58 protein-coding genes are annotated in these 57671 nt (G+C 63.1%); 27 read left to right on the top strand and 31 right to left on the bottom strand.

The window, feature by feature from the left end:
* Positions 1–280: 280 nt before the first annotated feature.
* Entirely contained in the window at positions 281–703 is a 423-nt protein-coding gene (locus GY791_15210; protein ID MCP4329775.1) for a CBS domain-containing protein, read from the bottom strand.
* A 258-nt stretch (positions 704–961) separates the two neighbouring features.
* Here GY791_15210 and GY791_15205 point away from each other — a divergent pair, with 258 nt between their 5' ends.
* A complete protein-coding gene (locus GY791_15205) occupies positions 962–1426 on the top strand; it encodes a DUF4863 family protein (GenBank protein MCP4329774.1) in 465 nt (154 codons plus the stop codon).
* Positions 1427–1628: 202 nt separating this feature from the next.
* Here GY791_15205 and GY791_15200 read toward each other — a convergent pair whose 3' ends face one another.
* The 5 genes from GY791_15200 to cyoA all read right to left on the bottom strand — a co-directional run bounded on the left by GY791_15200 (position 1629) and on the right by cyoA (position 7267).
* Positions 1629–2942, bottom strand: a complete 1314-nt coding sequence (locus tag GY791_15200; GenBank protein MCP4329773.1) for an MFS transporter — start codon at positions 2940–2942, stop codon at positions 1629–1631.
* Positions 2943–3405: 463 nt separating this feature from the next.
* Positions 3406–3723, bottom strand: a complete 318-nt coding sequence (cyoD, locus tag GY791_15195) for a cytochrome o ubiquinol oxidase subunit IV (protein MCP4329772.1) — start codon at positions 3721–3723, stop codon at positions 3406–3408.
* Positions 3724–4329: a cytochrome o ubiquinol oxidase subunit III gene (gene cyoC / locus GY791_15190; GenBank protein MCP4329771.1), complete on the bottom strand. Its 606-nt coding sequence runs from the start codon at positions 4327–4329 to the stop codon at positions 3724–3726.
* A complete protein-coding gene (cyoB, locus tag GY791_15185) occupies positions 4326–6365 on the bottom strand; it encodes a cytochrome o ubiquinol oxidase subunit I (protein MCP4329770.1) in 2040 nt (679 codons plus the stop codon). Before cyoB ends, cyoC begins: the two co-directional genes overlap by 4 nt.
* Before the next feature lie 11 nt (positions 6366–6376).
* Entirely contained in the window at positions 6377–7267 is an 891-nt protein-coding gene (cyoA, locus tag GY791_15180; GenBank protein ID MCP4329769.1) for a ubiquinol oxidase subunit II, read from the bottom strand.
* A gap of 398 nt (positions 7268–7665) precedes the next feature.
* On the opposite strand from cyoA, the gene GY791_15175 reads away from it, so the two are divergent.
* The 3 genes from GY791_15175 to GY791_15165 are packed head-to-tail and all read left to right on the top strand — an operon-like array spanning position 7666 to position 11174.
* Complete coding sequence (locus GY791_15175) at positions 7666–9897, top strand: marine proteobacterial sortase target protein (protein ID MCP4329768.1); 2232 nt, start codon at positions 7666–7668, stop codon at positions 9895–9897.
* A 35-nt stretch (positions 9898–9932) separates the two neighbouring features.
* Positions 9933–10493 (top strand): class GN sortase, encoded by a 561-nt coding sequence (locus GY791_15170; GenBank protein ID MCP4329767.1) that lies wholly within the window; start codon positions 9933–9935, stop codon positions 10491–10493.
* 45 nt (positions 10494–10538) lie between these two features.
* On the top strand, positions 10539–11174 hold the full coding sequence (locus GY791_15165) for an intradiol ring-cleavage dioxygenase (protein ID MCP4329766.1): 636 nt from the start codon (positions 10539–10541) through the stop codon (positions 11172–11174).
* Positions 11175–11206: 32 nt separating this feature from the next.
* Here the strand turns inward: GY791_15165 and GY791_15160 are convergent, their stop codons facing one another.
* The 3 genes from GY791_15160 to GY791_15150 form a co-directional block, all read right to left on the bottom strand.
* On the bottom strand, positions 11207–11584 hold the full coding sequence (locus GY791_15160) for a hypothetical protein (GenBank protein MCP4329765.1): 378 nt from the start codon (positions 11582–11584) through the stop codon (positions 11207–11209).
* A gap of 26 nt (positions 11585–11610) precedes the next feature.
* Positions 11611–11904, bottom strand: a complete 294-nt coding sequence (locus GY791_15155; protein ID MCP4329764.1) for a type II toxin-antitoxin system HigB family toxin — start codon at positions 11902–11904, stop codon at positions 11611–11613.
* 90 nt (positions 11905–11994) lie between these two features.
* Positions 11995–13020 (bottom strand): helix-turn-helix domain-containing protein, encoded by a 1026-nt coding sequence (locus GY791_15150; GenBank protein ID MCP4329763.1) that lies wholly within the window; start codon positions 13018–13020, stop codon positions 11995–11997.
* 132 nt (positions 13021–13152) lie between these two features.
* On the opposite strand from GY791_15150, the gene GY791_15145 reads away from it, so the two are divergent.
* The 11 genes from GY791_15145 (at position 13153) to moaE (ending at position 24346) form a co-directional block, all read left to right on the top strand.
* On the top strand, positions 13153–14211 hold the full coding sequence (locus GY791_15145; GenBank protein MCP4329762.1) for a class I SAM-dependent methyltransferase: 1059 nt from the start codon (positions 13153–13155) through the stop codon (positions 14209–14211).
* 103 nt (positions 14212–14314) lie between these two features.
* Positions 14315–16441, top strand: a complete 2127-nt coding sequence (gene uvrB, locus GY791_15140; GenBank protein ID MCP4329761.1) for an excinuclease ABC subunit UvrB — start codon at positions 14315–14317, stop codon at positions 16439–16441.
* 141 nt (positions 16442–16582) lie between these two features.
* On the top strand, positions 16583–17551 hold the full coding sequence (locus GY791_15135; protein MCP4329760.1) for a calcium/sodium antiporter: 969 nt from the start codon (positions 16583–16585) through the stop codon (positions 17549–17551).
* Positions 17552–17581: 30 nt separating this feature from the next.
* On the top strand, positions 17582–18358 hold the full coding sequence (locus GY791_15130) for an SDR family oxidoreductase (protein ID MCP4329759.1): 777 nt from the start codon (positions 17582–17584) through the stop codon (positions 18356–18358).
* 46 nt (positions 18359–18404) lie between these two features.
* Entirely contained in the window at positions 18405–18818 is a 414-nt protein-coding gene (gene folB, locus GY791_15125) for a dihydroneopterin aldolase (protein MCP4329758.1), read from the top strand.
* Positions 18819–19263: 445 nt separating this feature from the next.
* Complete coding sequence (uvrC, locus tag GY791_15120; protein ID MCP4329757.1) at positions 19264–21165, top strand: excinuclease ABC subunit UvrC; 1902 nt, start codon at positions 19264–19266, stop codon at positions 21163–21165.
* Between the two features lie 51 nt (positions 21166–21216).
* Entirely contained in the window at positions 21217–21834 is a 618-nt protein-coding gene (gene pgsA, locus GY791_15115) for a CDP-diacylglycerol--glycerol-3-phosphate 3-phosphatidyltransferase (GenBank protein ID MCP4329756.1), read from the top strand.
* Positions 21835–21872: 38 nt separating this feature from the next.
* Positions 21873–22370, top strand: coding sequence for a molybdopterin-guanine dinucleotide biosynthesis protein B (gene mobB / locus GY791_15110; GenBank protein ID MCP4329755.1), 498 nt, complete (start codon positions 21873–21875; stop codon positions 22368–22370).
* 9 nt (positions 22371–22379) lie between these two features.
* Positions 22380–23636, top strand: coding sequence for a molybdopterin molybdotransferase MoeA (locus GY791_15105; GenBank protein MCP4329754.1), 1257 nt, complete (start codon positions 22380–22382; stop codon positions 23634–23636).
* On the top strand, positions 23633–23884 hold the full coding sequence (gene moaD / locus GY791_15100) for a molybdopterin converting factor subunit 1 (GenBank protein MCP4329753.1): 252 nt from the start codon (positions 23633–23635) through the stop codon (positions 23882–23884). The genes GY791_15105 and moaD overlap by 4 nt, the downstream gene beginning before the upstream one ends.
* Positions 23885–23893: 9 nt before the next feature.
* The gene (gene moaE / locus GY791_15095; protein ID MCP4329752.1) at positions 23894–24346 is read left to right on the top strand and encodes a molybdopterin synthase catalytic subunit MoaE; all 453 of its coding nucleotides are present in this window, start codon (positions 23894–23896) and stop codon (positions 24344–24346) included.
* 147 nt (positions 24347–24493) lie between these two features.
* On the opposite strand, the gene GY791_15090 is transcribed toward moaE, so the two are convergent.
* Together GY791_15090 and GY791_15085 are read right to left on the bottom strand one after the other, a co-directional pair.
* A complete protein-coding gene (locus GY791_15090) occupies positions 24494–24703 on the bottom strand; it encodes a cold-shock protein (protein MCP4329751.1) in 210 nt (69 codons plus the stop codon).
* Between the two features lie 346 nt (positions 24704–25049).
* Entirely contained in the window at positions 25050–25961 is a 912-nt protein-coding gene (locus GY791_15085) for a branched-chain amino acid aminotransferase (GenBank protein MCP4329750.1), read from the bottom strand.
* A 123-nt stretch (positions 25962–26084) separates the two neighbouring features.
* Here GY791_15085 and GY791_15080 point away from each other — a divergent pair, with 123 nt between their 5' ends.
* Genes GY791_15080 through GY791_15070 form a run of 3 tightly spaced genes read left to right on the top strand, consistent with a single transcriptional unit; the run spans position 26085 to position 28700 of the window.
* The gene (locus tag GY791_15080) at positions 26085–26564 is read left to right on the top strand and encodes a MarR family transcriptional regulator (GenBank protein MCP4329749.1); all 480 of its coding nucleotides are present in this window, start codon (positions 26085–26087) and stop codon (positions 26562–26564) included.
* On the top strand, positions 26533–27357 hold the full coding sequence (locus GY791_15075) for a response regulator transcription factor (GenBank protein ID MCP4329748.1): 825 nt from the start codon (positions 26533–26535) through the stop codon (positions 27355–27357). Before GY791_15080 ends, GY791_15075 begins: the two co-directional genes overlap by 32 nt.
* 26 nt (positions 27358–27383) lie before the next feature.
* On the top strand, positions 27384–28700 hold the full coding sequence (locus GY791_15070; protein ID MCP4329747.1) for a HAMP domain-containing protein: 1317 nt from the start codon (positions 27384–27386) through the stop codon (positions 28698–28700).
* Positions 28701–28844: 144 nt separating this feature from the next.
* On the opposite strand, the gene GY791_15065 is transcribed toward GY791_15070, so the two are convergent.
* From GY791_15065 to GY791_15055, 3 genes are all read right to left on the bottom strand, one after another.
* On the bottom strand, positions 28845–29957 hold the full coding sequence (locus GY791_15065) for an ABC transporter substrate-binding protein (protein MCP4329746.1): 1113 nt from the start codon (positions 29955–29957) through the stop codon (positions 28845–28847).
* Between the two features lie 46 nt (positions 29958–30003).
* Entirely contained in the window at positions 30004–31662 is a 1659-nt protein-coding gene (locus tag GY791_15060; GenBank protein ID MCP4329745.1) for a BCCT family transporter, read from the bottom strand.
* 283 nt (positions 31663–31945) lie between these two features.
* Positions 31946–32596 (bottom strand): pyridoxamine 5'-phosphate oxidase family protein, encoded by a 651-nt coding sequence (locus GY791_15055; protein MCP4329744.1) that lies wholly within the window; start codon positions 32594–32596, stop codon positions 31946–31948.
* Positions 32597–32735: 139 nt separating this feature from the next.
* On the opposite strand from GY791_15055, the gene GY791_15050 reads away from it, so the two are divergent.
* Both GY791_15050 and GY791_15045 read left to right on the top strand, forming a co-directional pair.
* The gene (locus GY791_15050) at positions 32736–34178 is read left to right on the top strand and encodes a PLP-dependent aminotransferase family protein (GenBank protein MCP4329743.1); all 1443 of its coding nucleotides are present in this window, start codon (positions 32736–32738) and stop codon (positions 34176–34178) included.
* Positions 34179–34251: 73 nt separating this feature from the next.
* A complete protein-coding gene (locus tag GY791_15045) occupies positions 34252–34887 on the top strand; it encodes a DUF1326 domain-containing protein (protein MCP4329742.1) in 636 nt (211 codons plus the stop codon).
* A 122-nt stretch (positions 34888–35009) separates the two neighbouring features.
* Here GY791_15045 and GY791_15040 read toward each other — a convergent pair whose 3' ends face one another.
* The 6 genes from GY791_15040 to GY791_15015 form a co-directional block, all read right to left on the bottom strand.
* A complete protein-coding gene (locus tag GY791_15040) occupies positions 35010–35348 on the bottom strand; it encodes a tRNA-binding protein (GenBank protein ID MCP4329741.1) in 339 nt (112 codons plus the stop codon).
* Between the two features lie 105 nt (positions 35349–35453).
* A complete protein-coding gene (locus tag GY791_15035) occupies positions 35454–35903 on the bottom strand; it encodes a phasin family protein (protein MCP4329740.1) in 450 nt (149 codons plus the stop codon).
* A gap of 144 nt (positions 35904–36047) precedes the next feature.
* Positions 36048–36701: a TetR family transcriptional regulator gene (locus tag GY791_15030; GenBank protein ID MCP4329739.1), complete on the bottom strand. Its 654-nt coding sequence runs from the start codon at positions 36699–36701 to the stop codon at positions 36048–36050.
* Positions 36702–36767: 66 nt separating this feature from the next.
* Positions 36768–37250: a YbaK/EbsC family protein gene (locus GY791_15025; GenBank protein ID MCP4329738.1), complete on the bottom strand. Its 483-nt coding sequence runs from the start codon at positions 37248–37250 to the stop codon at positions 36768–36770.
* A complete protein-coding gene (locus GY791_15020) occupies positions 37247–38026 on the bottom strand; it encodes a pyrroline-5-carboxylate reductase (GenBank protein MCP4329737.1) in 780 nt (259 codons plus the stop codon). Before GY791_15020 ends, GY791_15025 begins: the two co-directional genes overlap by 4 nt.
* A 335-nt stretch (positions 38027–38361) precedes the next feature.
* Positions 38362–38862, bottom strand: a complete 501-nt coding sequence (locus tag GY791_15015) for a hypothetical protein (protein ID MCP4329736.1) — start codon at positions 38860–38862, stop codon at positions 38362–38364.
* Positions 38863–39234: 372 nt separating this feature from the next.
* Between GY791_15015 and GY791_15010 the strand changes: the two genes are divergently transcribed.
* Positions 39235–40011, top strand: coding sequence for an SDR family oxidoreductase (locus GY791_15010; protein MCP4329735.1), 777 nt, complete (start codon positions 39235–39237; stop codon positions 40009–40011).
* Between the two features lie 53 nt (positions 40012–40064).
* Here GY791_15010 and GY791_15005 read toward each other — a convergent pair whose 3' ends face one another.
* The 4 genes from GY791_15005 to GY791_14990 form a co-directional block, all read right to left on the bottom strand.
* Complete coding sequence (locus GY791_15005) at positions 40065–41306, bottom strand: TCR/Tet family MFS transporter (protein MCP4329734.1); 1242 nt, start codon at positions 41304–41306, stop codon at positions 40065–40067.
* A gap of 134 nt (positions 41307–41440) precedes the next feature.
* Positions 41441–42805: an MFS transporter gene (locus tag GY791_15000; GenBank protein MCP4329733.1), complete on the bottom strand. Its 1365-nt coding sequence runs from the start codon at positions 42803–42805 to the stop codon at positions 41441–41443.
* Positions 42806–42954: 149 nt separating this feature from the next.
* Positions 42955–43467: a hypothetical protein gene (locus GY791_14995; GenBank protein ID MCP4329732.1), complete on the bottom strand. Its 513-nt coding sequence runs from the start codon at positions 43465–43467 to the stop codon at positions 42955–42957.
* A 43-nt stretch (positions 43468–43510) separates the two neighbouring features.
* Positions 43511–44446, bottom strand: coding sequence for a LysR family transcriptional regulator (locus GY791_14990; protein MCP4329731.1), 936 nt, complete (start codon positions 44444–44446; stop codon positions 43511–43513).
* Positions 44447–44554: 108 nt separating this feature from the next.
* Here GY791_14990 and GY791_14985 point away from each other — a divergent pair, with 108 nt between their 5' ends.
* Positions 44555–45721, top strand: coding sequence for a YbfB/YjiJ family MFS transporter (locus tag GY791_14985; protein MCP4329730.1), 1167 nt, complete (start codon positions 44555–44557; stop codon positions 45719–45721).
* Positions 45722–45799: 78 nt separating this feature from the next.
* On the opposite strand, the gene GY791_14980 is transcribed toward GY791_14985, so the two are convergent.
* Both GY791_14980 and GY791_14975 read right to left on the bottom strand, forming a co-directional pair.
* Positions 45800–46810 (bottom strand): hypothetical protein, encoded by a 1011-nt coding sequence (locus GY791_14980; GenBank protein ID MCP4329729.1) that lies wholly within the window; start codon positions 46808–46810, stop codon positions 45800–45802.
* A 331-nt stretch (positions 46811–47141) separates the two neighbouring features.
* Positions 47142–47555 carry a cupin domain-containing protein gene (locus GY791_14975; GenBank protein ID MCP4329728.1) on the bottom strand — a complete coding sequence of 138 codons (414 nt, stop codon included), beginning with the start codon at positions 47553–47555 and terminating at the stop codon, positions 47142–47144.
* A 147-nt stretch (positions 47556–47702) separates the two neighbouring features.
* On the opposite strand from GY791_14975, the gene gcvA reads away from it, so the two are divergent.
* On the top strand, positions 47703–48656 hold the full coding sequence (gene gcvA / locus GY791_14970; GenBank protein MCP4329727.1) for a transcriptional regulator GcvA: 954 nt from the start codon (positions 47703–47705) through the stop codon (positions 48654–48656).
* A gap of 9 nt (positions 48657–48665) precedes the next feature.
* Here gcvA and GY791_14965 read toward each other — a convergent pair whose 3' ends face one another.
* A complete protein-coding gene (locus GY791_14965; protein ID MCP4329726.1) occupies positions 48666–49736 on the bottom strand; it encodes a glycosyltransferase family 2 protein in 1071 nt (356 codons plus the stop codon).
* A gap of 108 nt (positions 49737–49844) precedes the next feature.
* On the opposite strand from GY791_14965, the gene GY791_14960 reads away from it, so the two are divergent.
* The gene (locus GY791_14960) at positions 49845–51377 is read left to right on the top strand and encodes a hypothetical protein (GenBank protein MCP4329725.1); all 1533 of its coding nucleotides are present in this window, start codon (positions 49845–49847) and stop codon (positions 51375–51377) included.
* Between the two features lie 9 nt (positions 51378–51386).
* On the opposite strand, the gene GY791_14955 is transcribed toward GY791_14960, so the two are convergent.
* Together GY791_14955 and GY791_14950 are read right to left on the bottom strand one after the other, a co-directional pair.
* The gene (locus GY791_14955) at positions 51387–51542 is read right to left on the bottom strand and encodes a hypothetical protein (protein ID MCP4329724.1); all 156 of its coding nucleotides are present in this window, start codon (positions 51540–51542) and stop codon (positions 51387–51389) included.
* Positions 51543–51812: 270 nt separating this feature from the next.
* A complete protein-coding gene (locus GY791_14950) occupies positions 51813–53165 on the bottom strand; it encodes a hypothetical protein (GenBank protein ID MCP4329723.1) in 1353 nt (450 codons plus the stop codon).
* 498 nt (positions 53166–53663) lie between these two features.
* Between GY791_14950 and GY791_14945 the strand changes: the two genes are divergently transcribed.
* A complete protein-coding gene (locus tag GY791_14945; GenBank protein MCP4329722.1) occupies positions 53664–54242 on the top strand; it encodes a pilus assembly protein in 579 nt (192 codons plus the stop codon).
* Positions 54239–54793 carry a pilus assembly protein gene (locus GY791_14940; GenBank protein MCP4329721.1) on the top strand — a complete coding sequence of 185 codons (555 nt, stop codon included), beginning with the start codon at positions 54239–54241 and terminating at the stop codon, positions 54791–54793. Before GY791_14945 ends, GY791_14940 begins: the two co-directional genes overlap by 4 nt.
* 179 nt (positions 54794–54972) lie before the next feature.
* Here the strand turns inward: GY791_14940 and GY791_14935 are convergent, their stop codons facing one another.
* Positions 54973–56253, bottom strand: a complete 1281-nt coding sequence (locus GY791_14935) for an aminopeptidase P family protein (protein MCP4329720.1) — start codon at positions 56251–56253, stop codon at positions 54973–54975.
* Between the two features lie 256 nt (positions 56254–56509).
* Here GY791_14935 and GY791_14930 point away from each other — a divergent pair, with 256 nt between their 5' ends.
* Entirely contained in the window at positions 56510–57358 is an 849-nt protein-coding gene (locus GY791_14930; protein ID MCP4329719.1) for a hypothetical protein, read from the top strand.
* 117 nt (positions 57359–57475) lie between these two features.
* On the opposite strand, the gene GY791_14925 is transcribed toward GY791_14930, so the two are convergent.
* Positions 57476–57671: nuclear transport factor 2 family protein (locus GY791_14925; protein ID MCP4329718.1), on the bottom strand; the 196-nt coding region annotated here is incomplete at its 5' end.

The following is a 57671-nucleotide window of genomic DNA, read 5'->3' as shown; positions in this document are numbered from 1 at the left end:
TTTCAAATTTCGTCCGGCACAGGCCCGCCTACCCCTCGGCAATACAACAAGACCAGACAATAGAACTAGAATCACGAGCGGTTGAAGTTCTCGCCACACAGAACCCCACGACCCAGGTTGCTGTGCACGTATACCGAGCCAGGGTGTGTTCTCATAAGTCTCTGTCACTTTCCACGGCGGTGAGACATCCTCACCTTCGCAGGTGTATTTCTTCGGGATTTCCCCCATCTATAAAATGCGTGAGAGGTGAGCGTGCGTTGCACGGTCTCCAACCCACAATCTAAGCGATACGCTCCCATAGCGCCGTTTCATCATCGAGCCTTGCTTTCTCAAGACCGTGGAAGTCCCGGCGCGACACGAGACCCATGACCTGTCCGTCATCGACGACCGGCAGATGCCGGTAATCACCGTCGTGCATGAGACGCAACGCCTCGATGGCCGTCGTTTCGGAGCTGACCGTGTCCGGGTTGGGGGTCATAATCTCTCCTACGTGCGTCTTGTTCGGATCCAGTCCCTCGGCAATTATGCGGCAGGTCATGTCATTTACCGTAAGGATGCCTTTCAAGGCTTTACCCTCCATGATCAGCACCGCCCCAACGTTGTTATTTCGCATCAGTTTTGCGGCCCGCCGCGCCAGGGCCTTTGCCCCAAGGTGCACAATTGTCTGTCCGCGTATAACATCGGGGATGATCCGACGGGGCATTCTTTGTTCTCCTCAATGGCCATGATCGCCACGCCAGCGTGGCGCCCAACCGGTTACCTTTGAAATGCCAGGGGTGCATTGATCCATGACAAGTTCGTTTCGATTATTCAGGCCGGGCCTGACGACGTTTCGATTGTTTCGCCGCCATCGCGACTCGGTGAGTTTTGCAGCACCTTCCGGCGCAAAGCGAACATACGGCGGATCAATTCGCGATCTTCGGCCGGTTGAGATTTCAACGCGCGAGAGAGGAAGCGTAGCATGGGCCTAGCGGACTTCGAGACCTTGATTCGCCCGGTGACGCGAGCTGTTCGGGGAGCGTCGATCGATGCTGGTTTGGCCGAAGACTTGAACCGGCTCTTTCCCGCCGACGGCGAGCAATACCACGCCATCGAGCGGGCCTGCCACGCCGCGATCGGCGCCGGTTGGATGTGCCAAGAGGGCGGTAAGGGGCGGCGCTTCGGGCGCGTCATCGAGCCTAGCCCGACAAGCGACGGGTTCAGCGTAGATGTTGTCGACATCACCGATTTTCGCGGCCCTCACCACCGTCATCCAACGGGCGAAATTTGCATGGTGATGCCAGTCGCGGAAGCGGCAACTTTCTGCGGTCACGGTCGCGGTTGGTGCGTTTTCGAGCCAGGTTCCGACCATTACCCGGAAGTTACAGGCGGCCGGGCGCTCGTTCTCTATTTGCTTCCGGACGGTCGGATAGACTTCACCGAATAAGGACACATTAGGGGAGCCCGCGGCAGGAAGATTGAGCGCATACCGGTGGCTCGCATTCGGTCATTGTGTCGGCTTACCGCCCGAAATCGGACGTCGAGCGCCCCTCGCTGTTAGGATCGCCTAACGGGCACCAAGTCAATGCAAAGACCCGTTCGCCCGATCTCGCCTCGTAGTCAGGGACCGCACCGCCGTCTCTCGATTATTACCTTGCGGAACCGGTATCGCGTTCGATTGCGACGTAACCGATCACCAGGACAACTGTCAAGAATCCCCCCGTCGCCAGAAAGACGGCCTGATAGTCCTGTGTTATCAAATAGATTGTACTGCACACCGCCATGCCGATGGTGCCGCCCAGGAGCTGGGCGGTCATGACGATGCCACCGGCCTGACCCTGTTCATCTAGCGTTACGGCGTTCATGATCGCGCGCTGGGGCGGCATGAAACAGAACGGCATCGCCGCACCCCAGATAACCAAGGCAGGCACCAGCACGAGATAGTCGTCCCATGGGGATGCCATGCCGATCCACAACACGCTCGCAACGGCGCAAGCGAGCCCGCCAAGCGCTGGCCGGCGCGAGCCATAGCGATCAGCAAATTTTCCCGAGGCGGCTGCCGTCATCGGACTACCGACTACCGCGACCACCAATGCCAATCCGGCAACCAAGGGACTCATGCCGATACTGTGCTGAAGGTAAAGCGCACCAAAGATGATGATGGCAATCTTGCTGAACTGGGCGGCAAAGACGACCAGATTGCATGCCGTGAAGCTCGCGCTGGCAAACAATGCCACCTCGACGAGCGGTGCTTCGAGACGTCGTTCCAGAAGGACAAAATAACCCAGGACAGTGATGCCGCCAACCAGCGGGATGAGGATCGCGGGGCTGGACCAGCCCCAGTCTGGCCCCTGCATGATGGCAAAAACCAACATGGTTAATCCGCCGACCAGCGTCGACAGCCCGGTGACATCAAGCTTGGGCTCTGAGCCCTCGCGCGCGGGGTCTCGCCACACGATGAGCACAATGACTGCAATTGCAACGACGATCACGGGGTTGATCCAGAAGATCCAACGCCAGGAAATCACCTCGGTAAAAAAACCGCCGACCAGCGGACCCAAGGCGAGGAAAACCGTGCCGATGGCGCCATAAATGCCGAGCGCCACACCGCGACCTTCTGGTGGAAAGACGATGGTTATCATCGCCATGGAGGCCGGGAAAATGACCGCAGCCCCGATACCTTGAACCGCACGGGCGGCGATCAGCCAGACGCCGTCTTGGGCAAACCCGCAAGCCAGCGAGGCCAGTCCGAAGATGATGACGCTAACCGTGAAGAGCACCCTGTGCCCGACGATATCGCCGAGCTTTCCGCCCGCCGCCGCAAAGCCGGCGAAGACGAGCAAGTAGGCGTTGACGACCCAATGAGAGGCGACAAGCGACAAGCCGAGGTCATGGCGAATAGTCGGCAGCGCAACGCCGACAACGGTCTCGTCGAGCAGAATGAGACCGACCACGCCGCCCATGGCGACCAGAATCCAACGCTGTCGGCTCTGATCGTCGATAACTTCCACCACGCTCCATCAATCGGAAGGAACTATCAGACAGTCTATACAAACCTTGATCATTCAATGTCCGTATGGGGTCCCGGTTGTGTGGAAACGCTGGCCCGAGCCTGACGTGAGCAATTCGGTGGTCGGCCCGGACAGTGTTTGGGCGTTGCGAGATCTGAGGTTAAGGGTCGAGCTTGTGATCTCCCAGTGGCGTTCTGAGCGGGCATTTGGCGGTCGCTATCAAGCGTGAACCGGGGGGGGTTATGCCCTCATCGCGCCGATCAGCGGTACGACCGCCCTGCCGTCCAGAAGGTTGCGCCCGCTCAGTTTCATCGTGTCCTCCGTCGACCGGTTGCATCGCCGGCGAGGGTGGCACGGAGAGGCGGACGCTTCAACGACGCGCAAGCCAGACAACCGGCCCGCCGTCGCCCCGCGCTCACACGATCATGCGGTTGTGCAGGTCGAGCATGATCCACAGGCTGCCGCCGATCAAAAGGAAGATCAGAACGGCGGCGAAGGCGATCGCCACGATGTTCTCGCGCGGCGTCGTCTCCAGGTCGAGATGGAGGAAACAGCGCAGATGGACCAGCACCTGGATCAGCGCCAGGACGGCGATGACGATCAGCGCCGGCAGTCGCGGCACCACGTCGATGGCGACCAGCGCGAACGGGATCACGGTCAGCGCCAGGGCGAGGACGAAACCGGTCAGGTAGACCTTCACGCCGGGTTCGAGATTGGCGATCCAGACCTTCATTCACATCACTCCCGGCAAATAGACGACCGAAAAGATGCCGATCCAGACGATATCGAGGAAGTGCCAGAACAGGCCGAGGCGGAACAGCCGCGACGTCGCCGGCACGGTCAGGCCGCGGACCGCGATCTGCGCCGCCATGATGACGATGAAAATCAGGCCGAAGCTGACATGCAGGCCGTGGGTGCCGACCAGGGTGAAGAAGGCGGACAGGAAACCGCTGCGGTCGGGGCCGGCACCGATTGCCACCATGCCGGCAAACTCGCCGATTTCGAGGGCGACGAAGCCGAGGCCGAGCACGAAGGTGACCGCCAGCCAGCCGAGCACGCCGGCCTTGTGACGGTCGCCGGCGGCCAGCGAGGCGAAGCCGAAGGTGAGGCTGCTGACCAGCAGCAGCATGGTCTCGGCGAAGGTCCGCGGCAGGCTGAACAGCTCCTTCGCGGTTGGCCCGTCGGCGGTGCCATGGGACATCACGACGAAGGTCATGAACAGCAGCGCGAAGATGATGGCGTCGCTCATCAGGTAGAGCCAGAAACCGAACGCCCGCTGTTCCACGATCTCTGAGGTTTCCCGATCGCGGGCGGCGGACGGCGCGGCGATATCGGTCATGTCACGTTCCCCGGTAGCATTTGGGCGGCGAAGGCGGGGTCGCGTTCGGCTTCTTCGCGCGGCGCCTCGGCGATGGCCAGGGTCTTGTAGCGCTCGTTCTCGATCTCCTCGACCTCGCGGGCGGTCAGGCAATAGTCGGGATCGTCATCGAAGGTGCGGACGACGATCGTCGCCAGCATGACGAGCGCCGCGGCGGCGACCAGCCACCAGATATGCCATATCACGGCGAAGCCGAGGACGAAGGCCATGCCGCCAAGGATCGGCCCGGCGCCGGTGTTCTTGGGGATGTAGATGTCCTCATAGCGCTCCGGCCGCCGGTAGGCGACGCCGCCTTTCTTCATCTCGTGGAAGGCATCGAGGCTCCCGACTTCGGGCAGCACGGCGAAATTGTAGGGCGCCGGCGGCGACGAGGTGAGCCACTCCAGGGTGCGCCCGTTCCAGGGGTCGCCGCTGAGGTCGCGCCGCTCGCGCCAGTCTCGCACGCTGACCGCCAGTTGAATGAGCTGGCAGGCGATGCCGCACAAAATGAGGACCGCCCCTGCGGCGGCGGCGATCAGGTAGGGCTGCCATTCGGCGACGTTGTAGTGCTCCATGCGCCGCGGCATGCCGAGGAACCCGAGCGCATAGAGCGGCATGAAGGCGAGATAGAAGCCGACCAGCCACAGCCAGAAGGCGCGCCGGCCCCATTGTTCGTCGAGCGTGAAGCCGATCACCTTGGGGAACCAGTACATGAAGCCGGCCAGATAGCCGAACAGCACGCCGGGGATGATCATGTTGTGGAAATGGGCGACCAGGAACGTCGTGTTGTGCATCAGGTAGTCGGCCGGCGGTATCGCGTGCAGAACACCCGTCATGCCGCCAATGACGAAGGTCACGATGAAGCCGATGGTCCACAGCATCGACGGGTGGAAGCGGATGCGGCCGCGATAGAGTGTGAACAGCCAGTCGAAGACCTTCACCCCGGTCGGGATCGCGATGATCATCGTCGCGATGCCGAAGAAAGTGTTGACGTTGGCGCTCGCGCCCATGGTGAAGAAGTGATGTAGCCAGACCGCGAACGACATCAGGGCGATCGCCATCGTGGCGTAGACCAGCGATTTGTAGCCGAACAGCCGCTTGCTGGAGAAGGTCGCCACCACTTCGGAATAGACACCGAAGGCGGGCAGGACGAGGACGTAGACCTCCGGGTGGCCCCAGATCCAGAACAGGTTGATGTAATTCATAAAGTTGCCGCCGGCCTCGTTGGTGAAGAAGTGCATGCCGAAGATCCGGTCGAGGCCGAGCATGGCGCAGGCAACGGTCAGGGCGGGGAACGCGAAGGTAATCACGATGCTGCTGCAGAACACGGTCCAGGTGAACATCGGCATCCGCATCAGGGTCATCCCCGGCGCCCGCCGCTTGATAATGGTGACGATGAAATTGATACCGGTCAGGGTCGATCCGGCGCCGCTGATGAGCACCGCCCACAGCCAGTAATCGACGCCGACGTCGGGTGAATACTCAATCCCCGAATAGGGCGGGTAGCCGGTCCAGCCGGCGGTCGAGAACTTGCCGATGACCAGCGAGATCATGACCAGCCCAGCGCCCGCCGTGGTCAGCCACAGACTGACCGAGTTGAGGAACGGGAAGGCGACGTCGCGGGTACCGATCTGCTGCGGCACGACGATGTTGAACAAGCCGCTCATGAACGGCATCGCCACGAAGAAGATCATGATGGTGCCGTGGGAACTGAAGATCTGGTCGAAATGGTCCGGCGGCAGATAGCCGTCGGAATTGAGCGCGACCGCCTGTTGGCTCCGCATCATGATGGCGTCGATGAAGCCGCGCACCAGCATGACCAGCGCCATCGTGATATACATGATGCCGATCCGCTTGTGGTCGACGCTGGTCAGCCATTCGACCCATAGATAGCGCCACTTGCCGAAATAGGTGATACCGGCGATGACGGCGAGGGCGGCGCCGACGGTAATCGCCGCCCCGCTCATGGCGACCCAGCTGTAAAGCGGCAAAGCGTCGACGGTCAGCTTACCGAACATCGCGGTGTCCCCTAGTTGGCTTCGTCATGCTCGGCCTCCGTCCGGTTGGCCGCATATTTGGCGAGGATGGCGTCGAACAGGTTCGGCTCGACGGCGGAGTAGTAGGTCACTGGATGCTTGATGCTGGGCGCGGCGAGGGCGTCGTAAGCGCTGGGATCGAGCCGTTCGGGCGATTGCTTGACCTTCGCCACCCAGGCCTCGAAGTCGGCGCGCGAGGCGGCGATCGCCTCGAAATGCTGGTCGGCGAAGCCGTCGCCGCTGTATTGCGTGTTCTTGCCGGTAAACCGGCCCGGCGCGTCGGCCAGCAGGTGCATTTCCGTCCGCATCCCGGCCATGGCGTAGATCTGCCCGCCCAGAGCGGGGATGAAGAAGGAGTTCATCACCGTATCCGAGGTGATCTTCAGGCTCAGCGGCGTTTCGCTCGGAAACACCAGCTCGTTGACGACGGCGATGTCCTGCTCGGGATAGATAAACAGCCACTTCCAGTCCTGCGCCACGACCTCAACCTCGAGCGGCGGGACGGACGAGGCGAGCGGCCGGTACGGGTCGAGCTTGTGGGTATTGATCCATACCAGGACGCCCAGCGAGATCACGATCAACGCCGGCACCAGCCAAACGACCGCGTCGAGCGGCGCCGAGTAATCCCAGTCGGGCCGATAGGCTGCCTTCTCGTTACCGGCGCGATAGCGCAGCACGAAGCCGAAGGCGAGGACGAAGACCGGGATGACGACGATCAGCATCACCTTAAAGGCGGTGAACAACAGGTCGCTCTCGGCCTGCCCGATCGGCCCCTTGGGGTTGATGATCGGGGCGTCGGCGAGCCCGCACCCGGCGGTAAGCAGCACGGCCGCCAGCGCGGCCATCGCTCGCCAGGCACGGCTATGGAACGGCGGTCTCCCCATGGCGGGGAGCGTAGCAGCATTTGGCCGCTGACGTGAAGGGGTTAGGGTGAGGCGATTGCCAATCGTGAACGCGTCGCTCTAAATTTCGAGTCGCGCGGCAGGCTCGTTCGCAGCGAATCCGGGAAGGTCGGGACAATGATGCTGTCATAGGCATCGGGCACGAGGCTCGTTGGCGACCGGTCGGTTCCGAGGAGTGGCAGCGACGTCGTGCATGAAGTCGAATGGCCGCCGTCGCCGATCGAACGGATGCCCGATACCCGTCTCCTCCCCCTCTCCGCCAATTTATCGCCGCAATTGATCCCATTGCCGCCCCATTCGGACGCCATTGACGCCACATCTCCGCCGTCCCCTTGACGCTCCGGCGTGCCAGTACGGGCGCCGTGAACGGGGAGACGACAATGAATTACCGCACCGGTCGCAAGACCCTTACCGCGGCGCCGACGGCGGCGGCGCGCGACTTTCTCATCGCCCGCCTGATGGTGGCGGCGCTGATTCTCACTGCTTTACCCATGGCCCGCGCCGGCGCCGAACCGGCGACCGAGGCCCCACCCCGCCCGGAAATGCGGCTCGCCGAGGCTGGGCGCGGTGAATTGCTGTTCCGCGGCGACCGCGAAGGCATCTTCACGGTGGCGCCGCAACTGACGACCGACGTGATGATGAATGTCAGCGGCATGGTCAACCGGGTCACCGTGCGCCAGCGCTTCGCCAACCCGGACAACGCCTGGGTCGAAGGCATCTATGTCTTTCCGTTGCCGGAGACGGCGGCGGTCGACCATTTGCGCATGCAGGTCGGCGACCGTTTCATCGACGGCCTCATCCGCGAACGCGAACAGGCGCGGCGCGATTACGAGCAGGCTAAAGCCGAAGGCAAGACTGCCTCGCTGCTGGAGCAGGAGCGGCCCAACATCTTCACCACCTCGGTGGCCAATATCGGCCCTCGCGAGGAGATCGTCATCGAGATCGAGTACCAGGAGACCCTGGCCTATGACGGCGGCACCTTTTCGCTGCGCTTCCCGATGGTGGTCGGGCCGCGCTACATCCCGGGCGAGGTTCAGGTCGCCGGTTTCGGCGGCAGCGGCTGGGCGGATAACACGGCGCGGGTGCCCGACGCGGCGCGGATCACGCCGCCGGTGCTGCATCCGGCGCTCGGCAAGATCAACCCGGTGAGCCTGGAGGTCGTCCTCGATGCCGGGTTTCCGCTCGCCGAGATCGTCAGCGCGACCCATGACATCGCGGTCCAGGAACTCGAGGACGACCGCGTCGCCGTCACCCTCGACGCCGCCGAGGTGCCCGCCGATCGCGATTTCGCGCTGAGCTGGACGCCGGCGGTGGGCGCCGCCCCCGGCGCCGGGCTGTTCGTCGAGCGCCGCGCCGACGGCAATTACCTGCTGCTGATGATCATGCCGCCGACCGAGATCCTGCCCGGCTATGTCCCGCCGCCGCGCGAGATCACCTACGTCATCGACACCTCGGGCTCGATGTCCGGGACCAGCATCGTCCAGGTGCGGGCGGCGCTCGGCCTGGCGCTCAACCGCCTGCGCCCCGAGGACCGTTTCAACATCATCCAGTTCAACAGCGACACCAGCAGCCTGTTCCCCGAGGTCGTCGCGGCCACGCCTGGCGCGGTAATGGCGGCCAAGCGCTATGTCGCCCGGCTCCATGCCGACGGCGGCACCGAGATGTTGTCGGCGATGAAGGCGGCGCTCGGCGGCGGCGACGGCGACGGCGACGGCCGCCTGCGCCAGGTCATCTTCCTCACCGACGGCGCGATCGGCAACGAGAGCGAGCTGTTCGAGACCATCAACAAGCGGCTCGGCGACCGCCGCCTGTTCACCATCGGCATCGGCTCGGCGCCGAACAGCTATTTCATGCGCAAGGCGGCGGAATACGGCCGCGGCACCTTCACCCACATCGACGATCTCGAAGAGGTCGCGGCGGAGATGGCCGCGCTGTTCGTCAAGCTCGAGCAGCCAGTGGTGACCGACATGTCGATCGCCTGGCCCGACGGGGTCGAGGTCGAGGCGATGCCGCGCCGCCTCCCCGACCTCTACCAGGGCGAGCCGGTGGTGGTGACCGCCAGGATCGGCGCGCTGCGCGACAACCTCGGCCTGCGCGGGCGGCGCGAGCAGGACGATTGGATCCTGACCGTGCCGCTGACCAGCGGCGCCGACCATGACGGCATCGCCGCGCTATGGGCACGAGCGAAGATCGACGAACTCGACGACAGCGTCCACGGCGGCGCCGACCCCACAGAGGTGCGCAAAGCAATCGTCGATGTCGCCCTCGACCACCATCTGGTCAGCGCCCATACCAGCCTGGTCGCCATCGACGTGACGCCGCGGCGGCCCGACGGCGAGACCGCCGACACCCGCACGATCGCCACCAATCTGCCCGCGGGCTGGGATTTCGACGCCGTCTTCGGCACCCACGACGAGCGCCGCCGCGGCATCACCCCGGCCCTGCGCAAGGCCAGCCTGACCGACCCCTCGGCAGCGGGCACGCAGCTGGCGGCGATGCCGCTGCCGCAGGGCGCGACCGCGGCCGAGCTTCATCTGTTGGTGGGGCTGCTCATGTTGCTGCTGGCGCTGGCGCTGGCGTGGCGGGTGCGGCGCCCCCACGGCGCGGCATGACGCGTCGCGCCTCCCTGGCCGTGGCCGCCGCCGTGATGGCGGCGGCCGGGCTGTGGCTGGTCGGTGACGGCCTCTATATCCGCGCCAAGGCGGTGCTGGCGCAGCACCTGCTGGCCGGGGCCTGGGCCGACACTCTCGACGGAGCGGAGGGGGTCAAGCCATGGTCGTGGGCCGATACCTGGCCGGTCGCGCGGCTGTCGGTACCGCGCCTCGGTATCGACCATATCGTGCTCGCCGGCGGCAGCGGCCGCACCCTGGCCTTCGGGCCCGGCCACGTCGACGGCACGGCGCTGCCCGGCATGGCGGGAACCAGCATCATCGGCGGCCACCGCGACACTCACTTCCGCTTCCTCGAGAAGGTCGCCACCGGCGACGCGATCGAGGTCGAGCGTGCCGACGGCGCCGTCCGCCGCTATAGCGTCGAAGACGTGCGGATCGTCCACAAGGACGCCGCCCGCATGCCGGCGGGCGACGGTGCGCCGGTGCTCGTGCTGTCGACCTGCTATCCCTTCGACGCGGTGGTTCCGGGCGGCCCGCTGCGCTACGTCGTGACCGCGCGGGCCGACAATACGGACCGCCGCCTCGCGGGAATGTGAAATCGCAATGCTTGACCGGCACGGGGATCGGCGCAGAGTCGGGGCATGAGCATGATCCTGCCGTCCCGCCGCCGTATCGTCACCGCCGGCCTGGCGATTGCCGGGTGGGGTGCATTGAGCGCCGCCGGCGGCGCCCTCATCGCCACCCTGCGCCAGACCGCGGGCCCGTTCTACCCCGACCGCCTGCCGCTCGACGTCGACAACGATCTGGTCTCGATCGCCGGTGGCGGCCAGGCTCGGGGCGAGGTGATCCATGTTTTCGGCCGCGTCGTCGACACCGGTGGCCAACCCCTGCCCGGCGCCCAAATCGAGATTTGGCAGGTCGACGCGTTCGGCCGCTACATCCACAGCCGCGACGCCGAGCGCGGCCGTAGCGATCCCAATTTCCAGGGCTTCGGCCGCACCGTCAGCGACGGCGACGGCGGCTATCGGTTCCGCACCATAAAGCCGGTGGCCTACGGGTCACGGGCGCCGCACATCCACGTCAAGGTTGCCGCCGGCGGCCGTCCCGATCTGGTCAGCCAGCTCTATATCGCTGGCGATCCGGGCAATGCCCGCGACGGGATCTACAATTGGATCAGCGATCCCCGGCAGCGCGCCGCGGTGACCATGGACCTGACGCCGCGTCCCGACCTCGAGCCGGGGACGCACGGCGCCGCCATCGACCTCGTCCTCGATTGACACCGCTCAGGCGGCGTTGTTCCGATTTTGCTCTAGGCGCCGTCGCGGTCGAGCGCATAGTCGGCAATGAGCACCTCCGCCGGGATCTGCCATTGCTGGTGGAGGGCGCGCACCATGTCCATGCTGAGGGCACGCTTGCGGTTCAGGACCTCCGACGCCCTCGGCGCGGATTTCAACACCGCCGCGAGGTCGGCCTGTTTGAACCCCTGCTGCTCCATGCGGAAGCGAATCGCCGCAACCGGGTCGGGGGCCTCGATTGAGTGGTTCTTTTCCTCGTAGGCGACGACGAGAGTCGTCAGGATATCGAGCTCGTCGCCCTTCTTGGTATCGGGCGCGGCGTCCATAAGGCGCTCGATACGGGCAAGCGCGGCCGCGTAGTCGGCTTCGGTCTTGATAGGCGTGATCTTCATTTTGCCGCTGCGCTCCTTGGCTGCCGCTAGACGGAATTGGCGTCGATCTCGTCATACTCCTTGTGGCTTCCGACAAACCGGATATAGCCGATCCGGTAGTCGAAATTGAACTTCACGATCAGCCGGTACTTGTTGCCACCGATGTTGAACACCACCCGGCTGTCTTTGAGAATGCTGGCGTTGCCGTACATCGCTTTCACCGCCGCCGGCGTGGCCCAATCGGCGCCCTCGGCTTCCTTGAACCACGCTTTCAGAGGCTCTTCGCTGTCCGGGTAGAGGTCCCAGAACGCCCTGAGGGTCCTGCGAGCGATGATCCTCATGGAGAGAATATAGAACATTCCCAATTCGGGAACAAGTCCGGGTTTTCCCAAATTGAGAAAAATCTTATAGCCAACCGAACGCCGCCGCCATCAAGCCGCGCTGTCGCCGTAATCGGGAACCTTGAACTTGCGCCGGTAGACGCCCGGCGTGACCCCGGTGATGCGCTTGAACAGGCGGCGGAAGAAGGCCGGCTCCTGGTAGCCGACTTGCCAGCCGATCTCGTCGATCGGGGCGTCGGTGCGTTCGAGCCTCCGCTTGGCCTCCTCGACCCGGAGCCGTTGGACATAGCCGATCGGCGGATAACCGGTGGCCTTGGTGAAGCGGCGCTTGAAGGTCCGCTCGGCGACGCCCGACCGGCGCACCATCTCCTCGACCGGGCTGGCCACTGAAAAGTTGGCGGCCAGCCAAGCCTGAGCGTCGCCGACGACGCCGTCGCCGTGGTCGGTCGGTGCGTCGAAAATGATATAGGGCGCCAACCCGTCGCGGTGCCATTGCAAGGCGAAGAACTTGGCCGCCAGTTGCGCCGCGGCGGGGCCGAGATGGCGGGCGACCAGGTACAGCACCAGATCGTGCCACGACGTCGACGCGCCCGACGAGATATATTGCCCACGGTCGCCGGCGACGACCAGGACTCGTTCGGGGCGTAGCGACACCGCGGGAAAGGTCTCGCCGAAGGTCTGCGCATAGGTCCAGTGGATGGTCGCATCCTTGCCGTCGAACAGCCCGGTTTCGGCCAACAGGAAGATGCCGGAGCAGGCGGAGCACAGGACCGCACCGCGATCGTGCATCGCCGCCAACCAGGCGACCAATTCCGGGTATCGGCCCTTCTGCCAGCCGGCCGGCGACAGGATGAAGGACGGCACGATGACGATGTCGGTCGCAGCGATGTCGTCGATGCCGCGATGGGTTTCGAGCACGAGGCCACTGGCCAAAACGACCGGCCCCTTCCGCCGGCCGACGATCTCGACCTCGAACGGCGTGACCTCGGGCAGGGCGCCGGCGCCGTAGGGCTTCAGCAGCGCCGACAAGCTCATGACATCGTAGATGCCGCTCAACGTCGATACCGAGGCATCGGGGACGGCGATCAGGCTGACATGCTGGGAGGTTTCGGTCATGGCGCACCCGAATTGGCATAAATGAACCGATATTGACGATTCTCGCTCTCACAACCGGGGGCGTCAACTGCCATGGTCGCCCTCCCCTGGCGCCGCATGGGCGCCGATGTCCCCAACACGGAGAATCTGGACATGACTATCGACCAAACCAAACTCGACGGCCTGCTCGCCACCGTCGTCGGCGACCTGTCCGCCGGCTATGCCGGAATCATGGTCAGTCTGGGCGACAAGCTCGGGCTCTACAAGGCGATGGACGGCGCCGGCCCGCTGACCCCCGGCGAGGTCGCTCGGCGCAGCGGCTGCGCCGAGCGTTACGTGCGCGAGTGGCTCAACGCCCAGGTCGCCGGCGGCTATGTCGCCTATCACCCGTCCAGCAGCACTTACGAACTGACCGCGGAGCAGGCGATGGTCTTCGCCGACGATACCAGCCCGGTGTTCATCCCGCCGGCGTGGCAGGTGCCGGCGTCGATGTGGTTCGACGAGGACAAGGCGCTCGATTCGTTCCGCACCGGCGAGGGTGTGGCCTGGGGCGACCACGACGGGCGTCTCTATTGCGGTGTCGCCGCGTTCTACCGCAACGCCTATCGCGGCAGCCTGGTCGCGGAGTGGCTGCCGGCCCTCGACGGCGTCACCGAAAAGCTCGAGGCGGGCGCCAGGGTCGCCGATGTCGGCTGCGGTCACGGCCATTCGACGATCATCATGGCCGAGGCCTTTCCACGCTCGCGGTTCTGGGGCTTCGACGCCCACGACGGATCGATCGCGGCGGCCCGCGAAAACGCCGCCGAGGCCGGGGTCGCCGACCGCGTCACCTTCGCCCAGGCCGATGCCGGCGGCTACCCGGCGGAGGGCTATGATCTGGTCTGCTTCTTCGATTGCCTGCACGACATGGGCGATCCGGCGCGCGCGCTCCGTCATGCCGCCGCCGCGCTGGCCTCCGGCGGCACCGTGATGCTGGTCGAGCCGTTCGCCAACGACCGGGTCGAGGACAACGTCAATCCGGTCGGCCGCCTCTATTACGCGGCGTCGACGACGATCTACTGCGCCCACGCCCTGTCCGAGGGCGGCCCCCTAGCGCTTGGTGCCCAGGCCGGTGAGGCGCGGCTCGCCGAGGTCTGCGGCAAGGCCGGATTGTCCAAGTTGCGGCGCGCCAAAGAGACGCCGTTCAATCTCATCCTCGAAGCACGGCCGTAATCCTGGCCTCCAAGCGGGATGCCCGCGGCCCGCGCCGCCCCGGGCATCCCGACGGCGGTCCAAGGGACTGGCAATTTCCCGTCCGTATCGACATATAAGGGCGATGGGGACCGCCACGCCGCCACTGCTCCGCGAAGGCCCGCTGCCGCCATTGATGACAGCGGACGATGCCGCTGCGCCGTTCGAGCTGGTCTCCGACTACCGGCCGTCCGGCGACCAGCCGCAGGCGATCAAGGAGCTCATTGCCGGTCTCGAGAACGCTGAACTCGATCAGGTCCTGCTCGGCGTCACCGGCTCGGGCAAGACCTTCACCGCCGCTCACGTCATCGCCCATATGGCACGGCCGGCCCTGATCCTGGCGCCCAACAAGACGCTCGCCGCCCAGCTCTACGGCGAAATGAAGAGCTTCTTCCCCGACAACGCGGTCGAGTATTTCGTCTCCTATTACGACTACTACCAGCCCGAGGCCTATGTCCCGCGGACCGACACCTATGTCGAGAAGGAAGCGCAGATCAACGAGCAGATCGACCGCATGCGCCACAGTGCGACGCGGGCGCTGCTCGAGCGGCGGGACGTGATCATCGTCGCCAGCGTCTCGTGTATTTACGGCATCGGCGCCGTCGAAACCTATTCCGACATGGCGTTCACGATCGCCGCTGGCCGACGGGTCGACCGGACGACGCTGCTGCGGCGCCTCGTCGAATTGCAATACCGCCGCAACGACGGCAACTTCCATCGTGGCACGTTCCGTGCCCGCGGCGATACTGTCGAGCTGTTCCCGGCCCATTTGGAGGACCGCGCGTGGCGAATGTCCCTGTTCGGCGACGAGATCGAGTCGATCGCCGAATTCGACCCGCTGACCGGTGAGAAGGGACAGTCGCTCGACCAGATCAAGGTCTATCCCAACAGCCACTACGTGACGCCGAAACCGACGCTCCAACAGGCCGCCGGCCAAATCAAGATCGAGCTCAAGGCGCATCTCGAGGAGCTCAACCGCGACGGCAAGCTGCTCGAGGCCCAGCGCTTGGAGCAACGCACTACGTTCGATCTCGAGATGATGGAGACGACCGGTTCCTGCGCCGGGATCGAGAATTATTCGCGCTACCTGACCGGGCGCAAGCCGGGCGAACCGCCGCCGACCCTGTTCGAATACCTGCCCCAGGATGCCCTGCTGTTCGTCGACGAGAGCCACATCACGGTTCCCCAATTGGGCGGCATGTACCGCGGCGACTTCGCCCGCAAGTCGACCCTCGCCGAGTTCGGCTTCCGCCTGCCTTCGTGCATCGACAACCGCCCGCTCAAGTTCGAGGAGTGGGAGAAGATGCGGCCGCAGACCGTATTCGTGTCGGCGACGCCGGGCGAATGGGAATTGCGCCGCACCGGCGGCGTCTTCATCGATCAGGTCATCCGGCCGACCGGGCTCATCGACCCCGTGGTCATAATCCGCCCGGCCGCCAACCAGGTCGACGATCTGCTTGGCGAGTGCACCGAGCTGGCGCGTAAGGGGCAGCGCGCGCTGGTCACGACGCTGACCAAGCGTATGGCGGAGGACCTGACCGACTATATGCACGAAGCCGGGCTCAAGGTGCGTTACGTGCATTCCGATGTCGACACGCTGGAGCGCATCGAAATTATCCGTGACCTGCGCCTCGGCGTGTTCGATGTACTGGTCGGGATCAACCTGCTGCGCGAGGGCCTGGATATTCCCGAATGCACGCTGGTCGCGATCCTCGACGCCGACAAGGCCGGCTATCTGCGGTCGCAGACGTCATTGATCCAAACCATCGGCCGCGCCGCCCGCAATATCGAAGGCCGCGCCATCCTCTACGCCGACGAGATGACCGAATCGATGAAGACGGCCATCTCGGAGACCAACCGGCGGCGTGAAAAACAGCAGAAGTTCAACGCCGAAAACGGCATCACCCCGGCCTCCATCAAGAAACAAATCGGCGACATCCTCGAGAGCGTCTACGAACGCGACCATGTCACCGTGCCGACCGGCGACGGCGAAATGAAGCATTTGGTCGGCAAGGACCTGACCGACTACGTGGCCGATCTCGAGACCCGAATGCGGGCCGCCGCCGCCGACCTCGAGTTCGAGGAAGCGGCGCGCCTGCGTGACGAGATCCGCCGCCTCGAAACCGAAGATCTTGGCGTTGTCGCGTCGCGTTACGCCGACCCCGGCAGCAGGCCGAACAAAGGCAGAGGACGCCGTGGGCGGCGGCGCTGATCGGATAACGGGTCATACGCCGCTTGACGTGGCATCCGCCTGTCCCCTATCTCCCGGGGTCGCCGGTCGCTCGGGCCGCGATGGTGGGGCCAAGTCGTCGCACGCGGTGAGGGGTAATCCAATTCGAGGCTGCACAAGCCCATGATGTTCGTCCTAGTCGTCGTGGGGCTCGTGATCCTGCTCGTTGGCGCCGAGTTCCTGGTCCGCGGTGCGGTCGGGTTGGCCAGCCGGTTGGGCGTGTCGAAGCTGGTCATCGGGCTGACCGTGGTCGCATTCGGAACCTCGGCGCCGGAATTGGTGGTCAGCGTGACGGCCTCGCTCCGCGGCGCGTCGGAAATCGCCCTCGGCAATGTCGTCGGCAGCAACGTCTGCAATATCATGATGGTTCTCGGCGCGGCGGCGATCGTCCGTCCGATCGTCTGCACGACCCCCTGGCTGGTGCGCGACGGGATCAGTGTCCTGGCCGCCACCGTCCTGATGATCGTAATCGGCGCCCTGGGCGAATACACGGCGGTTCACGGTGTTCTGTTCCTGACCCTGTTGGCGCTATTCCTCTACTATTGCTATCACACCGAGCGGCGCGCGCCGGCCCGGGCGACCCACGCCAGCGAAGTCGATGAGGTGAGCGGCGTTCCGTCGACGACGGCTTATGCGGCCGGCCTGCTTTTCGGTGGTCTTATCGCCGTCGTTGTGGGATCCGAGCTTCTGGTGATGGGCGCCATCGACATCGCCCGGTTCTTCGGCGTTTCGGAGTCGGCCATCGGTTTGACGCTGATCGCGTTCGGCACGTCGCTGCCGGAGCTGGCGACGGTTCTGGTGGCGGTCGCGCGGGGGCACGATGATATCGCCGCCGGCAATGTGCTCGGCAGCAATCTGTTCAATATCCTCGGCGTGCTCGGGGCGGCGGCAATCACCGCCCCGGTGCCCGTCGTCCCGGCTATGCTGACCTTCGATTTCTGGATCATGCTGGGCGCCGTCCTCGTCTTACTGCCCTACATGATTTCCGGACGGAAACTGGGCCGCGTCACGGGAACCGTTTTCGTGATCGTCTATGTCGGTTTCGTCGCCGCGCAATTCTTGGGGTTTTCGGGGATGCCCAACCATGTCTGAAGGCGTTGACCGTCGTCATAGTTCGGAGCCATGACCACGAACAAATCTGACCCTCGCACCGCGTTGGTGACCGGCGCCGCCAAGCGGATCGGCCGCAGCATCGCGCTCGATCTTGCCGCCGCCGGCTGGGCGGTGGTCGTGCATTACGGCGCCTCCAAGGAGGACGCCGAGAACACGGTCGCCGAGATCACCGCCGGTGGCGGCCGGGCGGTTGCCATCGGCGCCGACTTGTCGAACGAGGCCGAAGTCCAGCCCCTGGTCGAAAAGGCGGCCGACGCCTTGGGCCCGTTGACCTGTCTCGTCAATTGCGCTTCGACCTTCGAAATGGACCTTCATCACACGGCGACGCGCGAGTCGTGGGATCGGCATTTGGACGTCAATCTCAGGGCCCCTTTCGTGCTGTCGCAGAACTTCGCGCGGCAGCTTCCGGCGGAAGGCGATGGCAACATCATCAATCTTCTGGACCAACGGGTGTGGAGCCTGACGCCCTATTTCATGTCCTATACCGTGAGCAAATCCGGTCTATGGACGCTGACCCGGACGCTCGCGCTGGCGTTGGCCCCGCGGATCCGGGTCAACGGGATCGGACCGGGACCGACCCTGCCGAGCAAGCACCAGAGTGCAGACCAGTTCGAACGGCAGGCGCTTGCCATGCCCCTGCGGCGCGGCGCCACGCCCGGGGAAATTTGCGGTGCGGTACGCTTTATCCTTGCGACACCTTCGATGACCGGGCAAATGATAGCCCTCGACGGCGGCCAACATCTCGGCTGGGCACAACCCCAGGAGATCGTCGCCGCCGACGGTTGACCGACGGGCCGCCGGCAAGAGCGGCCGAGACGCGACGAGGTACGAGATGAGCCGGTCCAATGTCGTACAACCCTTTCCCCTCGCCGACGGGCGCGCCGGAACACGTCACGTATTCGTACGCGACCTCGTTCTTCCCGCCGATATCGGCGTGCATCATCACGAGCACGGGCGCCAGCAGCAGGTACGGATCAATTTGGACCTGTCGGTTCACGAGGGAAATGCCTCGGCCGACGATGACTTGGCCAATGTCGTCTGCTACGAGCGGATCGCCGACCGGGTCCGCCTCATCGTCGCCGAGGGCCATGTTCGATTGGTCGAGACATTGGCCGAGCGCATCGCCGACATGTGCCTCGCCGACCATCGCGTCGCGATCGCGCGGGTGCGTATCGAAAAGCTCGAGGCGCTGTCCGATGCCGAAAGCGTCGGTGTCGAAATAGAACGGTTCAACGGTGGCGCCTAAGCGATCGCGAGGCGGCAAAAACCGTTACCAAAATCAGTCATTTGTACACAGTGCCAATTGCGCCTCCAATCGGTCGCGAACGAATCTGAAACTCGCCGGATTGTGACAGATTCATGGCCATATCGGCAGAATTTATCATTATATTTCACTTAGTTAGAATATGTGCCTAAAAATTAGGCAATGAGGAGAATATGAGGCGGATGCTTGACCTGCTTCCCGCGCGGGGCCATTTCCCACAAACTTACCCACAGAAATCGTGGATATCTATCTGGCGCCGATCAAAGTCCGCCGATTTCAGTCGCTTAGCCGATTGCCGGGGCGTGATTGGCGCCGATTTTCCGTTATGGTTAACAAAAAGTTAACGACGCTACGATCGAGTTCTCGAGGCCGCACGCGAAGCCGCCATTGACCGTCGGCCGGCAAATCGGACAATCGGGCCTACGCCATGAATGAAACCGCATCGACCGATTTGACCACTCAACTCGACCGCGGCGGCGCCGTCGTCCGGGCCGCCGTGGAGACGATGCCGTCGCGGCCCGGCGTCTATCGCATGCTCGACCGAAAGGGCGACGCGGTCTATGTCGGCAAGGCCAAGAACCTGCGCAAGCGGGTGGTGACCTACGCCCATGTCGGCAAGCTGCCGGTTCGTCTCCGCCGCATGATCGCCGAGACCCAGTCGGTGGAAGTTGTCGTGACCCATACCGAAGTCGAGGCATTGCTGCTCGAGAGCAACCTGATCAAGAAACTGAAACCGCGCTATAACGTTCTCCTCCGCGACGACAAATCGTTTCCCTATATTCTTCTCACCGCCGACGGCGAGTGGCCCCAGGTTGTCAAATATCGCGGCAGCCGTTCGGCGCCCGGTGAGTATTTCGGCCCCTTCGCCTCCGCCGGCGCCGTCAATCGCACCCTGGCCTCGCTGCAGCGCGCCTTCCTGCTGCGCTCGTGCTCGGATTCGGTGTTCAAGAGCCGCAGCCGGCCGTGCCTGCTCTATCAGATCAAGCGGTGCGCCGCCCCCTGTGTCGGACACATCTCGGAGCCCGAATACGCCGCGCTGGTCGAAGAGGCGCGACAGTTCCTTTCCGGTCGCAGCCAGCAGATCCAGCGCAAGCTGGCGACCCGGATGGAAGCGGCGAGTGCCGAGTTGCGCTACGAAGCGGCCGCCGCCTACCGCGACCGCATCCGGGCGCTGACCCAGATTCAGGCCAAGCAGGACATCAACCTGGCCGGGGTCGGCGACGCCGACGTCATCGCCATTCATCAGACCGGCGGCCGCACGTGTATTCAGGTCTTCTTCTTTCGCGCCGGTCGCAATTACGGCAACCGCGCCTACTTTCCGCGCCACGACCCCGACGAGCTGGTCGACCGCGTATTGGCGGCTTTCTTGGGCCAGTTCTACGACAACAAGCCGGTGCCGCGGACCGTTCTGCTGAGCCTCGTGCCGACGGAACTGACCCTGATCGAAAAAGCCCTGCGCGCCCACAGCGGCCACGCCGTCGATATCCGGACGCCGCAGCGCGGCGCCAAACGGAAGCTGGTCGACCACGCACTGGCCAATGCCGAAGAGGCGCTGGCGCGGCACCTGGCGGAAAAATCGTCGCAACAGCGGCTGCTCGATGGTGTCACCGAGGTGTTCGGTCTCGACGGCCGGCCGCAGCGCATCGAAATCTACGACAACTCCCATGTCGGCGGTACCCATGCGGTCGGCGGCATGGTCGTGGCCGGGCCGGACGGCTTCATCAAGAACGCCTATCGCAAGTTCAACATCAAGTCCGCGGCACGTGACGGCGGGCCGGGCACGATCGCGCCCGGAGACGATTACGGCATGATGCGAGAGGTGTTGCGGCGGCGGTTCGCCCGCGCGCTGAAAGAGGATCCGGAACGCAGCGCCGAGCACTGGCCGGACCTGGTGCTGATCGATGGCGGACGGGGTCAGCTCAATGCCGCGCTTGCGGTCCTCGCCGATCTCGGCATCGAGGACCTCGCGTTGGTCGCCATCGCAAAAGGGGCCGACCGCGATGCCGGCCGCGAATCCTTTCATATGCCGGACCGGAGGAGCTTTTCGTTACCGCCCAAGGACCCGGTTCTGTATTTTCTTCAGCGGCTCCGGGACGAAGCCCACCGATTCGCCATCGGCAGCCACCGCGGCCGCCGCTCGAAAGCGATCGGAACATCGATTCTCGATCAGGTCGACGGTATCGGCGCACGCCGCAAACGCGCACTGCTCAATCATTTCGGTTCGGCGGCCGGAGTCGCCAAGGCCGGACTCGGCGATCTCGAAGCGGTCGCCGGGATTAGCAAATCGGTAGCAAAAAAAGTTTATGATCATTTTCATGCGGATGGGTAGTATGGAGCCTGCCGGCGTGGAGCCGAACGAGGTGTCGAAAGACGGGGTGCAATGATTACGTCATTGCCGAATATGCTGACGCTGTCGCGGATTGCGGTCATTCCGATGATCGTGGCGCTGTTCTTTGTCGACGGCGACGCGGCGCGATGGGCCTGTTGCGCTCTGTTCACGATGGCCGCCATCACCGACTATTTCGACGGCTACATCGCCCGCAGCCGCCAGCTGGTATCGAACCTGGGACGCTTCCTCGATCCGGTTGCCGACAAGCTCCTGGTGGTAACAGTGATACTGATGTTGGTCGCCTTCGACCGCATGTCGCTGATCACCGTGCTGCCGGCGGTCATCATCCTATGCCGTGAAATCATCGTTTCGGGTCTGCGCGAGTTCTTGGCCAGCCTGCAGGTCGGCCTGCCGGTAACCACGTTATCGAAGTGGAAAACCGGAATTCAGATGGTCGCGCTGGGCTTCCTCATCGTCGGCGATGCCGGCCCCGGTTTCATCCCGGTTCAGTTCATCGGCGAGTTGGGGCTGTGGCTCGCGGCTCTGTTGACGTTCGTGACCGGATACGACTACCTCCGCGCCAGCGCACCCTATATGGTGGACGACAAGAAGGGGCGCCCTTCCGCTGACCGTGGCAACGGCGCCAAGTCGGCCGGCGTCACGCGCTAGAGCGCTAATACGAACCAGCAGCCGGAGACTTTTCGAACGTGAAGATTTTCGGCCTTGCCGGATGGAGCGGTAGCGGCAAGACGAGGCTTGTCGTCAACCTGCTGCCTGCGTTGGTCGGACGCGGCCTGTCGGTGTCTACCCTGAAACATGCCCATCGTGGCTTTGACGTCGACCAGCCGGGCAAGGACAGCTATGAGCACCGCCGGGCCGGCGCCACCGAAGTCCTGGTCTCGTCGCCGCGACGGTGGGCGCTGATGCACGAGATTCGCGGCGAAATCGAACCGACGAGCGCGGAATTGATCGGCAATCTGGCGCCGGTCGACCTGGTCCTGGTCGAAGGCTTCAAGCAAGACGATTACGATAAGCTCGAGGTCCACCGTCCGGCGGTCGGCAAGCCGTTGCTGTGCCATCATGACCCCAAGGTCGTCGCGGTGGCGTCGGACGCGCCCGTGCCGGGGCTTGATATCCCGGTCATCGATCTCAATGATATTAGTGCCGTCGCAGATTTCGTGATCGCCCACTGCGATCTCAAATAGGGACGATCAATGGCGCAACTCTCGGATGACTGCTTTGCCGGTGGCGGCGAATTGATGCCGACCGACGAGGCGCTGGCCCTACTTGAGGAGCGGTTGACCACCGTCTGCGAGGTGGAAACGGTAATGCTGCGGGAAGCGCTGGGTCGGGTTCTGGCCGAAGACATTGTCGCCGAAATCTCGGTTCCGCCGCACCGCAATTCGGCGGTCGACGGCTACGCCGTCCATTTCGACGACCTCGGCGGCGAGACCGATACCCGTCTGCCGGTGGTCGGGCGCGCGGCGGCGGGTCATCCGTTCGACGGCACCGTCGGGCGTGGCCAAGCGATCCGTATTTTTACCGGTGCGCCCGTCCCCGAGGGCCCCGACACCATCCTGATGCAGGAGGACTGCCGCGAGACCAACGGTGATGTCGAGATCGCTCCCGGCATCAAGCGCGGCGCCAATCTACGCAACGCGGGCGAAGATATTGCCGAGGGCGATACGATTCTGCATGTCGGCCAGCGCCTGCGGCCGCAGGATCTCGGCTTGGCCGCCTCGGTCGGTCGGACGGCACTCAAAGTCTACCGGCCCTTGACGGTGGCCCTGTTCTCGACCGGGGACGAGATCCGCGAACCGGGAGAGGAATTGCCGCCCGGGTACGTCTACGATTCCAATCGTCACACGCTGACCGCGCTCCTCGACAACCTCGGCTGCCGCGTCATCGACCTCGGCATACTCCCCGATGAGTTCGCAGCCATCCGCGATGCCCTCGACCTGGCGGCGCGGTCGAGTGATCTCATCATGACCTCGGGCGGCATGTCGGTCGGCGAGGAGGACCACGTCAAGGCCGCGGTCGAGGCGCTCGGCGCGCTGCATTTCTGGCGGCTGGCGATCAAGCCGGGCCGGCCCATGGCCCTCGGTCAGGTCGACCGGGTGCCGTTCGTCGGCCTGCCCGGCAATCCGGTGGCGATGATGGTGACATTCCTCCGTTTCGCGCGCCCGGCGATTCTCCGCCTGGCCGGCGCCGGCGATATTTCGCCGCACCTCTTCAAGGTCACCGCCGGGTTCGACCATCGCAAGAAGACCAAACGGCGCGAATGGGTCCGGGTGCGGCTCGAAGACGATGGTGCCGGCGGTTGGGTCGCGGCCAAATTCCCCCGCGCCGGCGCCGGCATCCTGTCGTCGATGGTCGAAGCCGATGGGCTCATTGAATTGCCTGAGGACTTGACCCAGTTAAAGGCGGGGACGATGGTGGACTATCTGCCGTTTAGCGAGTTTCGCCTATGAAGGTGCTCTATTTCGCCTGGCTCAAGACGCGCGCCGGAATCGCCGCCGAAGAGGTGGCGCCGCCCGCCGAGGTCACGACCGTCGGAACCTTGATCGACTGGTTGAAAACGCAAAGCGAAGGCCACGGCGAGGCCCTGGCCAACACCAAGATTATCCGTGTTGCCGTCAATCACGAATTCGCCGACTTCGATCACCCGGTCAAGAGCGGCGATGAGGTGGCGTTCTTCCCGCCGGTGACCGGCGGTTAGTCGCGCGTCATGATTCGCGTTCAGCAAGAGGATTTCGACGTCGGCGCCGAGATCAAGGCGCTGAGCGCCGGGCGACCCGATATCGGCGCGATCGTCTCGTTCAGCGGATTGGTTCGCGATAGCGCCGACGGCGCCGCGGTCGGCGCGATGACCCTCGAGCACTATCCGGAAATGACCGAAAAGCAATTGGCCGCCATCGAACGCGAGGCCCGCGAGCGCTGGCCGCTGTCGGCGTGCCTGATCATTCATCGCTTCGGACGTCTCGAACCCGGCGACCAGATCGTCCTCGTGGTTACCGCTTCGGCCCACCGCCGCGCCGCGTTCGAAGCCTGCGCCTTCCTGATGGATTGGCTGAAGACCAAGGCGCCGTTCTGGAAGCTCGAGGAGACGCCGGACGGTCCGAAGTGGGTCGACGCCCGCCATGAAGACGACACCGCCGCCGCCCGCTGGCGCGAAGACTGAAGCGTAAATCGGTGTCGGACCAAGCCTGCCGCGACACGCACACGCGCCACGCCGCCGCTGCGACGCGACGGCGAATTACCGGTTCAGTTTACAGGTGGGAAAGCTAAACTCGCCGCCAGGCGGCGCGCGCTTGGCCCTGCCGAAGGTTTACCCTTCGACGTTCTGTAGATTGACGGCTTTTGGGCCCCGTGCGTCCGGCTGAACGTCGAAGCTGACCTTTTGGCCCTCCGACAAATAGCCCAGCCCGGATTTCTCGACCGCCGAGATGTGAACGAAAACGTCCTTCGAGCCATCGTCGGGGGTGATGAATCCGAAGCCACGCGTGGTGTTGAAGAATTTTACAGTTCCAGTCGCCATTTCCTGCTTCTTTCTAACCCAGGGACATACGCCGGAACGACGGTTCCGGCGCTCGTAGGTGGTGCCACGGGTTCGGCAGGAAAACGCTTAGACCGAGTACGGCCAAGCCAATCCAAAGGCACGAATTGTGGCAGTCACGCGGCGAACTATGAAGTCACCGGACGTTCAAGGCAAGCGTTTTCCGAGATACAAGAATGGCTTGCGGTGTGACATTTCAGCGGCCGACCGGAGGCGTCGACAGATCGAAATCGGGATCGTTCTGTTCATGCCGATCCGTATCCAGTCAGCGACCGTCCGGCCGCCGGTCGATTTCAATCCGGACCGGTGTCGTTCGGCGTCGTGACGCCTAAGCCGCCGACGCGCTTGCCGCCGCCGTCGAATCGTCGTCGCGCAACACCTCGGTGTCGTAGTCGGCCATCAGCTGACGGGTGATTTCTCCGACCTCGAACGTATAAGGACCGATCTCGCGGATTGGCGTCACCTCGACCGCCGTGCCGGTGATGAACGCCTCGCTCGCGGTCTCCAATTCGTCCGGCATGATGGCCCGCTCGACGATCTCGTAGCCGCGCCGCCGGGCCAAATCGATCACCGTGCGCCGGGTGATACCGTTGAGGAAACAATCCGGCGTCGGCGTATGAATGACGCCGTCGACCACCATGAAGAAATTGGCCCCGGTGGCCTCGGCGATCCGGCCGCGGTAGTCGAGCATCAACGCGTCGTTGTAGCCCTCGGCCTCGGCGGCGTGCTTGGACAAGGTGCAGATCATATAAAGACCGGCGGCCTTGCTTGCCGTGGGCGCGGTTTCCGGCGCCGGCCGCCGCCACTTTCCGAAGGTCATACGGATGCCCTCGAGGCGCGCTTCGGGCGTGAAATAGGCGGGCCAGTCCCACGCCGCGATGGCCAGGTTGATCTGCGTGTGCTGGGCCGAGACCCCCATCATTTCGGCGCCCCGCCATGCGACCGGACGGACATAGCCGTTGTGGATGTTCTGCTCGGCGACGATGAGACGGCAGGCATCGTCGATCTCCTGGCGGCTATAGGGGATCTCGAAATCGAGGATCCGCGCCGAATTGAGCAGGCGTTGGCTATGCTCGGCAAGCTTGAATATGCGACCGCTGTAGACCCGCTCGCCCTCGAATACGGCGCTGGCATAGTGCAGCGCGTGCGTCAGGACGTGAACTTTGGCATCGCGCCAGGGCGTGATCTTGCCATTGAACCAAACCACGCCGTCGCGGTCGTCGAAGGGTATGAGTGACATATTCTCGATCCTGCCGTTAAGGTTATTACAACAACGCCAGCCGTAACGAAATTTTATATCGCATATGACCGTGTTTTCGTTAAATGCTTGCCATCGGTAGCAGGCCACGGCATATATGTCAACATGACTGACATAAAATCCGGATTCAATCCTCTGTTCCTGCGCGACGAGGATTTGCGGCAAGCGATGGAGCTCCTGTTCTTCGCCTACCGCGACTTCACCGCCGAGCCCGACGCGATCCTCAAGGAGTACGGATTTGGCCGCGCCCACCACCGGGTGATCCACTTCGTCGGCCGCAACCCGGCGATCAGCGTCTCGGAGCTGCTCGCCATACTGAGGATCACCAAGCAGAGCCTGTCACGGGTGCTCGGGCAGCTCATCGGCCAGGGCTACATCCTTCAGCGCCCGGGACCGACCGACCGCCGCCAGCGGCTGCTCGAATTGACCGAAAAAGGCGTCGCCTTCGAGGAACGGCTGTCGCGCGGCCAGCGTGACCTGATTGCGGGCGCCTATCGCGGTGCCGGGGCGGAGGCGGTCGACGGCTTTCGCAAGGTGCTGCTCGGCCTGATCAATGCCGACGACCGGCCCCGGTTCACGCGCTAGCGATACCGCGCCTTGGTTGCGTTCGGTTTCTCTCCGAACCTCGGCGAATTGTGTCAAACGCGAGTCCCCCCTAGCCAATAACTCCTTGTTTCCGTATGCTGATTTCGTGACCCAGGAAACGTCCCACATTCTTGTCGTCGACGACGATCGCCGGTTGCGGGAACTGCTCAGTAAATATCTGACTGAAAATGGGTTCCGCGTGTCGACCGCGGCCGATGCGGCGGCGGCGAAGGTTCAGATCGAGGCCCTGCAATTCGATCTCATTGTCGTCGACGTCATGATGCCGGGGGAAAACGGACTGGAGCTTACCCGTACCTTGCGCACCGCGGAGAACGCGGTGCCGGTCCTGTTGCTGACCGCGATGGGCGAGGCGGAGGACCGCATCGCCGGACTTGAGGCCGGTGCCGACGACTATCTCGCCAAGCCGTTCGAGCCGCGCGAGCTGTTGCTTCGTATCCGCACGATCCTGCGCCGGGCGCCGCCCCAGACCGCGATTCAGACCCAAGTCAATTTGGGCGAGCTGCGCTTCGACCTCGACCGCGACGAGTTGCGCGAGGGCAACAACGTCATCCGCCTGACCGATGCCGAGATCCGGCTGCTGCGTGTCCTGGCGGAGAACGCCGGCCGGGCGGTCTCGCGCGAGGAGTTGACCCACCGCAGCCAGATCCACGGTAACACGCGGACCATCGACGTCCATATCGCGCGGTTGCGGCGCAAGATCGAGAGCAATCCCAAGGTGCCGCGCTATCTGCGAACGCTGCGCGGCAGCGGTTACATCCTGCGTCCGGATTAGATCGCTACGGAATCGGCGCCCAAGCGATGTGGCGACACGTAAAACGCCTGCTGCCGAAAACGCTGCTTGCCCGATCGCTGCTGATCATCGTCATGCCGTTGATCGTGATCCAGGTAGTGATGGCGTTCTTCTTCTACAATGCGCACTGGTACCTGGTGAATACGCGAATCGCGGAGGCGATTGCCGGCGACATCGCGGTCATCGCTCAGCAGTTCAGCGACTTTCCCGGCGGTGAAAACCAGGCCTGGATGATGACCCAGTCGCAGGAACGCATGGGCATGCAGGTGCTCTACCGCGACGGCGAGACGATTTCCGACGAACCCGCCTTCGTCTCCAAATGGTCCGCCCCCTACTTCCTCACCGCCGCCCTCGACAAGCTGCTGCCACCGCCCTATCGGATCGACGGTCAGCGCTATCCGCGCGAGGTCTTTGTCGATGTCCAGGCGCCGGCGGGGACGATCCGAATCGTCGTCCCCGAAACCCGCTTCGCAACGTCGAACACCTACATCTTCGTGCTTTGGATGGGCGCCACATCGCTGATCCTGTTCCTTGTCGCGACCGCGTTCATGGGCACCCAAACCCGCCCCATCCGCCGCCTCGCCCGCGCCGCCGACGCCTTCGGCAAAGGCCGCGACGTGCCCGGATTCACGCCGTCCGGCGCCGCCGAGGTGCGCCAGGCCGCGGCCGCCTTCCTCACCATGCGGGAACGCATCCGGCGCCAGATGAGCCAGCGCGTGGAAATGTTGGCCGGTGTCTCGCATGATCTGCGCACGCCGCTGACCCGGCTCAAGCTGCAGCTCGCCATGCTCAGCCAGTCGCCGGAGGTCGAGGCCCTCAAGCATGACGTCGACGAGATGGAGACCATGCTCGAGGGCTATCTCGCCTTCGCCCGCGGCGAAGGCGCCGAGGCGTCCGAGGATACCGACCTCGCCGAAATTCTGCGCGAGGTCGTCAATGACGCGCGGCGCGAAGGCAGCCAGATCCGGCTGGTCACCGATTCAAGCATTGTCCTGCCGGTGCGGCCGGTGGCGATCAAGCGCAGTGTCACCAATCTGGTCACCAACGCCCAGCGCCACGCCAAGCACGTCGAGATCGAAGCCGGCCGCCACAACGGCGCGGTCGAGATCACCATCGACGACGACGGTCCGGGCATTCCGGAAGAGGAGTACGAGGGTGTGTTCAAACCCTTTTACCGGCTCGAACCGTCGCGCAATCGGGAAACCGGCGGCACCGGGCTGGGGTTGACCATCGCTCGCGACGTGATCCGAGGTCACGGCGGCGACATCCGCCTCGGCAAATCGCCGCTCGGCGGCCTGCGTGCCCAACTTACATTGCCGTTGTAGGAACTCTCAGCCGCCGCGCCGCGCCGGCGGTGCGAGCGATGGCATAGACAGACGAAGTCGGTCGGCCTTAGAAACCCGGCTTGAGATCGCCACCAACCCGTAGTGGTCGGGACGGCTTCGCGCGGCAGCGAATGGGTGCGCCGTTCAGCGCGCGGTTCCGGACAGGCCTCGGCCGCCGCCGGCCAACCAGTCTTCGAACTTTGCCGACAGATCGTCCTGGTGGGTCGCCCACCACGCGGCGTCGGTCTGCAGCGCGTTGGTCAGGTGCTCGGGGGCGGTCGGCAGCATCGCCTTGACCTTATCCCCGATCAGCGCCATCGACGATTTCCGCGCCGGCCCGTAGGAAATGTATTTGGTCTGTTCCGCGAGCTGGCGGGAGCTGGTGGCAAAGCGAATGAAGTCCATCGCCTTGCTGCGATTCACCGTTCCCTTGAGAATTCCCCACGAATCGATGTCCCAGATCTGGCCGTCCCACAACACCGAATAGTCCTTGCCTTCCTCGACGATGGGGCGATACATGCGCCCGTTCCAGACCGAGGTCATGACGACCGCGCCGGATTCGAGCAATGCGACTGGTTGCGATCCCGATTCCCACCACACGACGCTCGACTTGATCTTGTCCATGACGGCAAACGCGCGCGCTTGGCCTTCTTCCGATTCCAGCGTCTGGTAGACCTGGTCCGGCGCCACGCCGTCGGCCATCAGCGCCCACTCCATGATCACCTGCGGTTCGCGTCTGATGCCGCGGTTGCCAGGAAATTTCGTGACGTTGAAAAAATCCGCCAGCTGGGTCGGGGGATCGTTGCCGAAAATCTTGTTGTCATAGCCGATGACGTTGGACCAGATCGTTTGACCGACTCCGCATTCGGTGAACGCGCCGGGTATGAAATCCTCGGCCGCCGACACGCCGTCGATACCGGGCGGCAGGGTGTTGTGGTTTATTTTCTCGACCAGGCCATCGCGGCATGCCCGGATGAGATCGGACAGCACGAAATCCACCACATCCCAGGTCACGTTGGCGGTTTCGACCTGTTCCCGGATCCCATCGAGTCCGCCGTTGTAGGTTTCCATCGACACCCATTCGCCGATGCGTTGGCGGAACGGCTGAACGTAGGCCAGCATCTGGCTCCTGGTGTAACTGCCGCCCCAGGAGACGACGGTCAGATCCTTGCTGGGCCCGGTCTGCGCGACAGACGGATTGGGCAGCAAGAGCAGAACGGACAGGCCAAAGGCCACGGCCAAGGAATACCAACGCATCTCTTATCCCTCCAATTCGATCACGACCATTCGCCGCCCGGCGCGATCAGGCGTGCAGTTCCCCGCTGAGGCTCGTGCCGTCGGGCGCTTCCTTCTTGGTCGGCGCGGCGACCGCACTCGAATCCTCGTTCAGCGACTTGACGATGCCCCAGCTCATGAGGAGCATGATCACGCTGATCGGCAATGCCGCCGCGATGGAGGCGGTCTGCAGCGCTTTCAAGCCGCCGGCAAGTAGTAGGACGGCCGCCACGAAGCCTTCGCCGACCCCCCATATGATGCGGAACCTCTGCGGCGGATTGTCGTCACCCATGCTGAGCATGGTGGTGATGACGAGGGTGCCCGAATCCGATGAGGTGATGAACCAAGTCGCCAGCAGGAAGGTCGCCAACGCCGCCATCGCCCAATTCAACCAGGCTAGGTCGGTCACCCGTTCGATGGTGCCGTAGAGCGCCGCGGGCAGGTTCCAATCGCGGATCAATTGCGCGATACCCGCCGTTCCGACGCCGCCGTCCGCGTTCAACTCCAAGTATATCGCGTTGCCGCCGAAGATGCAGAGCCAGAAGAAGGCGAGCGTCGTCGGTACGAACATCACACCGACCATAAACTCGCGAATCGTGCGGCCGCGGCTGATCCGCGCGATGAACATGCCGACAAACGGCGCCCAGGAGATCCACCAGCCCCAATAGAAGATGGTCCAGCCGCCCTGCCACGCCGCGTCACCCGGCGAGTTGAAAGTCTGGAAACCCATCGGAATAACGTTCCACAGATAGTCGCCGACCGTGGTTATGAAGAAGCCCAACAGCCACTTGGTCGGACCGCCAAACAGGAAAAAAGCGAGCAACACGACACTCAACCAAATGTTCCATTCGGAAATGATTCGAATGCCGTTGCCGACACCGGACACGGCCGACATTGTCGCGACGATGGAGATGATGGCGATCAGTATGACTTGTGTCGTCGTGCCGGGATCGACGCCGAACAGGACATTGAGCCCGGTCGCCATCTGGCTGACACCGAGGCCGAGCGAGGTGGCGACACCGAACACCGTGCCGAAGACTGCCAGCAGATCGACCGCATGGCCGACCGGCCCGTAGATCCTGTCGCCGATGACCGGATAGAGCGCCGAGCGCAGGGTCAGCGGCAGCTTCTTGCGGAAGCCGAAATAGGCCAGACAGAGGCCAATCACCGTGTAGACGGCCCAGCCATGGAATCCCCAGTGGAAGTATGTCACCCGCATCGCATAGACCGCGCGGTCCGCGGTCATCTCGGTTACCAGCGCGTGGTCGGCGAAGGGATTGTTGGGATAGCCCCAAGGCTGCGTGTTGTCGAAATAGAACATCGGCTCGGCGATGCTGAAGAACAGCAACCCGATTCCGACGCCGGCCGAAAACAGCATGGCGAACCAGGAGAAGTTGCTGAATTCGGGTCTGCTGTCGTCGTCGCCGAGCCTGACCTTACCGTGGCGGCTGAACATCAGGTAGAAGCACACGAATAGCATGACGACCACGGCGCTGATGTAGTACCAGTTCAGCGCCGACTCGATCCAACCGCGGATCGCGGAGTAGATGGAATTGGCGAATTCGACGTTGAGGGCGGTGAAGACGACAAACGCCGCAACCATTCCCTTGGACGCAAGCCCCATGGCCGGGTGAAGACCCTTCCAAATGCCGCGCTCCGCCACATGTCCCGATTTCTTCTCTGCCATCGCCATCATCCCCTGCTCGTGCGTGCGCGGCATAGCGCACAGGCTCCCTTAGGAGATCATATGCCAACACAGGCTTCGAAGGCCAATGTCTTGTGTAGCGACCCTTTATGCACGAATAGCGACCTCTGGTCGGGATTTTCGCGGCGCGCCCGTGGAACGGCGGCGATGGCGACTGACGGCCGCGCCGACGAGGCTATTCGCGGATCGGTCAGCCCGCCTTCGTGGCCGGTGACCGGCGATTATCGGCAAACGGACCCGGCGCTGCGGACCGCTGTGGTACGCGCTATCCTGGCTTGACGGCGCCGATATATGCCGGCAACGGCACGTCCGGCAGCAGCCGTGGGTCCGGCTCGGGCGGGCCGGCGATGGCGTGAAAGGGTACTACTCCGGCCCAGACCGGCCAGTCGTAATCCTCGTCGTCGTCGACCGGCGGCCCGCTGCGGATTTTTGCCGACACCTCGTCGATGGCCATCGACAGCATGGTCGTCGCCTTGATCTCCTTGTCGAGCGGCGGCCGCAGCTCGGCCCAGCGCCCGGGCAGGATCCGCTCCATGAAGGTCTCGAGATGGGCCATCATGCGCGCGCTGTCGGTTTCCTTGTCGGCACGACCGAGCAGCATCACCGAGCGGTAGTTGACCGAATGGTGGAACGCCGAGCGAGCCAGCACCAGCCCGTCATTGTGGCTGACCGTCAGGCAGACCTCGACGCCGTCGACCGCCCGCAGCATGCGGCTGGCCGAAGAACCGTGCCAGTAGACGCGATCGCCTTCGCGCCAATACAGTGTTGGTGTGACATAGGGGGCGCCGTCGAAGACATAACCGACATGGCACAACATGCCGGCATCGAGCACGGCGTCGATGGCGTCGCGATCGTAACGTGCCCGTTCGTGGACCCGGCGCAACCGGACGCGATCGGAAGGCGGTTGCTGGCTCATGGCGGTACTCCCTTTCGCAGCGGGGTTGGATCGGCCTACTGCTAAAGCCTGATTGGCATTATCGAAATAGCCAATTTCTGATAATCTCTTAATACCAGTTTGTGAACACCGTGATTCGATGGATGCGGACCCGGCTCTCTTGACCGTCGCCATTGACCGCACCGCGGCGGAACCGGCGTATCTGCAGCTTTACCGGCAATTCCGGGATCTGATCCTGAACGGACGCCTTGCGCCCGGTGCGCGCCTGCCGTCCTCGCGCGGTCTGGCGGCCGACATCGGAGTATCGCGGACGACGACGCTCGCCGCCTACGACCATCTGCGATCGGAGGGTTATCTCGACGCCCACGCGGGGTCGGGCATGTTCGTGCCACCGGCCCTGCCGGAGGCGTTGTTGAACCGGAAGCTGCCGCATCGCAGCGGGGGACCCGCCCCGGAGACGCCGCCCGCCGAGGGGGTGCCGTCGCTTAGCGGTCGGCCGTTCGACCCCGGCGCCCCGGATGCCGATCGCTTTCCCGCGGCGGAATGGGCGCGTCTCTTGGCGCGGACATGGCGGCGTCCCGATTCGCATTTGCTCCACGATCGCGGCCAGGGCGGTCTGCCGGCGTTGCGGGCTGCGATCGCCGGCCACCTGCGTGCGATGCGCGGCATCGAATGCGGCGCCGACCAGGTCATCGTCACAGCCGGCGTCGGCGAAGCGATCGCATTGCTCGGCCGAGCGCTCGGCCTTGATTCGCGACTGGCCTGGGTCGAGGACCCGGGATACCGCGCGGTCCGCGATGCCCTCGGCAGCGCCGGGCTCGAGGCGGCCCCGATACTGGTCGACGACGACGGTTTCGACGTCGATTTGGCCCGGCGTCTCCGGCCCGGCGCCGGCCTCGCGGTGGTGACACCGTCGCGACAATTCCCGCTCGGCACAACCATGAGCCTGAGCCGCCGCCTGGCCTTGCTCGACTGGGCGCGGGGCGAGAGCGGCTGGATCGTCGAGGACGACTACGACAGCGAGTACCGCTATGCCGGACGGCCCCAGGCCGCGCTCATGAGCCTCGACGACGGTGAGCGGGTGGTCTATGTCGGCAGCTTTTCGAAGGTCATGTTCCGTGCCCTGCGGCTCGGCTACTTGGTCGCGCCGCCACGGCTCGCCGAACGCGTGCTGGCGGCCAGGCGAAGCCTCGGCGCCCAGGCCTCGACCGTGGCGCAGCCGGCGCTCGCCGCGTTCATCGCCGACGGCCGGTTCGCGTCCCATATCCGCCGCATGCGCCGCCTCTACGCCGAACGCCAACAGGCGCTGGTCGCGTCGGTCGGGCGCGAGCTCGAAGGTCGGCTCACGGCGCCGCCGCAGGACGGCGGCATGCATTTGGTCGCTTATCTGACGGACGAGCTCGCTGCACGAATGAGCGACGTCGAGGCGGCGGCACGCGCCGCCGGCGCCGGGATCATGGCGCCGGCCCTTTCCCGCCATTACGCCGAGAGCCCCCCTCGACAGGGCTTGCTGCTCGGCTTTGCCTGCGCCTCTCCCGATGCTCTCGGTGACGCCACCCGGCGCCTCGCCGGCGTTTTGGCCGCGGCCGGCCGACCGAATTGAGTCGGTGACGCCGTTGGGCTAATCTTCCAACGTCGCGAGTGGGCCTCTAACAAGAGAAAAATGGAGGAATAAGATGACGGAGTGGTATGTGAAGGGTCAGGAGCTGGCCAACTGCAATTGCGACTACGGCTGCCCGTGCCAATTCAATGCCCTGCCGACCTATGGCGATTGCCGCGCCGCGGTCGGCTACCGGATCGATGAGGGTCAATACGGCGACGTCTCGCTCAACGGCATGCGAGCCGCCATGATTGCGTCCTGGCCCAAGGCCATCCACGAGGGCGACGGCACCATCCAACATATCGTCGACGAGACCGCGAGCGAAGCCCAGCGCGAGGCCATGCTCAAGATCATGCGCGGCGAGAACACGGAACCGATGACGACAATGTGGTCGGTGTTTTCGGCCATGACCACGACCTTCCTCGACCCGATCGTGGCGCCGATCAGCTTCGACCTCGATATCGATGGCCGGACCGGCAAGCTGAGCATTCCGGGCGTGGTCGAGATTACCGCCGAGCCGATCCGTAATCCGGTCTCCGGCGCCGAGCACCGGGCCCGCATCGAGCTGCCTCATGGCTTCGAGTACCATGTTGCCGAGATGGCCAGCGGTACAACGCGAACCGGTGCCGACGCCGGGATCGAGCTCGCGCTCGACAAGTCCTACACCCAATTGGCGGACATCCACCTGTCGAATACGGGGCGCATGAATTAACCGTGGACCGGTCGGTGCGGGTCGAGGACTGCGACCCGCCGGCCACCGCGGCCGCCGCCGGCTCGGCGCATTCACGGCACGGCGATGGGCGGTCGCGGGTAAGCATTGCCCGGTCGCGATTTTCAGTAGAGACGGCCACCGTTGGGAACCGCTGGGTCGACGCTGACCATGCAGACCTCGCCGTCGGCGTCGGGAAATCCGAGGACCAAGACCTCCGACATCATCTTGCCAATTTGCCGCGGCGGGAAGTTGACCACGGCGGCGACCTGCCGGCCGACCAGGGTCTCCAGGCGGTAATGCGCGGTGATCTGAGCCGACGATTTCTTGACGCCGATCTCGGATCCGAAATCGACCTCCAGAATGAAAGCGGGTTTGCGCGCCTCGGGAAACGGCCTGGCATTGATGATGGTGCCGACCCGGATGTCGACCTTGAGAAAATCGTCGAACGTTATCTCGGGCATGCCGGCCTCCCGTTGCGGCGGCGGACGATATCCCACCAGCCGACCGGCCGCAAACAAAAGGGCCGACCCAAAGGTCGGCCCCGAATTTCTCACCTGAGCGTGAGTTTAGGCGTGGAGGTCATTGATCGCGGTCTTGACCTCATCGATGCCCTCGACAACGCGCTTGTTGACGACATCGAAGGTCTCGTGGGTCGACTTCGAGACCAGGTCGGTAAGCTCCTTGGCGTTGGCCAGGCTCTTCTCGAACGCAACCTTGGTCAGTTCGGCCTGCTTGGCGGCACGGTCGTTAACCTCGGTGATCGCCATCAGTTCCTGTGACGCCTTCTGGAAGGCGTCGACCGACTCCTGAACCAACTCGGCCTGGCGCCGGGCGACGGTCTGCAGGCCCTCGGCCGCGAGCTTATTGGCCGCGCTGACAGCTTCGAAATTCTTTTTCTGCGCTACCAGGAACACGTCAATGTCAAAGCTGGGGACCTTGAAGTCGCCCCAAACTTTGGTGAAATCGGCGGTTGCGAAGGGGAATTCGCCAAACGCGCCATTCGTGGTTTTTGCCATTTCAAATCTCCAGTATTGCAACTATGTTGCAGTGCACAATTTCTACAGCGAATATGCCCCCTGGAGGACCGATCGTCAATAAAATGTTGCAGTGCACAATATGCGACAGGTTGTCGCAGGCGTGAATTGCTGCCAGTCGGTGATCTAGGTGGCGGTGGCGGCGGTCGCCGCCTCGTCGTCACTCCGCCGGCGGCGACAACGGCCGATCGCCGCGTCGACCCGGCCCAAGTTGCGGTCGAGCACCGCCATCGTCTTCGCCATGTCCGGACTGTCGTCGCGGAACCAGGTGCGGAGGGTCAAAAGCCACAGCACCGAAAGCCCCTTGACCCGAAGCCGGCCCCGCAAACCGGCGCTCGACAGGCCGGCCGCTTCCAGCATCCAGGCCATCGAACGCCGGACGCCGCAGCCGGCGCAGGCCAGCGACACCGGATCGGTGCAACAATCGCGCAAGACATTGGCCAGCGCCGGTTTGTAGGCATCGAGCGCGTCGAGACGCCTCATGAGCACGTCGAACAACCGGTCGCGGGCCGATTCCGACGCCAGATCGCCGGAATCCGAGGCCAGCACGATTTCATCGATATGATGCGAGAGGCCGGCCAGAATCGCCGCCTTCGACGGAAACACCACATATATCTCGGCCAGAGACATCCCCGCTTCATCGGCGATATCGGCCAGGGTGACCCGGCTCCAGCCCTGGGTTTCGGCCAGGACCATGGCCGCCCCAATAGCGCGCTCCCGTGGACCGGGGCCCGCCTTGCGGGCGGTCGATTTCTTCTTCGGCGCCTTCTTCTGTGCCATAGCGGTCCCTCCCGAGCCAATCGGGCACCATTATAGCCGATTTTTGCCTTCGGCGCAGGAGCCGCGCTAGGTGATGTCGATGATTGCGCCGCCGGTCATGGCGACGAGGTCGTCGGGGGTCAGCTTGAACACCGCCGAGGGCGTGCCGGCGGCGGCCCAGATCTCGTCGAAGGCCATAAGGTCGCGGTCGATGAAGACGACGACCGGCCCGCCATGCCCGATCGGCGCGACACCGCCGATGGCAAATCCGGTCCGTTCGCGAACAAAATCGGCGTCGGCGCGCCCGAGTTTCTCGCCGAGCGCTTCGGCGACCCGTTTCTCGTTGACGCGGTTGGCGCCGCTGGTGATGACGAGGACCGGGCGGTCCGATGACTTGGCGCGAAAGATCAGCGATTTGGCGATTTGGGCGACCGAGCAGCCGCAGGCCGACGCGGCCTCGGCCGCGGTTCGGGTCGTCGCCGGCATGACCACCACCCGGTTGGCGAAACCCTTCTCCGCGAGCGCGTCCTGGACCCGCTGCGCGCTCGACGGAAGTTTCCCGTCGCTCATTCGGCGAGTTCGCGCGAACGCCGGGTGGCGGCGGCGACGGTGCGGGTGATCAACGGCTGCAACGCGTCTTCGGCCAGCAGCACATCGAGCGCCGCCGCCGTGGTGCCCATGGGGCTGGTCACGTTCTGACGCAGCACCGCCGGGTGTTCGCCGGTGACGTGGACCAATTCGCCGGCACCCGTCACCGTGGCCCGTGCCAATTTCATGGCGAGATCCTCGGGCAGGCCCGCTTCGATCCCGGCGACGGCCAGGCATTCGATCAACGCGAAGACATAGGCCGGACCGCTACCGGAGACGCCGGTCACCGCATCGAGAAGCCCTTCGTCCTCGACCCAGTCGACCTCGCCCACCGCCGACATCAATTGTTCGCACAGCTGCCTTTGGGCTTCGCTCACATTCGGATTGGCGCAGCCGACGGTGATGCCGCGGCCGACGGCTGCCGGCGTATTGGGCATGATGCGCACGATCGCCGCCCCGTCGCCGAGATGGGCGGCGAGACCGGCCAGCGTCTGTCCCGCGGCGATCGACAGAAACACCGTCTCCGGCACCGCATAACGGCGGTAGTCAGGGGCAACCCACGCCATCACCTGCGGCTTGACGGCGAGGACGATGACATCGGGCCGAAAATCCGCGGGCAGCGATTGCGGCTCGGCGACGGCGACGAAATCCCTGTGGGGCAGAGCCACGGTGCCGGCGGCGAATGCGGGTTCGACAATGCCCACGCGCTTGGGCGACAGACCCTCGGCGAGCCATCCGGCAAGCATGGCGCCGCCCATCTTGCCGCACCCGACCAGAAGCAGCGACGTGTCCTTCACGCTCGGACCTCCCTAGATGCTTTAGAGCCCTTTCTGTGAACTCGGAGCCATTCTGACGGAGCGGTTTTGGCCGTCGGGCAGGAGCGAAGAGCGACGACATGCCGAAACATATCGAGCGACGAGCGACGCCCCCGGCGGCCAAAACCGCCCGTCCCGTTGGGTTTCCATCCGGCGGCCGACCACGGCGTCAGCACGCTTGCCCGATGCCTCGGCATCGCGCTGCGCGCGCTTCCTGGTGGACCGGCGCGCCAGATGCGAAACAGAATTGACTCGGAGTTCATAGAAAGGGCTCTAGCTCAGGCCTCGCCGACGGTGTCCAACATTGCCGCCGCGATCGCCTCCATGGAACCCTTGCCGCCCCAGATCACGAACTGGAATGCGGGGTAGAAGCGCTCGCATTCGGTGAGAGCGATATCGACAAGGTCCTCGAGCTGTTCGACGCTGGCGCCGTTCGAACCGCGGTAAAGCGCCGTGTGACGAAAGATCGGCAGGCGCTCCTGGGTCGACAGGTCAAAATGCCCCAGCCACATGCGCCCGTTGATAAGGCACAGCAGTTCGAACACGGCGGGCATCCTATTTTTCGGCACCTTCATATCGAGCACGCACGAAAAATGCATGGCGCCGAATTCACTGTGCCACGAGAAATGGAGATTGTAGCCGCACCACTGCCCGGGGAAGTCGACAACCATTTCGTCTTCGCTCGTGCGGTCGAAGGTCCACTCGTTCGCACTGACGATTTCCTCGATGATGTCCAGCGGGTTGGCGGCTACGGTGTAGGTGGAGCTTGCCAACGACATGGAGTATCCCCCTCTTGGCACCGATTCGGCTCGACCCCCATCGTCTCCGAATCAGCATGTAGTAGATTCACACGAATGACCTACTACAAAATGTAGCCTGCCAAAATGGCGACTCCGCCGCAAGGCCTAAATCACAACATATAGTAGGAAGTATGACCAGTTACCCACAAGTGGGGATAAGTCTGTGGAAAATTGAAAACGGCAGAAAACAGCCGTTCTCGCTTCCCTTCCGGGCTGCGAAATAGGTCCAATTCTTGGACAGAACGCGAATGGAGGAGGCCGACGCGCCGCCGCCCCAAATCCCCCGCCGACCGGCCCGGTCTGTTGCTATAAGATGCCGGGACCGGAACGAAGCCGAAACCCATGACAGACATGTTGGCCGGAAAGACCATTGTCGTGACCGGCGCCGCGTCGGGCATCGGCGCCGCAACGGCGGCGGAACTCAAGCGCCAGGGCGCCGCCGTGATCGGTGTCGATCTCACTCAAGCGGAGGCCGTCGATGAGTTCTTCCTCGCCGACCTCTCCGACCCGGAATCGATCGACGAACTTGCCGCCGCGCTGCCAACCGCGCTCGACGGCCTGTGCAACATTGCCGGACTGCCGCCCACCTTCCCTCCCGAACAGGTGCTGAGGGTCAACGTGCTCGGCCTCAAAAGGCTGACCTATGGCCTCGTCGAAAAGTTCGCCGACGGCGCCGCGATCACCAACCTGGCGTCACTCGCCGGCAGCGGCTGGGCCGATTCCATCGAAACCATCGACGCCCTCGAAGCGGTGGATGATTTCGATGCCCTCGCCGCCTTTTGCGCGACCCACGATGTCACCGGCGCGCGCAGCTATTTTCTCTCGAAGGAAGCGATCGTCGTGTGGACGATGCGGCATAGGTGGACGTGGCGCGACCGCGGCATTCGCATGAATGCAATCAGCCCGGGTCCGGTGGAGACGCCGATCCTGGCCGATTTCCTCGACTCCCTCGGCGATCGGGCGGCGCGCGTCATGGCGCTGATGGATCGGCCCGGCCGCCCGGCCGACATCGCGCCGATCGTGGCCTTCCTGCAATCCGACGGCGCGGCATGGCTACGCGGCGCCAACCTGACCGCCGACGGCGGCATGGCATCGCACATTCTGTGCCGCGAGCACGGTCTCGAATAAGCGCTATTCGAAGGCCGATTCGGCACCCCGATTCGAGACCCCAATCCGGTGGTTCACCGCTGATCCAGGGCGCGGATATCGCCGCCGCGCCACAGGGTGAAGACCAGGACCAGGGCGAGGATCAAGCTGGCCATCGAAATGACGAACGGCAAGTGGATATCGATCGACATCATTTCGCCGCCGATCACGGAGACGATGCCGGCACCAAGGGTGTAAAGCGCCACCGTCACGCCCATGACCCAGCCCTGCTCGCTGTCGTCGACGGCGGCCGAGAACATCGTCAGCGCGGTCGGGTAGTAGACCGCGAAGGGGACGATGAACAAGATGATCAGGACATAGGCCAAGAAGGGCGACGGATTGACGATCGAAAGCGCCGCCGCAACCGCCATGACCGCGAGACTGACGATGATAGTTTGCGTCTTGTCGAAGCGCGCATTGATCGGCGCGACCAGAAAGGCGCTGGCCAGGCCGAGACCGGCACCCATGACGATCAAGGAGAGGGCGTTCTGCAGGGTGTCGAACTGAAACCGGCTGTAGAAGTAATTGTCCATGAACACGTAGAAGCTGTTCAACGCGAGTTGGGCAAAGAAGAAGACAAGGGAAAGCTTGAGAACCGTCGGCCGCTTGGCGGCGGTCCACAGCGTCAGAAAGACCTCCAGGGGCCGGATTTTGAAGGGCCGCCGCTCTCTCTTCTGGTTGTGAAAGAAAACGATGATCAGGGTCATATTGACGACCACCAACAGGGCGGCACAATAGAACGGCAGTTCGAGCGAGGCGAACTCGCCGAGCAGGTCCGCGTCCGACAGCAAACCGCCGATCAGCGGCCCCGCGACCAGACCGACGCTTATGGCCATGACCACGAGGCCCATGAAACGTGCCTTTTGTTGTTCGTTTTCGCTGATGTCGACGAGGGCGGCCTGGGCGATCGGCTGGTTCCCGGCGGTAAAGCCGGTGACCGCGCGCGCGACCAGCAACAACGCGAGGCTGTCCACCTCGAGGGCCGCGATGGTCAGGATATAGCCCAGCAGGTTGCCCGAAAGGCAGATCAGGATGCCTTCCTTGCGGCCAATGAAATCCGAGATCTTCGAGATATAGGCGGCACCGAGGAACCAGCACAAGAAGAAGATCCCCATGGCGAGGCCGAAGTCGAACTGGCGAACGGCCACCGTCGTATCGGCCGGCAACAGGTCCTGGGCCGGGTCCATGATGATCGTGTTGAGGATGGGAATGACTAGGCCCTGGCTCATGACATCCAGGGCGACCACCATCAGCAGCGCAAAGCCGGCGATTTTCACCTTGGTCCACCCGGTCGCTTGGGCAGCCGATCCATGGCGCCCCTCCCCTGTCAGGTCTGATTGAGACTCAAGCCGCGATCCTAGTCGAGGGTTAAGCTCGGGCCTATACCCCACCGACGCCGGCGGCGAGGCGTTTAGAGAGCCTGGTCTTGGCCCGAGCGCTCGATCGTGAAATAGGCCAACGCCAAGGCCGCGCCCATGATCCCCGCGGTGGCCAGAAACACGACTTGGAAAAACCCGGTCATGACGAGCAGCGTGCTGCCGACCGCCATCCCGACGGCGCCGCCGAGAAGCCGGGCGGTCACGCCGATACCGCTGGTCTGGCCTTGCTTCTCTACCGGAACGACATTTGCCATCGCTCGCAGGGTCGGTGCATAGCAAAAGACCATCCCTACGCCCCACAGGACCAAGCCCGGTACCAACGCGATGTAGCTGTCCCATGCCGCGGCGAGGCCGAGCCAAAACATCGCCGAAGTGGCCACGACCATGCCGCCGACCACGGGCAGGCGGGAGCCGAATTTGTCGGCGACCCGACCGACCGGCGCCGACATGACCGGAAAGGCCACCACCGAAACCAAGAGGGCGAGCCCGGTCTCCAGCGGGCTCATCGCGAGCGCGTCCTGAAGGTAGAGAGCGCCGAACACGACGATCGTGATCTTGCTGAATTGGCCGACGAAGAGCACGAAATTGCAGGCGCCGAACGAGGCAACGCGGAACAGATCGACCTCGATCAACGGCGCGTCCCGCCGGCGCTCGATGACGGTGAAGAGCGCGAGGACGATTATGCCGCCGGCAAGAAGCGCAAGGATGATGCTTTGCGTCCAACCCCACGCGGCGCCTTGCATGATGGCAAAGATCAACATGCCGAGTCCGGCCACCAGCGTCACCAACCCGCCGAAATCGAAGCTCGGGCGTGTACTCTTCCGGGGCGGGTCGACCCACAGCGTCAATACGATCAGCGCGATCAGCATCACGATCGGGACGTTGATCCAGAAGATCCAGCGCCACGAGACGATTTCGGTCAGGAAACCGCCAACCAATGGGCCCGCCGCCAGGAACGTGGTGCCGATCGCGGCCAGGACACCCATCGCCATACCGCGCTGCTCCTTGGGGAAGACGATCATGATCATGGCAACGGTAGACGGGAAGATCACCGCCGCGCCCACGCCCTGGATGGCGCGAGCCGCAATAAGGAACGCACCGTCGGTGGCAAACCCCGACGCCAGCGAGGCGAAGCCGAAGATTGCCACCCCGACAATCAGCAGTTTCTTGAAACCGATGATGTCGCCCATCTTGCCGCCGGCTGCGGCGGCCCCGGCAAAGACGAGCATATAGGCGCTGATCACCCAGTGAGAGGCGACCTCGGACATGCCGAGATCCCGCCGCACGGTCGGCAGCGCGACGCCGACCACGGTCTCGTCCAACATGATCAAACCGGCGACCGCCCCCATGGCGATCAATATCCACCACTTGCGGCTTTCGTCGGTGATTCGAAGCATCGTTTTACATCAACTCCAGGACGTCGACGGACCGATCACGGGAACACGATCTGGTTATTGCAGCACTTCCCTCGTCCGCTAAGCCCGAATGAATTCTCCACGGAATGGATGACCGCGACGTGATCGGGCCAGCCTCCGTCAATAATCTATCAGGGTCGGTTCCAGCTCCCGACAATCGTCACATGGTCGGTCCAGGTGCGGGCGGCTTGATTCCTCGGCCCGACTCTTCGCTCGATATCGAACGATCCTCTAATACCGACATATTTTCCGGTGCCGCCGAGAAATTCGCCGGTGCCCGTGCCTCCTTCGCCGTCGGGCGCGCAAGCGCATTCCTCTTGCGATACTTCGAAAATCTTGTCGCCGTCGCTATCGGTGTTCTCGCAATGGATCTCGGCGATGCTGATGCCATGCGACGTCTTACCCTTGGAGACGCATTTCGATGTCATGCCATTGAGAAGTCCGGTCCCGACAAAGATGCCTTCGCGGCGCGCGATCCAGACCCAGTAGCTATGCGCGACGGGAAACCCTTCCCACGACCCGTCCTGTTCGATTGTGACTTCGAACTTTCCCTGTTTCGGCAATTCTCCCGCCGGCGATTGACCGGCACACAGCACGCATACGAAGCAAAGAATGGCGAGTAGGAATGAATGTTCCGCTCGCATGGTGTCCACTCCTTTCGACAACTCAAACTATCGGTTCGGGAGGTCAGGTCGCAACCGCCTGCGGCAATTTCGCCTCTGTCGGTGCGGTCGCGGCGGGCGCAGCTTTTGAACTTCGAAACGTCGGCAGGAGTTCCCGGAGTGCGTCCAGTTTGGCCGACGTGTATTCCTTGCGCCACGCCAGCAATGTCTTGATTTGGGATACCGTGTCCGGCAGCGCGTAACGCTGGAACTGGCCCTTGGTGGATACGATATCGAGAACGGATTGCGGGACCACGGCGTAGCCTGTCCCGGCGGAAACGCAGGCGAGAATGGCAAGATAGGAACTCACCGCCATGATGCTGCCCGGAACGATGCCGGTTTCCAGCAGCCAGCGCTCGAGATAACGGCGATAGGCACAGCCCGCTTCGAAGGCAATGACCGTCTTGCCGCTGATTTCGCCAGTGTTCTCCAGCGGCGGAAAGGCGTGCGGAGCCACCAGGATCAGCCGTTCCTCGAACACCGGTTGTGTCTGCACCCAGTCGAAGGAGACAGGCTCGGCGGCGAATGCGATTTCGATGTCGTAATTGAGCAGACGGTCCATCAGCCCGCCGGCGGTATCGGTCACCAGTTCGATCTGGACGTCTGGATAGAGTTCATTGTAGCGTGAGAGTATATCGGGCAGCCGGGCGGCGGCCGTGCTTTCCATGGCGCCGATCCGAAACACGCCGCTCGGCTTGCCCACTTTCAAGGCTTCGGAAACCTCCATCGACAATTGAAGAAACCGCTCCGAGTAGGCCAACAACAGTTGCCCATCGGGCGTCAACGTGAGGCCCCTGTTCTGACGTAGAAAGAGGGTTTTCTCCAATTGCTGTTCCAACTGTTTGATGCGGGTGCTGATATTGGACTGCACCCGGTTCAGCTTTATCGCCGCCTTGGAAATGCTGCCCTCGATTGCGACGGTTCGAAAGATCTCAAGGGCGCGCAGGCTCAGGCCGTGCATAGATATCTCCAATTGAGAAACCAAAATTCCATTTTATTCATTTTTTTAAATGTATCGCGGCAGCTATAGTGGAGGCAAGCCCTGAAACGACAGGCCCCAGGGGGCAAGATGTCACCGCAAACGCCAACCTTTCGGATCGTCCTCGTCGGCCTGAGTTCGTTGGCGATCGCCATGGGAATCGGCCGCTTCCTCTTTACTCCGCTGTTGCCCCTGATGCAGGACGACGGATTGGTGAGCATCTCTGACGGCGGCCTGTTGGCGTCGATTCATTTCGTGGGCTACTGGCTCGGCGCCGTCTTCGCCGTCAAACTCCCCTGTTCGCCAAAGACCGGCCTTCGGTTTTCGCTGATCGCCATCGGCCTCGGCACGCTGGGGATGGGTTTGACGGACAACTTTATTGCCTGGTCGATTCTACGCTGGCTGTGCGGCGTCTGCAGCGCCTTCACCCTGGTGCTGGTCAGCAACTATTACATCAAGCATTTGGCTAACATCGGTTATGCGGAGAAACAGGGATGGGTCTTCTCCGGTGTCGGGGCCGGTATCGTCGTCGCCGGTTTGGGCACCCTACTGATCATGGTCGGCCGGATCGACAGCGCGGTCAGCTGGCAAATATTTGGAGTCGCGTCGTTGGTTGCGGCGATCGTAATCTGTCTGCGCCTCGGTCCCGAGCTCGCCGATTCCCGCTTCGACGCGCAACAACAGAAATCACAACGGAGCCCATTGGTCTGGAGTATCGTCATTGCCTACGGCGCGGCCGGTATCGGCTACATAATTCCGGCGACCTATTTGCCGGTCATGGCACGCGACATCATATCCGACCCGCTCTTGTTCGGCTGGGCTTGGCCGGTCTTTGGCGCGGCCGCATTCCTGTCGACGCTTTTCGCGGCAGGAATTCAACGGCGCCATTCCAACCGGCAGGTCTGGGCCGCGAGCCAGATCGTCATGGCGGTCGGGTTGTTGTTGCCGGTCATCTATCCGCACATCCTCACGATCATCATTGCCGGCATCTGCGTTGGCGGCACATTCATGATCATCACCATGATGGGAATGAAGGAAGCGCATCGCATTGCGCCCGTTCACGACGTCATGCGCCATATCTCGGTCATGACGGCGGCATTCGCGAGCGGGCAAATGATCGGGCCGCTGTTCGCCAGCTCGATCTTCGACCTGACCCAAAGCTTCTCGCTTGCGCTGGTGTTGACCAGCATCGCCCTCGTCATCACCGGCGTCGCCTTGTTGGGTCGCTCAGCGAGCAAGGAGGTTCTGCCCACCTAGAGCACGATGTGTTAACGAACAAGTCCGATCCGGCCAAAAGGCCTTCCCAATCTTCCGGAGTGCGCGGTCGGCCGGGGGCTAGGTGTCGGCGGTCCGACGCCGAGCGTTTTGCAGTGCCGAGACGGCATAGGCGGCGACCAGCAATGCGATGAGAGTCTCCCGGTACTCGGTTAATTCCCAGGCCCGGACCAAGGAGCCGCTGTGAGTCAAGAACACGACCTGGGCGGCGGCGCACACCGCCGCCACCAGCACGCACCAGTACCGCAGCCCGGTCTCGGCGACGCGTGCCAAGTCGATCACAATAATAAGAGTGCCCCAGGCGGCGAACTGCATCGGAACCGTGGTCCACATCTCGGACTGCAAGAAGGCCAACGGTGCGGCGACGATGGCGAATGCCGGTACCGGTACCAGGGCAGCGGCCAACGGCGGCCAGTCGGATCTGGGACCGATCGTTGCGTACGGCAGCAGCACGAACGCAAGCAACATCGAGGAATAGTAGGCTTGCTCGGCGGGGAAGGTGAAGAAATTGTGGATATTGAACTCGCCCTGTCGGTTCTCGTCCATGAATTCGGGCGTATCGAATCCCAACAGGCGTTGACCCCATGATACTTCCTCGAGGAATATCAGCATGAGTACCGCGCCGATCAGGAAATAGGGCAGCCGAGCGCTAATCGGCCACCCCAGGACCATGAATCGACCGCGCCCGGTCCACCCTATGAAGATCAATGTGAGCCCGGCGACCACAAGAGCGAATGCGGAGACGTCCTCGATGAGCTCGTCTTCCCGGGCCATTAAGAAAAGAACCCCGGGATCGAGCACCAGCAAGCAGGCCGCGCCTCCGATCATCACCAGACTCGCGGCGCTCAGAGCCGCGTAATAGGGAAAAAAGGTCGCAAGCGGCCGCCGATCATGGCGCAGCCGGTCCGGCCTGACCGCCACGACGGCACCGGCCGCGGCCATCGCAATGACCACGGAGCGTACTAGCGTCGAGCCGGAAGATATCACCGGCCACTTGTCCCACGGCAGACGGGCATAGGCCCAAAAATCGAAAGCCATGACCGCGATAACAAGAGCGACGGAAACAAGCAACAACCCGACGCGTATTCGATGAACCCGAGATCCCACCTTCGACCCGTGACAATGCCAAGCAACCGGGGCAGCTATTGGCTCTGCGGGCATTCGCAACCCCGGCCCGCCACCCTAGATTACACATGTCGATTTGACAAAGGATGGGGTACTGCGGGACCGCGCGATACGTCATAGCGGAGACGGTCGATATCAAGTGATGCTCGCCGCACGAGCACGAGACAACGACGCCGCAGTCAAAGCCGTGGCAACGGAGGTTTCTGGAATGCGCGCAATTGCGTTTCAGAGCGGCACACGTGTGGTCGAGCGATATGAGCTCGATCAGGCCACCGGCTTAGCTTGCCGGCACGATGTCGCAAACGATCGCGGTCGCCGGCGTGTCGCCACGGTTCCAAAACCAATGGATTGTCACCTCGTCTTCAAGGATGCCGTTTGGATCGGAAGCCTTGTACGCGGTTTCACCGGAGGGACGGCCCTCGACCCAGGTCCCGTCGATCACCTTGACCAGGCCGGGCCGCGTCTCATGACCGTGCTTGGCGATTTGCCCGCCGGGCTCGATCGTGATTTCGCGTAGTTGCAACTTGTACCCGGTTAACCCGATCTGCGCGTCCATGGAGGTCTCGGGTATGACACCGAGGGCATCGACCTGAAGCCCCTTGTGCTCGCTGGGAGCAGCCATTTCGGCGATGCTCTGAGTGCCGGCGACGCCCAAAGCGATTCCCGTAGCGACGGAGAAAACGACGACCATGCAATAGCCGAATCGACGCTTGTGACCATTTGCGATACCCATCTTGACGCCCCTCGCTTGGTTGATGTTGCGAAGTAGGGTAGAATCGCGATCGGTGGACTGGCAAACGATCCTATCTAATGTCCACATGAGCAGGATTCATTTCGGGTGAAACGAACGTTACCGCCGTTCACAGCCGTCCGCGCCTTCGAATCTGCCGCCAGGTATTCGAGCTTCAAGGACGCGGCGGAAGAACTCAACGTCACCCAATCCGCCATCAGCCATCAGGTCAAGGCGCTGGAAGAGTTTCTGGGCTCTGCCCTGTTTCACCGCGGCAACAAGGGGGTCGGCCTGACGCCCACCGGACGCGCGTATTTTGATGATGTCACCTCGATCCTCGACCAACTGGACGCCAGCACCCGTCGCAGAAGGGACTGCGAAACCGACGGCCCGCTGAATGTCCGCTCGACGCCAGCGTTCGCGGCGCGCTGGCTGGTGCCGAAATTGAACCGATTCAATTCCGCCTATCCCGATATCGAGCTCTGCATAACGACGACCATCGCGACGACGGACTTCCGTAAGGACGACGTCGATGTCCTGCTCCAATACGGACAGGCGTCGGCTTCGGGTTTGCGGGTGGACTCCTTCTTGTCGTCGTCTCGCGTACCCGTGTGCAGCCCGAAAATGCTCGAAGGCGCGCCGCCGATCCAAGACCCCGATGACATTCTGCGCCATACATTGTTGCGGGATGTTGTCGGCGATGGCTGGGATGACTGGTTCGAACGCGCCGGCGTTCACTGTGCGAAGCCGCCACAAGGACCACATTTCGAGCACTGCGACCTCAGCCTGCGGGCGGCCGAGCAGGGACAGGGCATCGCCCTCGCCTACAAGGCGCTCGTCGCCGACGAAATCGCCCAGGGCGTCTTGGTAAAGCTGTTCGAGTTCGAGACGGAGCCCAAGGTCATCTATTCGGTAACCTGCCCGAAAAGTTGGATCAATCGGCCGAAGATCGCGGCGTTCCGGAATTGGCTTTTCGAGGAGGCCGGTGAAATCGACGCCCCGGCCAGCACGACGCCGTCCGAGAGCAGCGATTACATTCCCGCGCTTCCCTATCCCAATTGATCGGGGCGGTCAGGAACCCGGTGCCGGCGGCTCTTCGCACCCGATGGCGGAGCGAAGGAACCGGGGCAGCCAGCGCGCGTGCGCAAGGCCAAGGCAGATGAGCGCGGTCATGTTGAACGGATATTCGCGCAAACCCCTCCGAAGATACCGGCGTGCCGGCGCCCAGGACCGTGTCCTGAGGCATTCGTAACCTTTGACGCAATAGGCCTGCGACCGCGATCGCCGTTCGAGGCGGCGCAACTCGCCGGCGCCGAAGGTCCGGCGAACTTCCGGCGTCCCGTACATACGCCGTATCATGGGATCGAATTCGTCGATATTCACGGTTCCCGACGCCTCGGCCCGCCGACCCCAATTCCGTACCAGGCTGTCGCTCCGCAAGCGGTAGTCGAGCACGATGTCGTCGACCTCGCGAAACGTGGTCACCGCCGCCAACAGAACGCAGAAATACCAATCGCCGGCGCCAAGGTCGCCGCTGGGATAGTAGCCGACGCGGGCGAGCACCGAACGCCGAAACGCCGCCTGGCCGAAACTCGTGATCGGACAAGCGGCAAGCACGCGCCGCAAGACTTTGCCGTTCATACTGCGCCGCCACCGCCAACGTAATGGCGCCCCGATCACCTGGCCGTCCTGGCCGCACAAGGCGCGGCGGCCGAAGACCAGCCCGATATCCACGGCGGCCGCGAACGATCGCCGAAACGCCGCCAACGCATCCGGGCGCAGGCGGTCGTCGCCATCGAGGACAACGACAAATTCGCCACGCACCCGCGACAAGCCGTTTTGACGAGCGGCACTCAATCCCTGGTGGCTCTGCGGCACGACCCGGATTCTCGCGTCGGTGAACGCGCGCAGCACCGCGTCGAGGTTATCCGTGGATCCATCGTCGATGATGAAGAGTTCCCAATCCGGATCGGTCTGCGCGAGGACGCTTTCGATCGCTTCGGCGATATAGTCGGCCACGTTATAGGCCGGCATCACAATCGAGAATGCGGGCGATTGGCTCGGCACGCATGTGACCTCGCCGGCGGCAACGTCGTTGTCGGGGTCAAGCGCCGGGCGCGGAATTGAGAATGGTGCAGACATCAATACTTTCGAAGGCTGGTCCCCCATGGTTTTATAGGCAGTGGGTTCGGCTCGCGCCAGCGCGCTGGCTGGCCGAACCATCCTGAGGGGACCTGGTGGGGATGAACCATGGGCGAGCAAAGCGGTAACCGAGCGCCCGGGACCGACCGCGTATTGTTCGTCGGATTCGACGGCATCGAACCGGATCTGGTGAGAGAATGGGCCGATGCGGGGCATATGCCGACCTTCGAGGCGATGTTGGAACGGTCGGCCAGGATTCCCTTGGACCCGCCTTGGGGCCTTGGCAGCGGCGCCATGTGGCCGAGTATTGTCACCAGCCTTAATCCGGGAAGCAATGGAACCTTCTTTTTCCGCCACCTGGTGCCCGGGACCTATCGCACCAAACCCATAGACGACAGCCACATATCAGGCATGCCGTTTTGGGAGGCGGTGAGCCGGAGCGGCCGACGCACCATCGTCGTGGACGTCCCCAAGATGCGCCCGTCGCGCGGCCTGAACGGCCTGATGATCTGCGATTGGCTCGGTCACGGTGAGATCTACGATCAACCGGTCAGCGAACCGCCGGAATTGATCGAAGACGTCATCCGCCGCTTCGGTGCCAATCCGACGGGCCCTTGCGATATCACCGGACGGACGCCGGAAGAATACGAGCCGTTCGTAACTGCGATGCAACGCCGAATCCGGATGAAAACGGCATTGACGCTCGATTTGATGACCGGGGAACAGTGGGATCTGATGGCGTCCTCGTTCACCGAGTCGCATTGCATCGGCCACCACTGCTGGCATTTACACGACCCCGACTTTGTCGATTACGACGCCGCCACGGCGGCGCGCCTCGGCGACCCCATCCTGACCATATACAGAGCGCTCGATCACGCGCTCTCGGAAATCCTCGCCGCCGCGCCGGAGGATGCGGTGGTCATGCTGCTGCTGGGACCCGGCATGGGGCCCAATTACAACGGCGAGCGCGCTTTGGACGAGATATTGCGCCGGCTCGATGGGTGTCCCCTTCCCGCCGCGCGGAAAAACCTCGCCCTGGCCAAGACCGCCTGGCGCATATTGCCGGTCGGTATGCGCCGCAGGTTCAGCCGCGTGGCCGAGAACGTCGACGAGCGGTCCCAGGAAATAGACCGTGCCAAGCGCCGCTTCTTCATGATCCCGGGCAATCACAGCCACGCCGCCATACGAATCAACGTCACGGGGCGAGACCCAGAGGGCCGGGTCGCGCCGGGGGCGGAGTACGATGCGGTCTGCGGTGAATTAGTAGCCGCGCTGGGAGAACTGGTCAACGCCGAAACCGGCAAGCCGGTGTTCACGGAATTTCGCCGTGCCATCGACGAATTCCATGGCCCGCGCCTCGATATCCTGCCCGATCTGATGGCCCAGTGGGACCGGACGACGCCGGCGACCCGCGTTGCCTCGGAACGGGTCGGCGAGGTCGCGGGCGAATTCCGCGAATTCCGCAGCGGCGACCACACGATGAATTGCGAATTGCTGGCCCGGACGCCCGGCCTGCCGGCCTATGTCAGCAACCGCCGTCACCCGACCGAGGACGTCGGCGCGACCATTGCGGGGTTGCTCGGTGCGGACTATCCGGGTGCCGAGGGCCGGCCGATCGAGCGCCTGGTAGCGGCGCGTTGACGGCAGTGCCTATTCGAGAGGCTTGCGGAACAGCAGGGCAAAACGGTCGGTGTTGCTGGTGACGGTCTTGCGCCCGACCTCGTAACGCAACTCGTCGTCGGGGCGGAAGAACAGGTCGGCGTAGTCGACCAAGTGAAATCCCGCCGCTTGCACCTCCAGGATCACCGCGACCGGATCGGCGCGGCGGCGATTCTCGCCAATTCACCGCTTCCAAGTGACGATGCGCGTGGTCGAAGTCGCCATATGAACAGACCGCACAGACGACGGATGGCGCCTCAATGCGAGTATTCTGTTGGCGGCCATCACGAAATCAGAATGGCAGCCAATCTCGATGCCAGGCTGATAGCGGTGACAGATCTATTTCTCGGGGTCGATTTTGCCCGCCCCTGAATGATGAAATGTGCGACCGGTTCGCGCCCGGGCGCGGGAGCCGGTTTACCGTGATAGCCGCAGCTCGGACAGGTGGTTCGCGACTTCCTGGAAGATTTCGGCGAGGGCGTCCCCATCGGGAGCAAAGTTGTAATAAGGCGAATCCGGGCTCGTCGCAACTCCCTGCAGAAGGGTGGCCAACGTGCCGCTATTGTAGCGGAACTGAACGACATAGATCAGAACACCTTCGGCCTTGATTCGGGTTGCGAGCTCGGTAAGTCGGGGATCCATTCCGCCGGCGCCGGCAGATGTGCCAAGCCCAAAGACGGCGTTATAGGCATCGCCGGAACCGCCCTGATGTTCGCCGTCCGTAAGCAGGATGATCGCCTGCTGCCGCGGGAAATCCGGGTCGGGGTTGGCCTCGGTGAACGGAGCCTCCGGTTTCAGCACATGCCACGCCCAGAAAAGTCCGCCAACTATGTTCGTGACGCCGACTGGGCTGGTCAATCCACTGACTGCATCGAGCATTGTCTGCTTGGTGTTATCCAATGGCGTGATGCCATGATCAATACACGCGCGGCAATCCGTCCAGTCGCCCGGAACATGTCCAGTGCAGTTGGAGGGTCCCGGTACGGGTTCACCCTCCGGTCCGATCGGCTGCCACGCCATCCATTCCGTGCCGTTCCGGTCGACCGGGCCGTAGTAGAGGTCGGCATCGTTGTCAGCATCTCCGTCATCGAGATAGCGCGCATAGACACAGCCCTGCCAGTTGGCCGGCGGCGCGCTCAGAAACGGAACGGGCGAGTTGTTTGCGTAATAGACAAGGGTCTGATCAGCCCCGGTTACCGGATTCGTGAACTCCGGTACGACAGACGACGTCGAACCGGTAAAAGCGACACCGTCGATTGTCACATTGGTTTTACCCGCCCAGGGTGCGACAGCCATGTTGAGGAACGGCTTGTCGGGGTCATCGCCGAATAGGATATTGACAAGTTCGGTCGCAGCCGAGCGTGCGGCTTGAATTCGTGACGTGCCCGTACCGGTGCCGTCGTCCCAGGTCATCGACGTCGACATGTCGACGGCGAGCACCAGATCGAGCAGTTGAGTGCGACGGGTCACCTCGGTAAACGCGGCAACGGTCATCGTCGGAATGCCGAGCACACGCATGAATGTGGTGTTGACCGTCGCGGTCGCGTTCAATTGGATGACTTCGTTGTCCTCGGAGACCTCAAAAAATGGCCCATCGATACTGGCTGTCATGTAGCCGGGCGGCAGGTTAGCGTCAAAGAACATTTGGATGTCCGCTCCGAGCGTGTCGGAAAAGATGACCTTGCCGCCGGCGAGACCGGCCGCGTCGAGGGCGCTTGAAAGCTGTGATTTCAGCAAATAACCCCGACCAAGGTCAATCGCCAACCCCATCAAGCCGATCAAGGGAACCAGGGTGAGAGCAAGAAGAAGAAAGGAGACACCACTGCGATCTCTTGCGAGTTCGTGTGATTTCCCTACTAGCCACCTATAGGTCCGAATCATCTTTTTCTTCCCGATTTAATTGCCCCTTAATGTTTTTCGAGCTCAAATACAATCAAGGTTAATCGCCGGTCTTCGCTGACGACTTCGCCCTTGAATAGCGGTAGAATGTAAAATATATATTAAGAGAGTATAGGAGAACATGATTTCAAATAATAAACAAAAAAATAGAGAAAAGTTGTATAAATATTTATGAATTTTAGGTAGTTATTAACGTCGTGGGTATTTTATGGTTTTGTTTATTTGCCGGCGCAATTCCGGCAAGTTTGGGAGGACTGGCTCGAAGCGGCGTCGTATTCGATGTTCAGTTCGGTAATTCGCCGGTTCATGACGTTGCCAAGTACCGGCACGGGTTGGGTGTAGTTAACAATGGGTAGACATCTAAATCGCTTGCGAGCGATCGCTCGATGCGGCCGGGGCCACGCTCTGGTTGAATTCGGACTTGTCGCACCGGCGCTGTTTCTTGCCATGATCGGTATCATGGAAATATCCCTGATTCTCTTCGTCACCGTCCTCATGGAAGGCGGGCTGCGCCAAGCATCGCGATTTGGCATCACCGGCTATCTTCCTGAAGGCACGACGCGTGAGGAGATGGTGATCGATACCGTCGCTGAGGCTGCCGGAGGGCTTATCACAATCGATGACGCGCATCTGACGACCTACGTGTATCCGAGTTTCGACGATATCGGAAAACCGGAGCCATTCGAAGACGACGACGACAACGGTATCCAGAACGGGGAAGAGTCCTACATCGACATCAACGGCAATGGTCAATGGGATGCGGACATGGGCGCGGCGGGTCTTGGTGGTCCCGGGTCAATCGTTCTCTACACGATCAACGCGGAATGGGAGTTCATGACCCCCCTGTTTGGGCTCTTCGCCGGAGAAAACGGAAAGATACCATTACGCGCCAGCCTCGCCGTTCGCAATGAACCTTATCCGGAACCCGTAGAGGAGGAAGGCGCTTGACCGTATTTCGCCGGTTCGCGAATGACGGCCGCGGCGTTGCACTCGTCGAGACCGGCTTTGTGATGATCCTCCTTATGACAATGATTCTCGGTGTGGTCGAGATCGCCCGCTTCGTCTTGCTGAATCAAAAGCTCGACAGGGCCGTCGTAACGTTGGCCGATCTCGTTTCTGTCGGCGAAACAATCTCGGTAGACCAAGTAAACGATCTCATGAACGCGGTCCAGTTCGTGATGCAGCCGTTCGAATTGGGTGGGGATGGGGTTGTGCTGCTGAGTTCAGTTGGAGCTACCGGCGGCGGGGCTCCGATGGTTAATTGGCAACAATCCGGGGCCGGGCAGCTCACGGCCAGCAGTCACATCGGGGCGCCCGATGACGAAGCCACGTTGCCTTCCGGACTGATCATCCGAGACGGAGAAAGCGTTATAATCGCCGAAATCTATTATCAATTCAGGCCGCTCATGTTTTCGAACGTCGGCGATTTCGATCTTTATTACACTGCATATTTCCGACCTCGATTAGGCTTTCTGACCGAGCTCGAAGGGCAAGAATAGACGCGCCCCGGAAGCTGGCGAGTTTTTCCATTCAGGCGGCCTCTTAGGCGTTGACGAGCGGCATTTCTCCAGCAGCACGCAACATAGTGTCCCTGTGGACCAGTTCGAACCTGGGCCGAATTCGATAACCGTCATTCACAGTCCTTGTTCCAAGACGCGCCGGCGGGTGCAGACCCACATCAATCGAGCAACCTCTCGTCGAGCGGAAATGTCGACAGCAATTCGTAACCGTCTTCGGTCACCAGCACCTGTTGCTCGAGCTTGACGCCGTCGCGCTCGCCGACCGCGCCGACATAGCTCTCGACACAGATCACCATGTCCTTTTCGATCGTGCCGTCATACGGCGTCGGTCCGCGAAAGACCGGATTGACGCGCGGATACTCGTCGCACATGCCGGCGCCGTGAATGACGCAGGTATAGGCGTTTTGATGAAACTCCTCGGGCTGGACCAGGGCGCGTTTCTGAAATTCGCTAAACGCGATGCCGGGCCGGACGAGTTTCAGGTTGTGTTCGATTTCGGCGAGCGCCAGCCGGTACAACTGCTTCTGCCTCGACGTGGGTTTCTCCGGCCCACAGTGAAACGTCCGCGATATATCGGCGAAATATCCGAACGGGCCGATCAGATCGGTGTCGACTCCGACCAGATCGCCCGATTCGATGCGCCGCTCGGAGGCCTCCTGACACCACGGGTTGATGCGCGGACCGGAGGCGACCATGCGCCCATCCTGCCAGTCCCCGTTGCTGACGATGTTGATGTGGTTGAGCAGCGCCAACAACTCGAGCTCGGTGATGCCCGGTTTCAAAACCTCGCTTAATCTGGCGAGGCCGCGTTCCGCCACCGTAATGGCCAGCCGCATACAGGCGATCTCGTCTGCCGATTTGATGACCCGGGCCTGTTCCGCCACCGCGACCCCGTCGATGACCTCCAGCCCGCGCTGCAGGAGCGCCTGGGTAAGGCTCGGGTTGACATATTCCACGGCGATCCGGCGGTTGTCGGTGCCGAGTTCGTCGAGATAGGCCACGATGTCGTCGGCCAGCAGCCGCGCCCCTTCGGCCAGCCCGTCGCCGCCATCGAAATACGATAGGGGTCGCGGCTGCCGTGCCACGTCGGCATTGGGTGACGGGCCATAGGCGCCGTGAATGACGACCGGGCCCTCGACCGGCACGAACAAATAGGTCGTCGGGATGTGCGATTGAAAGAGCGCATAGGTGCGATGGTCGACCGCATAACGCAGGCTGATGGGATTTACCAGCACGCACATCGCAGCCCCGGCATCAAGCAGGCACGTCTTGATTCGCGCCATGCGATAGGCGCGGAGCCGGTCGAAATCGATTTCCGGGATCTCCCGGTCGCGACGCAGGTCGCTCCAGTCGCCGTCGAGAAACGCTTGGTCTGCGGACGCCCAATTCACCGGTGATCGCCTTTTCCGGGCCGCCGCCGCGACATACCGCGAGGCCATCGGGTCACGAACGTGATGAGCATTGGTCAATCCCCACCGAGAACCTTGCCGCCGGCCGATGCTCCAAAGCGGCCGGCCGCGGTGCAGCGTAGGCTCGGATGTCGCAGCGGGGCAAGGCCCTCGCCACGCCGGCCATCACGGCGGTGGCGATTTGACAACCGGCCACCAATCGGCGGCTGTCCTTTTGTACCGCCGCCGCCGCGTGCTAGACTGATTTCCGGATGTCGACGATTGCCGACCGCGAAGAGGTTGGGCAATGACACAATGGCACCATGAACGCGCATCCACGCATCGAATCGCTTCGGTTTTATTCGTTGCGTTGATTCTGTCGGCCTGTGCGGTCGACTACACCAAGCCCGGAAATAGCGGCGGGACGACGCCGACGAACGTCAAGCGGGGCGTCACCTACGACCAGTCGCGGCTGCCGCCGACGGTGGGGGTTTGCGGTCAGACCTATTCCGGCCGGGCGACGGTGCGCCAACAGGTCTTTGCCTGCGCCGGCTACGACTACACCGACCTCTACGATCGCGCGCTCGCCTCGGCCAGATTTCAGACCCAGCGCGTGACCTGCCCCGAGGCCTGTGCGCCGAGGCACGACTGGATCGATTTCCGCCATTGGTCGTGCGTCGACCTGTTCCGGCCGATGATCGCACACGCGGCCGTGGAGACGAAAGCGATCTGTCCGCGGCCCCAGGACGCCAAGCCGGCCGGTCTGGCGGCACCGGCCGCCGGTGCCCTGACCCGGGCGCCGAACGACGAGAACGGACCGGCCAGCGGCCCGATCATCGTGGTCGAGGAGATCGGCGACGCAACCGCGGTCGCCTGCCCGGCTACCGACAACTCGGAGTTCGAATATTCGGAAAACGTGGCGACCTGCCAGGGGGTCAATTATCAGCCCTTCGTGCAACGCGCCGTGCGGCTGGCGACGCTCCATGACCAGAGCGTGCCGTGCGCGACGGGCTGCGCCAAGGCGCCGTTCCGCGCCCTCAACACGGTGTGGACATGCGAGCCCCAGCCCGACAACCAAGGGGTAGTCCGTCCTAACAATCCGGGCATCGTTCGGGTCAAAGTCTACTACGCGATCCAATGCGTGCGGTCGCCGTGAGGATGGGCGGCGGGCCGGTGTCGTCACCAAGAATTCCGGGCCCATCGCGGTAGAGGCGACGGCGGTCGTGGCGATCCCACCCCACCGGTTATCGACGGCGGCTTCAAGTATCGAATATTATGGGGTCGTGGCGGCGAGGATCTTTGCGGTGTCGTAATACTCGAAGAACGACACGATCTTGCCATCCTCGAAACGCACGACATCGACCTTCGGCGTCTCGAAGTCCTTGCCGGTTGCCCGGACCCGCCACGACGTCGAGCCCACGGCGACGACCGTGTCGCCTTCGGCGATATACCGGCTCACTTTATAGTTG

It is taken from the genome of Alphaproteobacteria bacterium (genome assembly GCA_024244705.1).
GTDB lineage: Bacteria > Pseudomonadota > Alphaproteobacteria > JAAEOK01 > JAAEOK01 > JAAEOK01.
Note: the sequence above shows the minus strand (reverse complement) of the source record. Positions and strands in the feature narration are given on the sequence as shown.

Coding starts and splice junctions, on each gene's coding strand:
- GY791_15210 (MCP4329775.1), bottom strand. CDS start 703: ATGCCCCGTCGGATCATCCCCGATGTTATACGCGGACAGACAATTGTG.
- GY791_15205 (MCP4329774.1), top strand. CDS start 962: ATGGGCCTAGCGGACTTCGAGACCTTGATTCGCCCGGTGACGCGAGCT.
- GY791_15200 (MCP4329773.1), bottom strand. CDS start 2,942: ATGGGCGGCGTGGTCGGTCTCATTCTGCTCGACGAGACCGTTGTCGGC.
- cyoD (MCP4329772.1), bottom strand. CDS start 3,723: ATGAAGGTCTGGATCGCCAATCTCGAACCCGGCGTGAAGGTCTACCTG.
- cyoC (MCP4329771.1), bottom strand. CDS start 4,329: ATGACCGATATCGCCGCGCCGTCCGCCGCCCGCGATCGGGAAACCTCA.
- cyoB (MCP4329770.1), bottom strand. CDS start 6,365: ATGTTCGGTAAGCTGACCGTCGACGCTTTGCCGCTTTACAGCTGGGTC.
- cyoA (MCP4329769.1), bottom strand. CDS start 7,267: ATGGGGAGACCGCCGTTCCATAGCCGTGCCTGGCGAGCGATGGCCGCG.
- GY791_15175 (MCP4329768.1), top strand. CDS start 7,666: ATGAATTACCGCACCGGTCGCAAGACCCTTACCGCGGCGCCGACGGCG.
- GY791_15170 (MCP4329767.1), top strand. CDS start 9,933: ATGGCGGCGGCCGGGCTGTGGCTGGTCGGTGACGGCCTCTATATCCGC.
- GY791_15165 (MCP4329766.1), top strand. CDS start 10,539: ATGAGCATGATCCTGCCGTCCCGCCGCCGTATCGTCACCGCCGGCCTG.
- GY791_15160 (MCP4329765.1), bottom strand. CDS start 11,584: ATGAAGATCACGCCTATCAAGACCGAAGCCGACTACGCGGCCGCGCTT.
- GY791_15155 (MCP4329764.1), bottom strand. CDS start 11,904: ATGAGGATCATCGCTCGCAGGACCCTCAGGGCGTTCTGGGACCTCTAC.
- GY791_15150 (MCP4329763.1), bottom strand. CDS start 13,020: ATGACCGAAACCTCCCAGCATGTCAGCCTGATCGCCGTCCCCGATGCC.
- GY791_15145 (MCP4329762.1), top strand. CDS start 13,153: ATGACTATCGACCAAACCAAACTCGACGGCCTGCTCGCCACCGTCGTC.
- uvrB (MCP4329761.1), top strand. CDS start 14,315: ATGGGGACCGCCACGCCGCCACTGCTCCGCGAAGGCCCGCTGCCGCCA.
- GY791_15135 (MCP4329760.1), top strand. CDS start 16,583: ATGATGTTCGTCCTAGTCGTCGTGGGGCTCGTGATCCTGCTCGTTGGC.
- GY791_15130 (MCP4329759.1), top strand. CDS start 17,582: ATGACCACGAACAAATCTGACCCTCGCACCGCGTTGGTGACCGGCGCC.
- folB (MCP4329758.1), top strand. CDS start 18,405: ATGAGCCGGTCCAATGTCGTACAACCCTTTCCCCTCGCCGACGGGCGC.
- uvrC (MCP4329757.1), top strand. CDS start 19,264: ATGAATGAAACCGCATCGACCGATTTGACCACTCAACTCGACCGCGGC.
- pgsA (MCP4329756.1), top strand. CDS start 21,217: ATGATTACGTCATTGCCGAATATGCTGACGCTGTCGCGGATTGCGGTC.
- GY791_15105 (MCP4329754.1), top strand. CDS start 22,380: ATGGCGCAACTCTCGGATGACTGCTTTGCCGGTGGCGGCGAATTGATG.
- moaD (MCP4329753.1), top strand. CDS start 23,633: ATGAAGGTGCTCTATTTCGCCTGGCTCAAGACGCGCGCCGGAATCGCC.
- moaE (MCP4329752.1), top strand. CDS start 23,894: ATGATTCGCGTTCAGCAAGAGGATTTCGACGTCGGCGCCGAGATCAAG.
- GY791_15090 (MCP4329751.1), bottom strand. CDS start 24,703: ATGGCGACTGGAACTGTAAAATTCTTCAACACCACGCGTGGCTTCGGA.
- GY791_15085 (MCP4329750.1), bottom strand. CDS start 25,961: ATGTCACTCATACCCTTCGACGACCGCGACGGCGTGGTTTGGTTCAAT.
- GY791_15080 (MCP4329749.1), top strand. CDS start 26,085: ATGACTGACATAAAATCCGGATTCAATCCTCTGTTCCTGCGCGACGAG.
- GY791_15075 (MCP4329748.1), top strand. CDS start 26,533: ATGCCGACGACCGGCCCCGGTTCACGCGCTAGCGATACCGCGCCTTGG.
- GY791_15070 (MCP4329747.1), top strand. CDS start 27,384: ATGTGGCGACACGTAAAACGCCTGCTGCCGAAAACGCTGCTTGCCCGA.
- GY791_15065 (MCP4329746.1), bottom strand. CDS start 29,957: ATGCGTTGGTATTCCTTGGCCGTGGCCTTTGGCCTGTCCGTTCTGCTC.
- GY791_15060 (MCP4329745.1), bottom strand. CDS start 31,662: ATGGCAGAGAAGAAATCGGGACATGTGGCGGAGCGCGGCATTTGGAAG.
- GY791_15055 (MCP4329744.1), bottom strand. CDS start 32,596: ATGAGCCAGCAACCGCCTTCCGATCGCGTCCGGTTGCGCCGGGTCCAC.
- GY791_15045 (MCP4329742.1), top strand. CDS start 34,252: ATGACGGAGTGGTATGTGAAGGGTCAGGAGCTGGCCAACTGCAATTGC.
- GY791_15040 (MCP4329741.1), bottom strand. CDS start 35,348: ATGCCCGAGATAACGTTCGACGATTTTCTCAAGGTCGACATCCGGGTC.
- GY791_15035 (MCP4329740.1), bottom strand. CDS start 35,903: ATGGCAAAAACCACGAATGGCGCGTTTGGCGAATTCCCCTTCGCAACC.
- GY791_15030 (MCP4329739.1), bottom strand. CDS start 36,701: ATGGCACAGAAGAAGGCGCCGAAGAAGAAATCGACCGCCCGCAAGGCG.
- GY791_15025 (MCP4329738.1), bottom strand. CDS start 37,250: ATGAGCGACGGGAAACTTCCGTCGAGCGCGCAGCGGGTCCAGGACGCG.
- GY791_15020 (MCP4329737.1), bottom strand. CDS start 38,026: ATGGGCGGCGCCATGCTTGCCGGATGGCTCGCCGAGGGTCTGTCGCCC.
- GY791_15015 (MCP4329736.1), bottom strand. CDS start 38,862: ATGTCGTTGGCAAGCTCCACCTACACCGTAGCCGCCAACCCGCTGGAC.
- GY791_15010 (MCP4329735.1), top strand. CDS start 39,235: ATGTTGGCCGGAAAGACCATTGTCGTGACCGGCGCCGCGTCGGGCATC.
- GY791_15000 (MCP4329733.1), bottom strand. CDS start 42,805: ATGCTTCGAATCACCGACGAAAGCCGCAAGTGGTGGATATTGATCGCC.
- GY791_14995 (MCP4329732.1), bottom strand. CDS start 43,467: ATGCGAGCGGAACATTCATTCCTACTCGCCATTCTTTGCTTCGTATGC.
- GY791_14990 (MCP4329731.1), bottom strand. CDS start 44,446: ATGCACGGCCTGAGCCTGCGCGCCCTTGAGATCTTTCGAACCGTCGCA.
- GY791_14985 (MCP4329730.1), top strand. CDS start 44,555: ATGTCACCGCAAACGCCAACCTTTCGGATCGTCCTCGTCGGCCTGAGT.
- GY791_14975 (MCP4329728.1), bottom strand. CDS start 47,555: ATGGTCGTCGTTTTCTCCGTCGCTACGGGAATCGCTTTGGGCGTCGCC.
- GY791_14965 (MCP4329726.1), bottom strand. CDS start 49,736: ATGTCTGCACCATTCTCAATTCCGCGCCCGGCGCTTGACCCCGACAAC.
- GY791_14960 (MCP4329725.1), top strand. CDS start 49,845: ATGGGCGAGCAAAGCGGTAACCGAGCGCCCGGGACCGACCGCGTATTG.
- GY791_14950 (MCP4329723.1), bottom strand. CDS start 53,165: ATGGGGTTGGCGATTGACCTTGGTCGGGGTTATTTGCTGAAATCACAG.
- GY791_14935 (MCP4329720.1), bottom strand. CDS start 56,253: ATGGCCTCGCGGTATGTCGCGGCGGCGGCCCGGAAAAGGCGATCACCG.
- GY791_14930 (MCP4329719.1), top strand. CDS start 56,510: ATGACACAATGGCACCATGAACGCGCATCCACGCATCGAATCGCTTCG.